43 protein-coding genes and 2 riboswitches are annotated in these 47,484 nt (G+C 69.9%); of the genes, 31 read left to right on the forward strand and 12 right to left on the reverse strand.

All coding sequences use genetic code 11. From position 1 onward, the window contains the following. Nucleotides 1–26: 26 nt before the first annotated feature. From ACWFR3_RS36415 to gcvT, 5 genes are all read right to left on the reverse strand, one after another. On the reverse strand, nucleotides 27–242 hold the full coding sequence (locus ACWFR3_RS36415) for an EF-hand domain-containing protein (RefSeq protein ID WP_365823877.1): 216 nt from the start codon (nucleotides 240–242) through the stop codon (nucleotides 27–29). Nucleotides 243–336: 94 nt separating this feature from the next. Next, the gene (locus ACWFR3_RS36420; protein WP_453738982.1) at nucleotides 337–1,707 is read right to left on the reverse strand and encodes an L-serine ammonia-lyase; all 1,371 of its coding nucleotides are present in this window, start codon (nucleotides 1,705–1,707) and stop codon (nucleotides 337–339) included. 155 nt (nucleotides 1,708–1,862) lie between these two features. Further along, entirely contained in the window at nucleotides 1,863–3,125 is a 1,263-nt protein-coding gene (glyA, locus tag ACWFR3_RS36425; protein WP_453738983.1) for a serine hydroxymethyltransferase, read from the reverse strand. A gap of 30 nt (nucleotides 3,126–3,155) precedes the next feature. After that, complete coding sequence (gene gcvH / locus ACWFR3_RS36430) at nucleotides 3,156–3,533, reverse strand: glycine cleavage system protein GcvH (RefSeq protein ID WP_453738984.1); 378 nt, start codon at nucleotides 3,531–3,533, stop codon at nucleotides 3,156–3,158. 121 nt (nucleotides 3,534–3,654) lie between these two features. Beyond that, nucleotides 3,655–4,788 carry a glycine cleavage system aminomethyltransferase GcvT gene (gene gcvT, locus ACWFR3_RS36435; RefSeq protein WP_453738985.1) on the reverse strand — a complete coding sequence of 378 codons (1,134 nt, stop codon included), beginning with the start codon at nucleotides 4,786–4,788 and terminating at the stop codon, nucleotides 3,655–3,657. A 35-nt stretch (nucleotides 4,789–4,823) separates the two neighbouring features. Beyond that, a riboswitch (glycine riboswitch) is annotated at nucleotides 4,824–4,944 on the reverse strand. Continuing rightward, a riboswitch (glycine riboswitch) is annotated at nucleotides 4,945–5,050 on the reverse strand. 153 nt (nucleotides 5,051–5,203) lie between these two features. On the opposite strand from gcvT, the gene ACWFR3_RS36440 reads away from it, so the two are divergent. The 11 genes from ACWFR3_RS36440 (at nucleotide 5,204) to ACWFR3_RS36490 (ending at nucleotide 17,713) form a co-directional block, all read left to right on the forward strand. Continuing rightward, nucleotides 5,204–5,878, forward strand: coding sequence for an AAA family ATPase (locus tag ACWFR3_RS36440; protein WP_453739014.1), 675 nt, complete (start codon nucleotides 5,204–5,206; stop codon nucleotides 5,876–5,878). A 64-nt stretch (nucleotides 5,879–5,942) separates the two neighbouring features. Further along, a complete protein-coding gene (locus tag ACWFR3_RS36445; RefSeq protein WP_453738986.1) occupies nucleotides 5,943–6,746 on the forward strand; it encodes an enhanced serine sensitivity protein SseB in 804 nt (267 codons plus the stop codon). A 196-nt stretch (nucleotides 6,747–6,942) separates the two neighbouring features. Continuing rightward, nucleotides 6,943–7,716 (forward strand): enhanced serine sensitivity protein SseB C-terminal domain-containing protein, encoded by a 774-nt coding sequence (locus ACWFR3_RS36450; RefSeq protein WP_365865689.1) that lies wholly within the window; start codon nucleotides 6,943–6,945, stop codon nucleotides 7,714–7,716. A gap of 354 nt (nucleotides 7,717–8,070) precedes the next feature. After that, on the forward strand, nucleotides 8,071–9,075 hold the full coding sequence (locus ACWFR3_RS36455; protein WP_453738987.1) for an ABC transporter permease: 1,005 nt from the start codon (nucleotides 8,071–8,073) through the stop codon (nucleotides 9,073–9,075). 103 nt (nucleotides 9,076–9,178) lie between these two features. Beyond that, nucleotides 9,179–10,948, forward strand: a complete 1,770-nt coding sequence (locus ACWFR3_RS36460) for an ABC transporter substrate-binding protein (RefSeq protein ID WP_453738988.1) — start codon at nucleotides 9,179–9,181, stop codon at nucleotides 10,946–10,948. 141 nt (nucleotides 10,949–11,089) lie between these two features. Next, entirely contained in the window at nucleotides 11,090–12,091 is a 1,002-nt protein-coding gene (locus tag ACWFR3_RS36465; protein ID WP_453739015.1) for an ABC transporter permease, read from the forward strand. Next, on the forward strand, nucleotides 12,088–13,185 hold the full coding sequence (locus ACWFR3_RS36470; RefSeq protein ID WP_453738989.1) for an ABC transporter ATP-binding protein: 1,098 nt from the start codon (nucleotides 12,088–12,090) through the stop codon (nucleotides 13,183–13,185). The genes ACWFR3_RS36465 and ACWFR3_RS36470 overlap by 4 nt, the downstream gene beginning before the upstream one ends. A gap of 35 nt (nucleotides 13,186–13,220) precedes the next feature. After that, nucleotides 13,221–14,492: an ABC transporter ATP-binding protein gene (locus tag ACWFR3_RS36475; protein ID WP_453738990.1), complete on the forward strand. Its 1,272-nt coding sequence runs from the start codon at nucleotides 13,221–13,223 to the stop codon at nucleotides 14,490–14,492. 108 nt (nucleotides 14,493–14,600) lie between these two features. Beyond that, a complete protein-coding gene (locus tag ACWFR3_RS36480; RefSeq protein ID WP_453738991.1) occupies nucleotides 14,601–15,992 on the forward strand; it encodes a M1 family metallopeptidase in 1,392 nt (463 codons plus the stop codon). Between the two features lie 100 nt (nucleotides 15,993–16,092). Then, nucleotides 16,093–16,767, forward strand: a complete 675-nt coding sequence (locus ACWFR3_RS36485; protein ID WP_453738992.1) for a trimeric intracellular cation channel family protein — start codon at nucleotides 16,093–16,095, stop codon at nucleotides 16,765–16,767. Nucleotides 16,768–16,843: 76 nt separating this feature from the next. Further along, a complete protein-coding gene (locus tag ACWFR3_RS36490) occupies nucleotides 16,844–17,713 on the forward strand; it encodes a thioesterase family protein (protein WP_453738993.1) in 870 nt (289 codons plus the stop codon). Nucleotides 17,714–17,970: 257 nt separating this feature from the next. Here ACWFR3_RS36490 and ACWFR3_RS36495 read toward each other — a convergent pair whose 3' ends face one another. The 3 genes from ACWFR3_RS36495 to ACWFR3_RS36505 form a co-directional block, all read right to left on the reverse strand. Beyond that, nucleotides 17,971–19,026, reverse strand: a complete 1,056-nt coding sequence (locus tag ACWFR3_RS36495; protein ID WP_453738994.1) for a YeiH family protein — start codon at nucleotides 19,024–19,026, stop codon at nucleotides 17,971–17,973. Next, nucleotides 19,026–19,595 (reverse strand): cysteine dioxygenase, encoded by a 570-nt coding sequence (locus ACWFR3_RS36500; RefSeq protein WP_453738995.1) that lies wholly within the window; start codon nucleotides 19,593–19,595, stop codon nucleotides 19,026–19,028. The genes ACWFR3_RS36495 and ACWFR3_RS36500 overlap by 1 nt, the downstream gene beginning before the upstream one ends. Before the next feature lie 121 nt (nucleotides 19,596–19,716). Then, nucleotides 19,717–20,622 (reverse strand): LysR family transcriptional regulator, encoded by a 906-nt coding sequence (locus ACWFR3_RS36505; protein WP_453738996.1) that lies wholly within the window; start codon nucleotides 20,620–20,622, stop codon nucleotides 19,717–19,719. A 97-nt stretch (nucleotides 20,623–20,719) separates the two neighbouring features. Here ACWFR3_RS36505 and ACWFR3_RS36510 point away from each other — a divergent pair, with 97 nt between their 5' ends. Continuing rightward, nucleotides 20,720–21,709 carry a helix-turn-helix transcriptional regulator gene (locus ACWFR3_RS36510; RefSeq protein ID WP_453738997.1) on the forward strand — a complete coding sequence of 330 codons (990 nt, stop codon included), beginning with the start codon at nucleotides 20,720–20,722 and terminating at the stop codon, nucleotides 21,707–21,709. Here ACWFR3_RS36510 and ACWFR3_RS36515 read toward each other — a convergent pair. Both ACWFR3_RS36515 and ACWFR3_RS36520 read right to left on the reverse strand, forming a co-directional pair. Then, complete coding sequence (locus ACWFR3_RS36515; RefSeq protein ID WP_453738998.1) at nucleotides 21,669–22,511, reverse strand: alpha/beta fold hydrolase; 843 nt, start codon at nucleotides 22,509–22,511, stop codon at nucleotides 21,669–21,671. The two genes, ACWFR3_RS36510 and ACWFR3_RS36515, sit on opposite strands and share 41 nt — an antisense overlap. A gap of 55 nt (nucleotides 22,512–22,566) precedes the next feature. Further along, the gene (locus ACWFR3_RS36520; RefSeq protein ID WP_453738999.1) at nucleotides 22,567–23,202 is read right to left on the reverse strand and encodes a TetR family transcriptional regulator; all 636 of its coding nucleotides are present in this window, start codon (nucleotides 23,200–23,202) and stop codon (nucleotides 22,567–22,569) included. Nucleotides 23,203–23,273: 71 nt separating this feature from the next. On the opposite strand from ACWFR3_RS36520, the gene ACWFR3_RS36525 reads away from it, so the two are divergent. The 4 genes from ACWFR3_RS36525 (at nucleotide 23,274) to ACWFR3_RS36540 (ending at nucleotide 26,668) form a co-directional block, all read left to right on the forward strand. Further along, complete coding sequence (locus ACWFR3_RS36525) at nucleotides 23,274–23,486, forward strand: hypothetical protein (RefSeq protein WP_453739021.1); 213 nt, start codon at nucleotides 23,274–23,276, stop codon at nucleotides 23,484–23,486. Nucleotides 23,487–23,557: 71 nt separating this feature from the next. Then, nucleotides 23,558–23,887, forward strand: a complete 330-nt coding sequence (locus ACWFR3_RS36530) for a hypothetical protein (RefSeq protein ID WP_453739000.1) — start codon at nucleotides 23,558–23,560, stop codon at nucleotides 23,885–23,887. 46 nt (nucleotides 23,888–23,933) lie between these two features. Further along, nucleotides 23,934–25,106: a cysteine desulfurase family protein gene (locus tag ACWFR3_RS36535; protein ID WP_453739001.1), complete on the forward strand. Its 1,173-nt coding sequence runs from the start codon at nucleotides 23,934–23,936 to the stop codon at nucleotides 25,104–25,106. Between the two features lie 329 nt (nucleotides 25,107–25,435). Next, entirely contained in the window at nucleotides 25,436–26,668 is a 1,233-nt protein-coding gene (locus ACWFR3_RS36540) for a cytochrome P450 (protein WP_453739016.1), read from the forward strand. An 18-nt stretch (nucleotides 26,669–26,686) separates the two neighbouring features. Here ACWFR3_RS36540 and ACWFR3_RS36545 read toward each other — a convergent pair whose 3' ends face one another. Next, nucleotides 26,687–27,364 carry an N-acetylmuramoyl-L-alanine amidase gene (locus ACWFR3_RS36545; RefSeq protein WP_453739002.1) on the reverse strand — a complete coding sequence of 226 codons (678 nt, stop codon included), beginning with the start codon at nucleotides 27,362–27,364 and terminating at the stop codon, nucleotides 26,687–26,689. Nucleotides 27,365–27,425: 61 nt separating this feature from the next. Here ACWFR3_RS36545 and mnmA point away from each other — a divergent pair, with 61 nt between their 5' ends. Further along, the gene (gene mnmA / locus ACWFR3_RS36550) at nucleotides 27,426–28,562 is read left to right on the forward strand and encodes a tRNA 2-thiouridine(34) synthase MnmA (protein WP_453739003.1); all 1,137 of its coding nucleotides are present in this window, start codon (nucleotides 27,426–27,428) and stop codon (nucleotides 28,560–28,562) included. Nucleotides 28,563–28,601: 39 nt separating this feature from the next. On the opposite strand, the gene ACWFR3_RS36555 is transcribed toward mnmA, so the two are convergent. After that, entirely contained in the window at nucleotides 28,602–28,946 is a 345-nt protein-coding gene (locus ACWFR3_RS36555; protein ID WP_453739004.1) for a DUF427 domain-containing protein, read from the reverse strand. A 63-nt stretch (nucleotides 28,947–29,009) separates the two neighbouring features. Between ACWFR3_RS36555 and ACWFR3_RS36560 the strand changes: the two genes are divergently transcribed. From ACWFR3_RS36560 to ACWFR3_RS36625, 14 genes are all read left to right on the forward strand, one after another. Next, nucleotides 29,010–29,555 (forward strand): LOG family protein, encoded by a 546-nt coding sequence (locus ACWFR3_RS36560; protein ID WP_453739005.1) that lies wholly within the window; start codon nucleotides 29,010–29,012, stop codon nucleotides 29,553–29,555. A 42-nt stretch (nucleotides 29,556–29,597) separates the two neighbouring features. Continuing rightward, entirely contained in the window at nucleotides 29,598–30,287 is a 690-nt protein-coding gene (locus tag ACWFR3_RS36565) for an SDR family oxidoreductase (protein ID WP_453739006.1), read from the forward strand. Between the two features lie 20 nt (nucleotides 30,288–30,307). Then, nucleotides 30,308–31,303, forward strand: a complete 996-nt coding sequence (locus ACWFR3_RS36570; protein WP_453739017.1) for a methionine synthase — start codon at nucleotides 30,308–30,310, stop codon at nucleotides 31,301–31,303. A gap of 30 nt (nucleotides 31,304–31,333) precedes the next feature. Further along, nucleotides 31,334–33,517 carry an NAD-dependent DNA ligase LigA gene (gene ligA, locus ACWFR3_RS36575; protein WP_453739007.1) on the forward strand — a complete coding sequence of 728 codons (2,184 nt, stop codon included), beginning with the start codon at nucleotides 31,334–31,336 and terminating at the stop codon, nucleotides 33,515–33,517. Nucleotides 33,518–33,970: 453 nt separating this feature from the next. Further along, nucleotides 33,971–36,163 carry a putative bifunctional diguanylate cyclase/phosphodiesterase gene (locus tag ACWFR3_RS36580; RefSeq protein WP_453739018.1) on the forward strand — a complete coding sequence of 731 codons (2,193 nt, stop codon included), beginning with the start codon at nucleotides 33,971–33,973 and terminating at the stop codon, nucleotides 36,161–36,163. A gap of 275 nt (nucleotides 36,164–36,438) precedes the next feature. After that, nucleotides 36,439–36,735, forward strand: a complete 297-nt coding sequence (gene gatC, locus ACWFR3_RS36585) for an Asp-tRNA(Asn)/Glu-tRNA(Gln) amidotransferase subunit GatC (protein ID WP_016642027.1) — start codon at nucleotides 36,439–36,441, stop codon at nucleotides 36,733–36,735. Nucleotides 36,736–36,741: 6 nt separating this feature from the next. Beyond that, entirely contained in the window at nucleotides 36,742–38,247 is a 1,506-nt protein-coding gene (gene gatA / locus ACWFR3_RS36590; protein ID WP_453739008.1) for an Asp-tRNA(Asn)/Glu-tRNA(Gln) amidotransferase subunit GatA, read from the forward strand. Nucleotides 38,248–38,252: 5 nt separating this feature from the next. Continuing rightward, entirely contained in the window at nucleotides 38,253–38,486 is a 234-nt protein-coding gene (locus tag ACWFR3_RS36595; protein WP_453739019.1) for a hypothetical protein, read from the forward strand. 16 nt (nucleotides 38,487–38,502) lie between these two features. Beyond that, complete coding sequence (gene gatB / locus ACWFR3_RS36600) at nucleotides 38,503–40,014, forward strand: Asp-tRNA(Asn)/Glu-tRNA(Gln) amidotransferase subunit GatB (RefSeq protein ID WP_453739009.1); 1,512 nt, start codon at nucleotides 38,503–38,505, stop codon at nucleotides 40,012–40,014. 171 nt (nucleotides 40,015–40,185) lie between these two features. Continuing rightward, complete coding sequence (locus tag ACWFR3_RS36605; protein WP_453739020.1) at nucleotides 40,186–41,439, forward strand: SLC13 family permease; 1,254 nt, start codon at nucleotides 40,186–40,188, stop codon at nucleotides 41,437–41,439. A gap of 142 nt (nucleotides 41,440–41,581) precedes the next feature. Then, nucleotides 41,582–43,687 (forward strand): phosphocholine-specific phospholipase C, encoded by a 2,106-nt coding sequence (locus ACWFR3_RS36610; protein ID WP_453739010.1) that lies wholly within the window; start codon nucleotides 41,582–41,584, stop codon nucleotides 43,685–43,687. 214 nt (nucleotides 43,688–43,901) lie between these two features. Beyond that, nucleotides 43,902–46,157 (forward strand): MMPL family transporter, encoded by a 2,256-nt coding sequence (locus ACWFR3_RS36615; RefSeq protein ID WP_453739011.1) that lies wholly within the window; start codon nucleotides 43,902–43,904, stop codon nucleotides 46,155–46,157. Further along, nucleotides 46,126–46,728 (forward strand): GNAT family N-acetyltransferase, encoded by a 603-nt coding sequence (locus ACWFR3_RS36620; RefSeq protein ID WP_453739012.1) that lies wholly within the window; start codon nucleotides 46,126–46,128, stop codon nucleotides 46,726–46,728. Before ACWFR3_RS36615 ends, ACWFR3_RS36620 begins: the two co-directional genes overlap by 32 nt. A 35-nt stretch (nucleotides 46,729–46,763) precedes the next feature. Beyond that, nucleotides 46,764–47,369 carry a hypothetical protein gene (locus ACWFR3_RS36625; RefSeq protein ID WP_453739013.1) on the forward strand — a complete coding sequence of 202 codons (606 nt, stop codon included), beginning with the start codon at nucleotides 46,764–46,766 and terminating at the stop codon, nucleotides 47,367–47,369. Nucleotides 47,370–47,484: the final 115 nt, after the last annotated feature.

The following is a 47,484-nucleotide window of genomic DNA, read 5'->3' on the forward strand; positions in this document are numbered from 1 at the left end:
TGCCGGGCCCCTTCCGCATGCCGCCACTACTTCTTGTTCAGGCTCGCCCAGAACTCGTCGAAGGAGAGGCGCTTGTCCTTGTCGGTGTCCTTCGTGCCGATCACGGCCTCGGCCACCGTCTCGGTGACGTAGAAGTCCCCCATCTTGGCCATGGCCGACTTCCACTCCGCCGCTGTGATGAAGCCGTCGCCGTCCGCGTCGAACTGCTCGAACGTCTTACGCGCTTCCTCGATGTCCGCCACCGGATCCACCCCTTCTTCGTGCACTACTGACGGGGCTCAGGGTATCCGCCGTACGGGTGACGCCAGGGACGCGGGCTCAGCACTCGATGATGCTTCAGCACTCGATGATGTTCACCGCAAGCCCGCCCCGCGCCGTCTCCTTGTACTTCACGCTCATGTCGGCGCCCGTGTCCTTCATGGTCTTGATGACCTTGTCCAGGGACACCTTGTGGCTGCCGTCGCCGCGCATCGCCATCTTCGCCGCCGTCACGGCCTTCACGGCCGCCATGCCGTTGCGCTCGATGCACGGGATCTGGACGAGGCCGCCGACCGGGTCGCAGGTCAGGCCGAGGTTGTGCTCCATGCCGATCTCCGCGGCGTTCTCGACCTGCTCGGGGGAGCCGCCGAGCACCTCGGCGAGCGCGCCCGCCGCCATCGAGCAGGCGGAGCCGACCTCGCCCTGGCAGCCGACCTCGGCGCCGGAGATCGAGGCGTTCTCCTTGAAGAGCATGCCGATGGCACCGGCCGCGAGGAGGAAGCGGACCACGCCGTCCTCGTCGGCTCCGGGGATGAAGTTCATGTAGTAGTGCAGGACCGCCGGGATGATGCCCGCCGCGCCGTTCGTCGGGGCCGTCACGACACGGCCGCCCGCGGCGTTCTCCTCGTTCACCGCCATCGCGTACAGCGTGATCCACTCCATGGAGCGGGCAAGGGGATCGCCCTCGGCGCGCAGCTGGCGTGCGGAGTTCGCCGCGCGGCGCCGCACCTTGAGGCCGCCCGGCAGGATGCCCTCGCGGGACATGCCGCGCGAGACGCAGGACTGCATGACGCCCCAGATGTCGAGCAGACCCGAGCGGATCTCCTCCTCGGTGCGCCACGCCTTCTCGTTCTCCAGCATCAGCGCGGAGATGGACAGGCCCGTCTCGTCCGCCAGGCGAAGGAGCTCGTCGCCGGTGCGGAAGGGGTGCTTGAGGACCGTGTCGTCCGGCACGATCGGGTTCTCGCCGGCCACGGCGTCGTCGTCGACGACGAAGCCGCCGCCCACGGAGTAGTACGTCTTCTCCAGGAGGAGGGCGCCCTCACGGTCGTACGCGAAGATCGTCATGCCGTTGGCGTGGTACGGCAGGGCCTTGCGGCGGTGCAGGACCAGGTCCTCGTCGAAGTCGAAGTCGATCTCGTGCATGCCGAGGAGGCTGATGCGGTCGCTGCTCTTGATCTGCTCGATGCGCTCGTCGGCGAACTCGACGTCGACCGAGCGCGGGGACTCGCCCTCCAGGCCGAGGAGTACCGCCTTCGGGGTGCCGTGGCCGTGGCCCGTCGCACCCAGGGAGCCGTAGAGCTCGGCCCGTATGGAGGTGGTGTGGGCCATCAGGCCCTCGTTCTTGAGGCGGCTCGCGAAGATGCGGGCGGCGCGCATGGGACCGACCGTGTGGGAGCTGGACGGGCCGATGCCGATCGAGAACAGGTCGAAGACCGAGAGGGCCACGAGAAAACTCCAATGGTGGTTGGTAGACGCCGTTGTCTGCCGGGGTAGTGCAGATGGTTCAAGGGCGGGGCATGAGCGGGGGCACCGCACTCACTGTTCGGTTCCAGTGTGCGCGGTGCCCCGGAGATTCGTACGACAGAAAGCGTACGAAACTGCTACAGGTTGGGGTACAGCGGGTGCTTCGCTGCCAAGGCCGAGACCCGGGCCTTGAGCGACTCCGTGTCGACGTCGTCCGGCTTCAGCGCCTCGGCGATGACGTCGGCGACCTCGCGGAAGTCCTCCTCCTGGAAGCCGCGGGTCGCCAGCGCGGGCGTACCGATCCGCAGGCCCGATGTGACCATCGGGGGGCGCGGGTCGTTCGGGACCGCGTTGCGGTTGACCGTGATGCCGACCTCGTGGAGGCGGTCCTCGGCCTGCTGGCCGTCGAGCTCGGAGTTGCGCAGGTCCACCAGGACCAGGTGCACGTCCGTGCCACCGGACAGGACGTCGACGCCGACGGCCTTCGCGTCGTCCTGCACCAGGCGCTCGGCCAGGATGCGGGCGCCGTCCAGGGTGCGCTGCTGGCGCTCCTTGAACTCCTCGGAGGCCGCGACCTTGAAGGAGACGGCCTTGGCCGCGATCACGTGCTCCAGGGGGCCGCCCTGGAAGCCCGGGAAGACCGCGGAGTTCAGCTTCTTCGCGAACTCCTTGCTGCGGGCCAGGATGATGCCGCCGCGCGGGCCGCCGAGCGTCTTGTGCGTGGTGGAGGTGACCACGTCCGCGAACGGCACCGGGTTGGGGTGCAGGCCCGCGGCGACGAGCCCGGCGAAGTGCGCCATGTCGACCCACAGGTACGCGCCGACCTCGTCGGCGATCCGGCGGAACTCGGCGAAGTCCAGCTGACGCGGGTAGGCGGACCAGCCCGCGATGATGACCTTGGGGCTGCTCTCCTTGGCCAGGCGCTCGACCTCGGCCATGTCGATCAGACCGGCCTCGTCGACGTGGTACGGGACCACGTTGAACTGCTTGCCGGAGAAGTTCAGGCGCATGCCGTGGGTGAGGTGGCCGCCGTGCGCCAGGTCCAGGCCCAGGATCGTGTCGCCGGGCTTGGCGATGGCGAAGAGGGCGGCCTGGTTGGCGGAGGCGCCGGAGTGCGGCTGCACGTTGGCGTACTCGGCGCCGAACAGCTCCTTGAGCCGGTCGATCGCGATCGTCTCGGCGACGTCGACGTGCTCGCAGCCGCCGTAGTAGCGGCGGCCGGGGTAGCCCTCGGCGTACTTGTTGGTGAGGACCGTGCCCTGGGCTTCCATGACCGCGACGGGAGCGAAGTTCTCCGAGGCGATCATTTCCAGGGTGGACTGCTGACGGTGGAGCTCGGCGTCGACGGCGGCGGCGACGTCCGGGTCCAGCTCGTGGAGAGGGGTGTTGAGAAGCGACATCAGGTGGTCCCTAGGGGTCTTCGGGGGGCTTCAGCTGCCGGAGAACTCGGTGTACTCGTCCGCGGAGAGCAGGTCCTTCGGCTCCTCCGTGACGCGTACCTTGAAGAGCCAACCACCCTCGAACGGGGCGGAGTTGACGAGCGACGGGTCGTCCACGACGTCCTGGTTCGACTCGACGACCTCACCGGAGACCGGCGAGTACAGGTCGCTGACCGACTTGGTCGACTCGAGCTCGCCGCACGTCTCGCCCGCGGTCACCGCGGCGCCGGCCTCGGGAAGGTCGGCGTAGACGACGTCACCGAGCGCGTTGGCGGCGTGCTCCGTGATACCGACCGTCGCCACACCGTCCTCGGTGGCCGAGAGCCACTCGTGCTCCTTGCTGTAACGCAGCTGCTGGGGGTTGCTCATGACCTGAATTCTCCTGTACGCGGGTGGGTGCTGCGGAACGGGAATGATGTGCGTGGGGTCACTTCCGGGTTACCACAGAGGCGACCACGGAGGCGGAAGTGTCACTACAGAACCAAAAACGTCACTTCTGGCGCTTGTAGAACGGCAGAGCCACGACCTCGTACGGCTCGTGCGTGCCCCGGATGTCCACGCCGACGCCCTCGGTGCCGGGGGCCGCGTGCGCCGCGTCGACGTACGCGATGGCGATCGGCTTGCCCAGCGTCGGGGACGGCGCGCCGGAGGTGACCTCGCCGATGACCTTGCCGTCGGCGACCACGGAGAAGCCCGCGCGCGGGATGCGGCGACCTGAAGCGATCAGGCCCACCAGCTTGCGCGGGGGAGCGGTCTCGGCGCGCTCGGCGGCGGCCGCGAGCGCCGCGCGCCCCAGGAAGTTCTCGGACATCGAGGTCTTCTCGAACTTCACGACCCGGCCAAGGCCCGCGTCGAAGGGCGTGAGGTCCGCCGTCAGCTCGTGCCCGTACAGCGGCATGCCCGCTTCCAGGCGGAGCGTGTCGCGGCAGGAGAGCCCGGCCGGGACCAGGCCGACGGACTCGCCGGCCGCCATGAGCGCGTTCCAGAGCTTCTCGGCGTCACCGGGAGCGACGAAGAGTTCGAAGCCGTCCTCGCCGGTGTAGCCCGTGCGGGCGATCAGCGCGGGGACGCCCGCGACCGTGCCGGGCAGGCCCGCGTAGTACTTCAGGCCGTCGAGGTCGGCGTCCGTGACTGACTTCAGGATGCCGGGGGACTCGGGACCCTGGACGGCGAGCAGGGCGTACGCGTCGCGGTCGTCGCGGACCTCCACGTCGAAGCTGTCGGCGCGGGCGGTGAGCGCGTCGAGCACGACCTGCGCGTTCGAGGCGTTCGCGACGACCATGTACTCCGGGGCGTCGGGCTCGCCGAGCCGGTAGACGATCAGGTCGTCCAGGATCCCGCCGTCCTCGGCACAGATCATCGTGTAGCGGGCGCGGCCGACACCGATGGAGCCGATGTTGCCCACCAGCGAGAAGTTCAGGAAGTCGACGGCCTCGGGACCCGTGACCGTGATCTCGCCCATGTGGGAGAGATCGAAGAGACCGGCCTTGGTGCGCACGGCGACGTGCTCGTCGCGCTCGCTGCCATAGCGCAACGGCATGTCCCAGCCCGCGAAGTCGGTCATGGTCGCGCCGAGCGCGCGATGCACGGCATCGAGGGCGGTCAGACGGGGGACGGTAGTCATAGAGGGAACTCCCAGGGCATGACGGGCGAGGTCGATCCTCCCCATCTGTCATCGGAACCTGAGAGGTTCACCACGACCCGTCCGTACATCTCGTACAGGAGGTCATGACTTGCACCTTGGGTGGAGCCGCCGGGGCGGCCCGCTTTTCAGATGTGCCTCGCCCGCGCGGTACGGGGCCTGAGAGATTCAAGGGAGGGACTTGCTCCTTCGGCGCCCCGGAGCGTCTTTCGACGGTGACCGGGAACTCTCCCGCGCGGATTCAAACGGCCTGTATGGAGTTTGCGGGCACATCATTGCACGCGCCCCTGTCACAGGGCAGTGCCGATCGAGTAATGCCCTTGTGCCGCATTACCTTCTCTTTACACTTGCCGGGGAAGCTGCGGGAAGCAGTTACGTGACCGCTTAGGGGAGGCCGATCACGGTGCGCAGGACGAGTGTCTACGCGACCAGCACGGGGGTGGCCCTGCCCAAACAGGCCGCCGCCCCCACCAGGGAGAGCTGCGGCCCCCTGCCCGCGGCCGTCGTCCGCGACCTGCGGCAGCGGACGGGCCACAGCCCGCACCGGCTGACGTTCGGCGCGGGCGACCTGATCGTCGTCTCCGGTCTGCCGGGCAGCGGCAAGTCCACGCTGATGCGCCGGGCCGTGGCAGGACCGCGCATCGACTCGCAGGACACCCGCGACCGCTGGGCCCGGCGCATGCCGGCCCTGCTGCCGTACGCGGTCTACCGCCCCCTGGTCCGCCTCGCGCACTACGCGGGCCTGCGCACCGCCCTGCGCTCCGGCGAGGGCATCGTGGTGCACGACTGCGGCACCCAGGCGTGGGTGCGCCGCTGGCTGGCCCGCGAGGCCGCGCGGCGCGGAGCGACGCTGCATCTGCTGCTGCTCGACGTGGAGCCGGACACCGCCATAGAGGGCCAGCTCTCGCGCGGGCGCGGCGTGTCGAGGTACGCCTTCGCGCGCCACCGCCGGACCATCGGCCGGCTGGTCGGCGCCGCCGAGCGGGGCGATCTGCCGCACGGCTGCGGCTCGGCGATCCTGCTCGACCGGCCAGCGGCGGGCGTCCTGCGCGGGATCGGCTTCGGGGACTGAGCGGCCCGCCGCGCTAGGGTCGTGCCGCAGGCAGAGCGGGACAGAGCAGGGGTTGGACACACAGATGGATATTCCGGGGCAGGCGCACCCCCATCCGTACGGCGGATGGCCGGGCAACGAACTCGAAGAGGTACTCGCGGCATCGCTGGGTACGCCGGGGGCGCCGCAGGCCTCCGCGGGCGCCCGCATCGTCGAGGTGCTCGGCCGCAGCCGCGTATGGGTCCCGCTGCCGAACGGCGGGGCGCCGGACAGCGGCACCCTCGACCTGCCCACGCTGGAGATCGAAGGACAGGCCTATGTCCCCGTCTTCAGCTCCGAGCAGCAGTTCCAACAGGCCACCGGCGGCCGGATGGGCTGCACCGTGGCGCCCGCCGTCGAGTTCGCGCGCGGCCTTCCCCCGCAGCTGGGCATCGCGGTCAACCCGGACGGCACGGTCGGGGTCCCGCTGCCGCCGCCGGCCGTCGCCGAGCTCTGCCGGGCCGGACGCACCCCGCTGGACGGCCCCGCGACCGGCGGCCGCGTCCGCCTCTTCGAGCCGGACTGGCAGGAGGACCCGGTGGACTTCCTGTCCGCCGCCGCCCGGGAGTTCGAGGCCACCGGCGTCGTGCTGAGCGCCCGCCGCTGTCTGGCGAGCGTCGAGGGCCAGGACCCGACGCTGTTCGTCGGCGTCGAACTGACCTCCTGGGAGGGCAACGCGCGCGAGCTGCCGATGGAGGCCGTGGGCCGGGCCCTCGGGGTGGCACCGGTGGCCTGGGCGGTGAACCTCGTCCTGCTCGACGTCGCCCAGGACCCGGTCGGCGACTGGATGCGCGAGCGGGTGAGGCCCTTCTTCGGCGGGGCTCCGGGGCACGAGCACGGACATGCGTAAGGACTTGTGCAGGTACGCGTGCGAGGGTGCCGTACGTCAAGTCGGTGTCAGGATCGCCGCTTAAGCTGGTTTCATGACCCGGGCGGGGCACGGCCCTGCCGGTCGGCCCGGGTCCAGTGATCAGTTCGGGTCACGTCAGGTACATCAGGTTCCAGGACCACCGGGTCAGCGGGTCATCGCGAAGGGGCGGTTAAGGGTGAGTGCGTCGGGCACGGCTGCGGCCGGGCAGGTCGAGCACATGCTGCGCCAGGTGACGCCCGGGCGTTATGACGCCTACGAGGCGCTCCTGCGGGCGCTCGCCGCCGACCAGGTGTGGATGCTGCTCTGGCACGGCCAGGCCGGATCCCCCGACGCCCAGTACGGAAACATGGAGGTCGAGGGGCTCGGTTACGCACCGTGCGTGACCTCCGCCCAGGAGCTCTCCGCCAGTGGCTGGAACCGCTCGTACGAGGTGGTGAGCGGGCTCGACATCGCCCGGACCCTCTACCCCGACCATTACGGCCTCTGGCTCAACCCGCACGCACCCGGCGGCGGCGTCGGCATCCCCTGGCTCGACCTGCGGCGCATCGCCTCGGGCCTGGACCTGCTGCCCGCGGGCCCGCTGCGGCTCACCGAGCCGGCCATCGAGATCCCCCAGTTCTACGCCCTGCTCACGCAGAACGCGCACCGCACCCCCGCGGTCCGCTCACTGCGCCGCGCCTGGGTACAGCCCGCGCTCGGCGCGCCGTACCTGGCCATCGGCCTCGATGTCTACGACACGTCGCCGTCCTCGGTGGACGGGGTACGCACGATGATGCAGCAGTCGATCGCCGCCGTCCCCGACGGCCTGCCCGTGTCGACGGTCGCGATGTCCGACGCGTACGACCCCGTGGCCCTGTGGCTGCGCGCCAACGCCAGGCCGTTCTACGACCGCGAGGCCCAGCCCGCCCCGGCGCCCGCGGGCGGCTACGGCTACCCCGCGCAGTACTGAACCGGCGCCGCGCCTCCTGCCCGCAGGGCCCTGAACCGGCCACCGCGGCTCGTATACCTGCCCTGACCGCCAGGATGTCCGTTCTGATGGTGGAGGGGGCCTATGGTCACCCGTGGCGCATTGCGACCCAACTGCCCCGTGTTCGCCCCTCGTTCACGTGCGTCCGGATAACGGAACACCTCGAACAGCATCACGGTTGAGCATCCTTTCCCCGTCAAGGCTGGTAACAGATCGCAACCCCGATGAAGACTCCCGCAAGTGGGGCGCTTCGCCCCTGTGTACGACGGACTGATCACGTCGCTACAGCGGCAAGTGCGGGCCGGTCACCACCGGTTGAGAGGGGTCCCTGCCACGATGACGGCACCATTGCATGACACACCTGCGGACGCGGACCCGACAGCGGACGTCGCTCCCGCAGCTGATGCAGGGGTGAGGAAGGTCGAGGGGCGGTCCCTCAAGCAGATCGCCTGGAACCGCCTGAAGCGGGACAAGGTCGCTCTGGCCGGCGGCATCACCGTGCTCGTCCTGGTCTTTGTCGCCGTCTTCGCGCCCCTGATCGTCTCCCTGCTGGGCCACCCGCCCAACGAGTTCCACCAGGACGAGCTGGAAGACCTCACGAACCTGCCCAAGGGTGCGTTCGGCGGCATGAGTTGGGACTTCCTCTTCGGCGTCGAGCCGAACAAGGGCCGCGACATCTTCAGCCGGATCGTCTACGGCGCCCGCATCTCCCTCCTGGTGGCCTTCCTCGCCGCCGTGGTGGCCGTGGCGCTCGGTACCTTCTTCGGCATCATCGCCGGTTACTTCGGCGGTTGGGTCGACGCGCTCATCAGCCGGGTCATGGACGTGCTGCTCGCCTTCCCGCAGCTGCTCTTCGTGATCTCCCTGGTCTCCGTCCTGCCCGACGACCTGCTCGGTCTCACCGGCAGCGGCGTCCGCATCGCGGTACTGATCCTGGTGATCGGCTTCTTCGGCTGGCCCTACGTCGGGCGCATCGTCCGCGGCCAGACCCTCAGCTTGCGCGAACGCGAGTACGTGGAAGCGGCCCGCAGCCTCGGCGGCGGTCAACGGCACATCCTCTTCCGTGAGTTGCTGCCGAACCTGGTCGCTCCGATCACCGTCTACGCGACGCTCATGATCCCCACCAACATCCTCACCGAAGCGGCGCTCAGCTTCCTCGGCGCGGGTGTGCGCCCGCCGACGGCCTCCTGGGGCGGCATGCTCCGGGACGCCCTGGCGACGTACGAGCATGACCCGATGTTCATGGTCTTCCCCGGCCTGGCGATCTTCGTGACCGTGCTTGCCTTCAACCTCTTCGGTGACGGGCTGCGCGATGCCCTGGACCCCAAGGGAACCCGTTAAACAGCTCCAACTGGCTTGCCCCTGCCGCAGCGTCAGGTGGCTCTTCCCATGGTTCTTACGGCAGTCAAAGGCCAAGGACCGCGAATCTCGGAGGATGCGAGAAATGCCCACAGGTTCCTCTAAACGACGGTTGACCGCTGGCGCGGCCCTCGTCGTGGCGGCGCTGGTGACCACCACGGCGTGCGGCGGCAGCAGCGACGACGACGACAGCAAGGGCGCCGGTTACAACGCGGCGATCGGCAAGGTCGCGAACGAGTCGAAGAAAAAGGGCGGAACGCTCAAGTTCATCGCCAAGCAGGACCTGGACTCGGCCGACCCGCAGCGCGCGTACTACGGCATGACGTGGGACTTCATGCGGTACTACACCCGCACGCTGATCACGTACGACACCAAGCCGGGTGCCGCGTCCAACAAGCTCGTCCCCGACCTCGCCGAGTCCACGGCGAAGATCAGCGACGACGGCAAGACCTACACGTACAAGCTGCGTGACGGTCTTACCTGGGAGGACGGCTCGAAGCTGACCTCCAAGGACATCAAGTACGGCATCGAGCGCATCTGGGCCACCAAGGTCATCACCGGTGGTCCCGGCTACCTCAAGTCCACGCTCGACCCCAAGGGCGAGTACAAGGGCCCCTACGAGGACAAGTCGAAGGACAAGCTCGGTCTGAAGGCGATCGAGACGCCGGACGACAACACGATCATCTTCAAGCTGCCCAAGAAGAACGGCGACTTCGAGCAGATGCTCGCGATGCCGTCGGGCACCCCGGTCAAGCAGTCCGAGGACACCGGCGCCAAGTACACCCAGCGCCCGTTCTCCTCCGGCCCGTACAAGTTCCAGAACTACAGCGCCGGCAAGAGCATCACGCTGGTCCGCAACAAGAACTGGAAGAAGTCGTCCGACCCGGTCCGTCCCGCGCTGCCGGACAAGATCTCGGTCACCATCTCGGCGAACCTCGAAGAGAACGACAAGCGCCTGATGGAAGGCGACTACGACATCGACATGAATGGCACCGGCATGACCCAGTCGGGTCGTACCACCGCCATTCAGGACCACAAGGGCAACGTCGACAACATGCAGACGGACTTCGTCCGTTACGTCGCCCTGGTGACCAAGACGAAGCCGTTCGACAACGAGGCCTGCCGCAAGGCCGTCTTCTACGCCACGGACTTCGCGAGCCTGCAGAAGACCCGTGGTGGCCCGGTCGCCGCCGGTGAGATCGCCGCGAACGTCTTCCCGAAGTCGATCAAGGGTCACGACGACTACGACCCGTACGGGATCCTCAAGCGCAAGGGCAAGCCGGACGTCGCCAAGGCGAAGGCCCAGCTCAAGGAGTGCGGCAAGCCCAGCGGCTTCTCGACCAAGGTCTCGGCCCGCACCAACCAGCCGGGCGAGGTGGACGCCGCCACGGCGCTCCAGGAGCAGCTGAAGAAGGTCGGCATCAACGCCGAGGTCGACCAGATCGACGGCGCCGACTCCTCCAGCATCACCGGCTCTCCCGCGGTGGTGAAGAAGCGCGGCATCGGCATGACGATGGCGGGCTGGGGTCCTGACTTCCCGACCGGCCAGGGCTACGCCCAGCCGCTGTTCGACAGCCGTTTCATCAACGAGAACGGCAACTACAACGAGTCGCAGATCGACGAGCCGAAGATCGACAAGTACTTCGACGACGCGATCGGCACGGTCGACCCCGAGAAGGCCGGTCAGATCTACACCGACCTCGCTCACGAGATCGTCGACAAGGCGTACTGGATGCCCTTCATCTACGAGAAGAACATCTCGTGGCGTTCCTCGCGGGCGACCAACGTCTACTCGTCCGCCGCGTACAGCGGTCGCTACGACTACGTCTCGCTCGGTGTCAACGACGCGAAGTAGCAGTAGCAGCAGTTAGCAGTCAGTAGTAGCCGTAAGGCCGTCCTACCGTCGAATCCCGCCAGTCCGAAGGGCAGGTGATGGCCCCGGGCGGTGGCCGGGACCCCTCACAAGGGGGTCCCGGCCACCGCCGGGCCGCGCACAGTGCTTGCTTATCTCATCCGGCGCCTGATCGCCGTTGTCGTCATGGTGCTGGTCGTACTGCTCGCGACCTTCACCGTCTTCTTCATGCTGCCCAAGTGGGCGGGACAGGACATCGCCGTCCTCTTCGCCGGTAAGTCGTCCGGAGCCGAGCAGCTCGCGGGCATCCGGATCAAACTGGGCCTTGACGACCCGTTGCTCGTTCAGTTCTGGGACTTCGTCAAGGGCATCCCGATGGGGCGTGACTACTCCAACGGGGCCGACGTGACCCACTGCCCGGCACCCTGCTTCGGATACAGCTTCCGTACCGAGGCGCCCGTCTGGGAGACCCTGAAGGACGCCCTGCCCGTCACCGCGGCGCTCGCCGCCGGTGCCTGTGTGCTGTGGCTGGTCGCCGGTGTCGCCACCGGCGTGCTCTCCGCGCTCAAGCGCGGCACCATCTGGGACCGTTCCGCGATGATCACCGCCCTCGGCGGCGTCTCGCTGCCGATCTTCTTCACCGGCATGATCGCGATGGGGCTCTTCGTCCACACCCTCGGCTGGGTGAAGATCGAGGACACCCTCACCACGGACGATCCGATCAACATCTGGTTCGAGACGCTGATCCTTCCCTGGATCGTGCTCGCGTTCCTCAACGCCGCCATGTACGCGCGACTGACCCGCGCCACCATGCTGGAAGTGCTCGGTGAGGACTACATCCGCACCGCGCGCGCCAAGGGCCTCGGCGAGGCCGTCGTCATCAGGCGGCACGCGCTGCGCTCCGCCATGACGCCGATCCTCACCGTCTTCGGCCTGGACCTCGGTGTGCTCCTCGGCGGCGCCGTGCTCACCGAGTCCACGTTCAACCTGCCGGGGCTCGGCCTCGAGGCGGTCAAGGCCATCAGCAACAAGGACCTGCCGGTGATCCTCGGCGTCACCTTGTGCGCCTCGCTCGCGATCGCGCTCGCCAACCTCGTCGTCGACCTTCTGTACGCCGTCATCGACCCGCGAGTGAGGCTGGGATGACCGAACTGCACAAGACCGGAGCGGCGGTCGGAGAACCCGTCGCCACTGCGGTCCCTCCCACCGCCTTCCTCGAAGTACGCGATCTGAAGGTGCACTTCCCCACCGACGACGGCCTGGTCAAGTCCGTCGACGGGCTCAGCTTCCAGCTGGAGAAGGGCAAGACCCTCGGCATCGTCGGCGAGTCGGGATCCGGCAAGTCGGTCACCTCGCTCGGCATCCTCGGCCTGCACACCGCGGGCCAGTACGGCAGCCGCAAGGCCCAGCTGTCCGGCGAGATCTGGCTGAACGGCACGGAGCTGCTCAGCGCGGACCCGAACGAGGTGCGCAAGCTGCGCGGCCGCGAGATGGCGATGATCTTCCAGGATCCGCTGTCCGCGCTGCACCCGTACTACTCGATCGGCCAGCAGATCACCGAGGCGTACCGCGTCCACCACAAGGTGGACAAGAAGGTCGCCCGCAAGCGCGCCATCGAGATGCTCGACCGGGTGGGCATTCCCCAGCCGGACAAGCGGGTCGACAGCTACCCGCACGAGTTCTCGGGCGGCATGCGCCAGCGCGCCATGATCGCGATGGCCCTGGTGAACAACCCCGAGCTGCTCATCGCGGACGAGCCGACGACCGCCCTGGACGTCACCGTCCAGGCGCAGATCCTCGACCTCATCCGGGATCTGCAGAAGGAGTTCGGCTCCGCGGTCATCATGATCACGCACGACCTGGGCGTGGTCGCCGAGATGGCCGACGAACTGCTCGTGATGTACGGCGGGCGCTGCGTCGAGCGCGGCACCGCCGAGAAGGTCTTCTACGAGCCGCAGCACCCCTACACCTGGGGCCTGCTCGGATCGATGCCGCGCATCGACCGCGAGGAGACAGACCGTCTCGTGCCGGTCAAGGGTTCCCCGCCCAGCCTGATCAACCTGCCGACGGGCTGCGCCTTCAACCCGCGCTGCCCGTACGCCGACATCCCCAAGGACCAGATCACCCGCCGCGAGCGCCCCGACCTGCACGAGGTCGCACCGGGGCACTTCACCGCCTGTCACATGTCGCAGGACGAGCGGACCCGGATCTGGACCGAAGAGATTGCGCCGAAGCTGTGAAAGACGATGCGAAAGACCAGGCGAAGGGCCAGGAGATGACCATCCCGGCGCAGAAGGAGAGCTCGGTCGAGCCGCTGCTCAAGGTCGACGGCCTGGTGAAGCACTTCCCCATCAAGAAGGGGCTGCTGCAGCGCCAGGTGGCGGCCGTGCAGGCCGTCGACGGACTCAGCTTCGACGTCCGCCCCGGTGAGACGCTCGGCGTCGTGGGCGAGTCGGGCTGCGGCAAGTCGACGATGGGCCGGCTGATCACCCGGCTGCTCGAACCGACCGCGGGCCGCGTGGAGTTCGAGGGCGTGGACATCACGCACCTGAACACCGGCAAGATGCGACCGCTGCGCCGCGACGTGCAGATGATCTTCCAGGACCCGTACTCGTCGCTGAACCCGCGGCACACCATCGGCACGATCGTCGGTGCGCCGTTCAAGCTGCAGGGCGTCAAGCCCGAGGGCGGCCTGAAGAAGCACGTGCAGGAGATGCTGGAGCGCGTGGGGCTCAGCCCCGAGCACTACAACCGCTACCCGCACGAGTTCTCCGGCGGCCAGCGCCAGCGCATCGGCATCGCCCGTGCGCTCGCCCTGCGGCCCAAGCTGGTCGTGGCCGACGAGCCCGTCTCCGCCCTGGACGTCTCCATCCAGGCCCAGGTGGTCAACCTCCTGGACGACCTCCAGGACGAGCTCGGTCTCACGTACGTGATCATCGCGCACGACCTCTCGGTCATCCGGCACGTCTCGGACCGCATCGCGGTGATGTACCTCGGCAAGATCGTGGAGCTGGCGGACCGCAAGGACCTCTACTCCACGCCGATGCACCCGTACACCAAGGCGCTGCTCTCCGCGGTGCCGGTGCCCGACCCCAAGCGGCGCGGCGTCAAGAGCGAGCGCATCCTGCTGCGCGGTGACGTCCCCTCGCCGATCGACCCGCCCACCGGCTGCCGTTTCCACACGCGCTGCTGGAAGGCGACGGAGATCTGCGCGAAGACCGAGCCGCCGCTGATCGCCCTCGCCTCCGGCCACCAGGTGGCGTGCCACCACCCGGAGAACGCCGAGGACCAGCAGCCGGGCGACACCAAGCTGCTCCAGGTCGCCAAGGAGGCGATCGACGTGGTGTCGGTGGTGAGCAAGGCGGAGGAGACGGCCGAGGAGGCCGCGACCCCGAAGAAGACGGTCGCGAAGGAACCTGTGGCGAAGGCAGCCCCGGATGACGCCCCTGCGGCTGTCTCGAAGGGCGCTTCGAAGGAGGCCTCCGAAGAGGCCGCCGAGGACGCTCCGGAAGCGGAGGCCAAGGGTCAGGCGTCAACTGACAAGTAGCACCTGATGACTTGGTAAAAATCAGGCACCAAGTCATGTACACGCCCATACGGGAGAGTGCAGAGTCTGCGTGTCCGTTTCACCGGAACACGCGCGAAGGGATGACTCATGGCACTCTCCCGTTCGGCACGTCTGGGGGCACTGGCCACCGCCGCCGCCTCCTTCTGCTTGATCGCCGCCGCGCCGGGCCCCCACCCGGGCTCCGACGGCGTGGGCGACCCGTACTTCCCGCAGCTCGGCAACGGCGGATTCGACGTACGCCACTACGGCCTCGACCTGGCGTACAACCCCGACACCGACCGCCTCGACGGCCGTACCACGATCAGCGCGCGCGCCACCCAGAACCTCTCCTCGTTCAACCTCGACCTCCAGAAGCTGGAGGTGACGAAGATCGAGGTGAACGGCAGACGGGCGAAGTTCACCCGCGCCGGCGACGAGATCCGCGTCAGCCCGCGCGAGAGTCTGCGGGGGCACAAGACGTTCACCGTGACCGTCACCTACGGCGGTGTGCCCGAGCCGCTGAGCGGGCCCATCGTCTTCGGCTCCGACTACGGCTGGATGAAGACCACCGACGGCGTCTTCGTCGCCTGCGAGCCCAACGCCGCCTCCACCTGGTTCCCCTCCAGCGACCACCCGTCGGACAAGGCCGCCTTCGACATCCGCATCAAGGCGCCCAAGGGCCTGACGGGAGTCTCCAACGGCCGTCTCGTCGACACGTACGACAAGGGCGGCCAGACCGTCGCCCACTGGCGCGAGACCAAGCCCATGGCGACCTATCTCGCGACCGCCACCATCGGCAAGTTCGACGTGAAGAAGGGCAGGACCCCGGGCGGGACCCCGATCTACGTCGCCATCGACCCCGTCCTGGAGAACAGCAACAACGTAGACGTGTACGGCGTCACGGCCGAGGTCACCGACTACTGGTCGAAGATCTTCGGCCCCTACCCCTTCGAGGAGACCGGCGCGATCGTCGACGACATGCCGCAGGCGGGCTTCTCCCTGGAGACCCAGACCAAGCCGGTCTACTCCGCGATCCGCAGCGAGTCGACCATCGCCCACGAGCTCGCGCACCAGTGGTTCGGCGACTCGGTATCGGTCGAGAAGTGGAACCACATCTGGCTCAACGAGGGCTTCGCGACCTACTCCCAGTGGCTGTGGAGCGAGCACAAGGGCACCCAGTCCGCCCATGACGCCTTCCTCGCCGGCTACAACTCGCGCCCCGCGGACTCGGCCTTCTGGCAGACGGTCGTCGGCGACCCGCAGCGCGACACGATGTTCGCCTCCGCCGTCTACCAGCGTGGCGCGATGACGCTCCAGGTCCTGCGCGAGCGCATCGGTGACAAGGCGTTCTTCAAGCTGCTCCCCGCCTGGACCAAGCAGAACCGGTACGGGAACACGACCACGGACGATTTCATCCGCCTCGCCGAGAAGATCTCGGGCAAGCAGCTCGACTCGCTGTTCCAGACGTGGCTGTTCACGAAGGGCAAGCCGGCCCTGTAGTCCCGGCCCTGTAGTCCCGGCCCTGTAGTCCGGGCCCGGTAGCCCCGCCCCGGGGCCTGGCCTCGTCGGGTGCGCACCGGCGGGCAGGTAAGAATGTCGCGTGATCCAGGATCTGTTCAGTCCCTCCGTCCAGCACGCGCTCGACATCGTCGGAATCTTCGTCTTCGCGATCTCCGGCGCGCTGCTCGCCGTGCGCAAGAACTTCGACGTCTTCGGCATCGCCGTGCTCGCCGAGGTCACCGCGCTGGGCGGAGGGCTCATCCGTGACGTGGTCATCGGGGCGGTGCCGCCCGCCGCGTTCGTCGATCTCGGCTACTTCATCACGCCGCTGTTCGCCGCCCTCCTGGTCTTCTTCCTGCATCCCGAGGTGGAGCGCACCCAGCTCGCGGTGAACGTCTTCGACGCGGCGGGCCTGGGCCTCTTCTGCGTCACCGGCACCACCAAGGCGTACGACTACGGCCTCGGCCTCACCTCGTCGGCGGCCCTGGGCCTCGCCACCGCGGTGGGCGGCGGCGTGCTGCGCGACATCATCGCCAACGAGGTGCCCTCGCTGGTGCGCTGGGACCGGGACCTGTACGCCGTGCCCGCGATCGTCGGCTCCGCGATGGTCGCGCTCTGCATCAACTACGACATGGTGAACGCCTTCACCAGCGGCCTCGCCGTGATCACGACCTTCGTCCTGCGGCTGCTCGCACTGCGCTACCACTGGCGCGCGCCGCGGGCCTGGCACCGGCGGTCCACGGCGGTGGAGGTCGACGCGGAGGACGTGTCGTAGGCGGGTCGGTCAGCGCCGGCAGCGCCGTCAGCGAGAAAAGCTACCGCTCAGTAATGTGATGTTGTACCTTACCGGTATGGCAGAGGCGACATCCATACCGGTAGCGGTGCCCGCGAGCATCGGCGACAGCGAGTTCGACCGCGACACCGCGGTCACCCGGCGGGAGCCCGGTGTCTACGACATCGACCTTTCCGCCGGGTGGACGATCATCAACGCCGTCAACGGCGGCTACCTCCTCGCGGTCCTCGGTCGCGCGCTCGCCGACGCCCTGCCGCACGCGGACCCCTTCACGGTCTCCGCCCACTACCTCACGGCGTCCCACCCCGGTCCCGCCGTGATCCGTACGGACACGGCGCGGGCCGGGCGGACCCTGTCCACCGGGCAGGCCTCGCTCTTCCAGCACGACGAGGAGGGGCGCGAGGTCGAGCGGATCCGTGTGCTCGCCTCGTACGGAGACCTGGCCGGGCTGCCCGACGATGTCCGTACGACGGCCAAGCCGCCTGCGCTGCCGCCGATGGAGCAGTGCTTCGGGCCGCAGGACGCGCCGGATCACCGGCCGGTGCCCGGCAGTTCCGCCATCAGCGACCGGCTCTTCCTGAAGCTGGACCCCTCCACCCTGGGGTGGGCCCTCGGCCAGCCCTCCGGCAAGGGGGAGATGCGGGCCTGGTTCGGTCTCGCGGACGGCCGGGACGCGGATCCGCTCTCGCTGCTCCTCGCGGTGGACGCGCTGCCGCCGACGGCCTTCGAGCTCGGCCTCTCCGGCTGGGTCCCCACGGTCGAACTGACGGTCCACGTCCGCGCGAAGCCCGCGCCGGGCCCGCTCCGCGTCTCGATCACGACCCGCAACCTCGCCGGGGGCTTCCTGGAGGAGGACGCGGAGGTCTGGGACACGGAGGACCGCCTGGTGGCCCAGTCGCGTCAGCTGGCGCGGGTTCGTCTGGGCTGAGGTTCGGGCGTTCCCTGCGGGGCTCTCCCCAATCCCGCCCCTTCCCGGCTGTATCTATTGGCGGCTCCGCCGCGCAGGGGCTCCGCCCCAGACCCCGGTCCTCAAACGCCGGACGGCTGAAAGACTTTCCCGGGCCGGGGTGAATCTTCCAGCCCGTCCGGCGTTTGAGGACGAACTCGGCGGAGCCGGTGATTGCGGCCACCAAGGCCCCCGCGCCAGCGGGTTTTCGGGAAGGGGTGGGGTTGGGGAGAGATTCCCTACCCGACAACCATCACCCCCGCATAAGAAACCCCCGCCACCACCACCCACGCACAAAGCCCGAGCGCCGCCACCCGCCCCCCGGTCCGCGTGAGCGAGGGCAGATCCACCGCCGCCCCGAGGCCGAACAAGGCGGCCGCCAGGAGGAGTTCCTGGACGTGCCCCGCCAGGCCGAGCGCACCGCCCGGCACCCAGCCAGTACTCCGCACCGCGACCATCACCAAGAACCCCGCCACGAACAACGGAACCACCGGCGGCCGCCGCGTCCCCGAAGCCACCCCCGGAGCGGACCGCGCCCGAAGCGCGACCGCAACCCCCGCCACCAGCGGCGCAAGCATCGCCACCCGCATCAGCTTCACCAGAACCGCATCCCCAAGGGCCCCCGCCCCAGCGGTCTGCGCGGTGGCCACCACCTGCCCCACGTCGTGCACGCTCGCCCCGGCCCACCGCCCGAACTCGGCGTCGGTCAGCCCCAACGGACCCTGTAGCAGCGGCAGTACGGCGATGGCGAGCGTCCCGCACAGCGTCACGAGCGCCACCGACACCGCCGCGTCCCGCTCCTCGCTCTCGGTCACCTCGCCGACCGCGCCGATCGCGGACGCCCCGCAGATCGAGTAACCGGTGGCGATCAGGAGCGGCTGATCGCCGGGCAGTCCCATCCGGCGGCCCAGCCACCACGTACCGAAGAACGTCAGAGAGACCACCCCGAGCACCATCACGACCGTCGCCCAGCCGAGACCCAGGACGTCGTCCAGGCTCAGCTTCAGGCCGAGCAGGACGATGCCGAGCCGCATCAGCCGCTTTCCGGCGAGGGAGAGCCCTGCCTTGCCCCGGCCCCGTACAAAAGAGCGGGCGCCCGGAACATGCGCCGCCACAAGCCCGAGCACCACCGCCGCCGTCAGCATCGGCACGGCGGGGATCAGGGCGTGCACCGCCCAGGCCGTCGCGACACCCAGGGCCGCGAGGCCGAGCCCCGGCAGCGGGCGGCGGCGGCCGGGAGGAGGTACCACCGGCGAGACGCGGGGGGCTTGATGGCGTTGACCCAGCAGCGCCATCAGCGGTCGGCCGGCAGCTCGTACACCCGGCGCACGCTGGTGCCCAGGCGGGAGATGTCGGCGCCGTACACGTGGAGCGATATCGCCCGCTGGGTGCCCGCGTTCCAGACGCGGTGGATGTCTCCCGGTGGTGCGAAGCCGCACACCGAGCCCTGCTCGTTGACCAGGTCCTCGGTGGCGACGAGATGTGCCGGGGTGCCGGATGCCGCCGGGACGAGCCGGTAGCGCCGCTCGTGCTCCGCGCCCTCGTGGACGCCGGTGACGCACCAGGAGACGTGGTCGTGGACGGGAGTGTGCTGGCCAGGCAGCCAGACCAGGCCGACCACCGAGAAGCTGCCGTCGTGCTCGGCGTGCAGCAGATGCTGCCGGTAGCGCTCGGGGTCGCCCTCGCACTGCTCATCAGTGAGGAGGTCGGTCGCGCCAAGATGCGGCGCGAGACGTTCGCCGACCAGGTACGCCGTCAGGTCCGGCGGCAGGCCCCGGCCGACGGCCTCGCGGATGCCGGCGACGAGGGCGTCCATGCGCCCGGTGGTGCGGACTGCGCGGAATGCGGTGATGGATGCACTCATAGAGGCAGCGTCCTGCCGCTCTTCCATCACGTCCAACGACAGTTTCTAAGCCACATGCCAACTTTTGCTTATGGATGTGGGGTTCGAGTGACGGGGTGACGGGTGTGCGGCGGGGCGTGCCTCAGCAGCCCACCCGGTTCGCTGCGACCGCCTTCAGTTCCTCCAGCACCAGCGCCGTCGCGGGTATCCGCAGGTGCTCCCTGAGCGCGTACGCCGAGACCTGGCGGCGTGACGCCGGATCGAGGGCCCGTCCTGTCACCTGCCGGTGGCGCAGGAAGTTGAGGACGAGGCCCGGCATCATCGCGATGCCGAGCCCTTCGGCGACCAGGCTCTGGATGACGAGGTTGTCGTCCGTGGTGAAGGCGATGTCCGGCGCGAAGCCCTGTTCGGCGCACTCGTGCAGGAAATTGGCGCGGCAGCGCAGACAGCCCGCGATCCAGCGCTCGCCCGCGAGGTCGGCGAGCTTGACGGAGCGGCGCCGGGCCAGCGGGTGGCGGGAGGGCATGAGGACCGTCAGCTGGTCCTCCATCAGCGGGATCTCCACCACGTCGTCCGGGACGTCCTCGTGCAGGCCGGGGTAGTGGAAGGCCAGCGTGATGTCGCAGTCGCCGTCCACCAGGCGCCGCAGCGACTCGGGCGGTTCGTTCTCCTGGAGCTCGACGCGCACGCCGGGGTGGCTCTGCGCCAGCCGGGCGAGGGCCTCGGGGATGAGGGTGGCGTTGGCGCTGGGGAAGGCGCAGATGCGTACGCGTCCGCTGCGCAGGCCCGTGATGGCGTTCATCTGCTGCTCGGCTGCGTTGATGTTGCCCAGGATGATCCCCGCGTGCCGGGACAGCGCCTCGCCGGCCTCGGTGAGGCGCATCCTGCGGCCGACGCGGGTGAAGAGGACCGTGCCGACGGAGCGTTCGAGCGCCTTCATCTGCTGGGTGATCGCGGGTTGCGTATAGCCGAGCGAGCGGGCGGCGGCGGAGTAGGAGCCGGTCCGGACCACTTCGTGAAATGACTTGATGTGCCGGGAATCGAACACGCCTGAATCATAAGCAGGACTTGGGAGCGGCGGACAAGACCCCCTTGCCGGCCGCACCTCGCAGCCTGTGTCAGCCCTTTCGGTCATTGTTGACCGCGTGAAATCCGACCGGCTGCTCTCGATCCTGCTGCTGCTCCAGACCCGCGGGCAGGTTCCCGCCCATGAACTGGCCGACCGCCTCGAAGTCTCGGTGCGCACCATCTACCGCGACGTCGAGGCACTCTCCGCCTCCGGAGTCCCGGTGTACGCCGAGCGCGGGAGGCACGGCGGCATCGCGCTCCTTGCCGGTTTCCGCACCGACGTCACGGGGCTCACGGCGGACGAGTCGCGGGCGCTGTTCATCCTGGCCGCGCAGGGCGCGCACGCCGCGCTCGGCCTCGACGAGGCCATCGGCTCCGCGCTGCGCAAGGTCATGGCGGCGCTGCCCGAACCGCACCGGCCCGCGGCCGAGTTGACCAGTCGGCGCATCCTCGTCGACTCGGCGCGCTGGATGCCGGGCCCCCGCGGATCGGATGCGGCCACCGGCGATCTCGACGTACTGCAGGACGCCGTCTTCTCCGACCGGCGGCTGCGGCTGCGCTACCGGCACAGCGGCGACGACCGGCCGCGCGGCTACACCGTGGACCCGTACGGCCTCGTCTCGAAGGCGGGCGTCTGGTATCTGGTCGCCGACCGGCGCGGCGCCCCGCAGCTCTTCCGCGCCGACCGGGTGCGGTCGGCGGCTCTCACGGACCAGCCCGTGCGGCGCAGGGCAGGTGTCGAGCTCGCCGACGTCTGGGGGGTGCTGAAGCGGCAGGTCGAGGACCGGCCGGTCGCCGTCGACGTGACGGCGCGGGTCGCGCGCGACCGCTTCGCCCAGTTCCTGCGCCTCAAGGGGCAGTTTCTCAGCGAGCGTCCCGATGACGACGGGGAGAGCGAGTGGATCACCGTCCGGCTCGGCTTCGGCGTCGTGGGCGACGTCCGCACGCTGCTTCCGTTCGCGGCCAGTGTGGAAGTGCTCTCGCCGCCAGAGGCGCGCGCCGAGCTCGCGGACGCCGCCGCCGCGGTCACCGGTCTGTACGCAGGAAGCGGCTCAGCTCAGCGGTGAGCTCGGCGGGCGCGTCCTCCTGTACGAGGTGGCCCGCGCCCTCGATCAGACGGAGCTCGGAGCCCGGGATCAGCTTGGCGAGCTCGTGGCCGCGCTCCACCGGAATCCAGGTGTCGTCCGTGCCCCAGCAGATCAGGACGGGCAGCGCCAACTCGCCGTACCGGCCCTGGATCTCGTCCGTGTACCGCTGGTCGTTCTGCTCGATCTGCCGGTAGAAGGCGGGCCTGCCCTCCTGCGTGCACCAGGGCTCGACCAGGCGGTCGAGCACCGCGGGGTGCAGTCCGCGGTGGCTCGCAGAGGCGACGTACTCGCGCACCAGCGCCTCGTGCAGGGCGGGCGGCAACTGGCTGAAGACGTCGGCGTTCGCGCCGAGCAGCCGGTAGGCGGGGGAGCCCCAGGGAGCGAGGGCCACCGGGTCGACCACGGCGAGACGTCCGTAGCGGGCGCCGTGCAGGAGGTGGGCGCGCAGGGCGATGCAGCCGCCGAAGTCATGGGCCAACACGGCAGGTTCGTCGAGCCCCCAGTGCGCGAGGAGCTCGGTGAGGACGCGGGCTTGGGCGGCCAGGGTCACGTCCTGCCCGGAGCGCATCTCGGACGTTCCGTAGCCCGGCAGGTCCCACACGTACACGCGGTGATCCCGGGACAGTGCGCGGGCCACGCCCCGCCAGACGTACGAGGAGAAGGGTGTGCCGTGGACCAGGACGACGGGCGGGGCGTCCTCGGGGCCGAGGGCGGTCCAGCGGACGGTGCCGGTCGGTCCCGCGAAGGTCTGGTCGAGTGTCCAGTCACGATCGGTCGTCATGACCGTAAGGCTAGTTGCTCCTTACGGGCGCGTCGAGCCCTCGCTCTGAGCCCGGTCAGCGCTCGTCGAGCCAGTGGTGCCGCCCGAGCGAAAGCAGGCGCAGCTGTCGTCGCGCGCCGGCCGCCACGCGCTGTTCGGTGCCGGGCGCCGCCTCCAGGAGCGAGGAGGCGGTCATCACCATGTGGTCGACGTACATCCTGGCCAGCATCAGGAGGTCGTCCTCGGCCCAGCCCGCGGAGTCCGGCTCGCGCGCGAACTGATCCTTCACCTCCTGTGCGAACAGGGTCAGCTGATCGCCTATCGCGGAGCGCACGGCCTGTACCCCGCCGTGCTGCTCGCGGGCGATGAACCGGACGTGCGCGGGGTGGGTGCGTACATAGGCGACGATCAACTCGACCGTGGCCGCGATGCGTTCCTCGCCGTCGTCGGCTCCGTCGCCGGTCGCCGCGAGGAGGGCGACGAGTGTGGTGTGCAGGCTGTCGAGCGCCTCCTCGACCAGGGCCACGCCGAGGTCGGCCATGTCGCGGAAGTGCCGGTAGAAGGCGGTGGGGGCCACCCCCACGGCACGCGTGACCTCGCGCAGACCCAGGCTGCTCAGGCTCTGCTCCTCCAGCAGCTGGAGCGCCGCGTCGAGGAGTGCCTGCCGGGTTTTCTGCTTCTGGGCCTGCCGGATGCCGAGAGTGTGACTCATGCCATGCAGTTAACAACTGTTCTCCGAGATTGGGAAGCCGGAGACGCGGTACTCTCTAACTCAGTGAACAGTTGTTACCACAAGCGTTCACCGAAATCACCAACGAGATCAACGAGAGGCATCCCGTGTTGTTCCTCGTCGCCGCACTCCTGCTGCTCGGTGTCGCCCTGGGCTCCGTGGCCCACGCGCCGCTCCCCGTCAGCCTCGTCGCCGCCGCCGTCATCGGCGTCTGGCTCGTGGTGTTCACGGTCCGCGAGCGGCACACGCGCCGGCACTCGTCCTGAGTGCCCGGGCGTCGTCCCGAGCGCAGATCCGAGACCGACTGATCCGTACGGCACCTGAAAGGAGTCGCACCATGGGACTCAGCACCCTCGCTCCCAAGTCCGAGCCCAAGGCCAACACCTCTTCCGCCTCTTCGACCCCCACGACCGCCCCCGTCCCCACCGGTCGGCGTGACACCGACGGCATGGCCGTCGCCTCGTTCGTCCTCGGCCTGCTCGGGCTGCTCGTCCTGAACCTCTTCCTCGGTCCCATCGCGATCGTCCTCGCGAGCATCGCGCTCCTGCGCGGCACCGCCCGCAAGGGCCGCGCGGTCCTCGGTCTCGGGCTCGGTGTGGCCGATCTCGTCGTCCTCGCGGTGCTGATGTCCATGGACAACACCGTGTCGTGGGGTCTCGCGGGCTGACCGCTGGAACGCGGGGCCCCGCACGGCTCGTAGAATCGTGCACACCATGGCCTACCTCGACCACGCAGCGACCACTCCGATGCTCCCGGAGGCGATCGCGGCGATGACCGCCCAGCTCGCCGTCACCGGCAACGCATCCTCATTGCACGCCGCGGGGCGCCGGGCGCGACGTACCGTCGAGGAGGCCCGCGAGGCGCTCGCCGATTCGCTCGGTGCGCGCCCCAGCGAGACCGTCTTCACCGCGGGCGGCACCGAGGCCGACAACCTCGCCGTGAAGGGCCTGTACTGGGCGAGGCGCGCCCCCGGAGGCGGCGCCCCGGCGCGGACCCGGGTCCTCGCGAGCCCCGTCGAGCACCACGCCGTCCTCGACGCCGTGCACTGGCTCGGCGAGCACGAAGGCGCCACCGTCGAGTACCTCCCCGTCGACGCGTACGGCCGCGTGCACCCCGACGCGCTGCGCGAGGCGATCGAGCGCAACCCCGACGACGTCGCCCTCGCCACCGTCATGTGGGCCAACAACGAAATCGGCACCATCCAGCCGATCCGCGAACTTGCCGACGTGGCGCGGGAGTTCGACATCCCGCTGCATGCCGACGCGGTGCAGGCCTTCGGTCAGATCCCCGTCGACTTCGGTGCGTCGGGCCTCGCCGCGATGACCGTCTCCGGGCACAAGGTCGGTGGTCCGTACGGCATCGGGGCGCTGCTCCTGGGCCGCGAGTACAGCCCCGTGCCCGTCCTGCACGGCGGCGGGCAGGAGCGTCATGTGCGCTCCGGGACGCTGGATGTGCCCGCCATCGCCGCGTTCGCCGTGGCGGGGCAGCATGCCGCGGAACATCGCGAGTGGTTCGCCCGCGAGATCGGCGCGCTGCGGGACGATCTCGTCTCCGCCGTGCGCGCGGCGGTCCCCGACGCGATCCTGGGGGGCGACCCGGCAGGCCGGCTGCCCGCGAACGCGCACTTCACCTTCCCCGGCTGCGAGGGTGACTCCCTCCTGCTGCTGCTCGACGCGCAGGGCATCGAGTGCTCCACCGGCTCCGCGTGCACGGCGGGCGTCGCCCAGCCCAGCCACGTCCTGCTCGCCACCGGCACCGATCCCGACCTGGCCCGCGGCACGCTGCGCTTCTCCCTCGGCCACGCCTCGACGAAGGCCGATGTGGAAGCGGTGGGCCGGGCGATCGGCCCGGCGGTGGAGCGGGCGCGGACGGCGGGACTCAGCTGAGCGGGTCGGCTGCCGCGTCCTGACCGAGCGACTCAGCTGAGCGAATTAGCTGAGTGATTTAGCTGGGTGATGCACCTACTTGGTCCCGGTTTGCGGCGGTAGGTGACGCAGGTAACGCCCTACTGGATTGATCCCGCCCGGAGTTGATGCCGGTTTCGGCCGCTATCGGGCGGACAGGCGCAGGAGCGGGCTACGAGGCCCACAGTCGGCCGATCTATGCTTGCCGCTCGCGAGTCCGCTCCGCGCGTTCGGGGCTGCACGACAACCCCCTCCTGGAGTTCACATTGAAGGCGAACCTCCGCTCTCGCATCACCGCGCGGCTCGGACGGATGTACCTCTCCCGGATCCAGAAGAACGGGATCAGTGCCTCCGCGATATCGCGGCTGCCCGAGCCCCTTCTCGCGCCGATGCGCCGTGACGGGCTCGACCCGGTGGCCCGGCTCACCGAGCGCCAGGCGGAGGAGCCGATATCCAAGGTGCCGCTGCCGTTCGGCATGGATGCCTGGGTGGTCACCGGCTACGACGAGGTCAAGGCCGTCCTCGGGGCGACCGACGGCTTCAGCAACGACTTCACGAACCTCGCGGGCAACGCAGGCGTGGTCGAGGACCACAACCCCGGCGGCCTCGGCTTCAGCGACCCCCCGGTCCACACGCATCTGCGCCGCATCCTCACCCCCGAGTTCACGATGCGCAGGCTGCGCCGCCTCACGCCCCGCATCGAGGCCATCGTCGAGGAGCGGCTCGACGCGATGGAGGCCGCCGAAGGGCCCGTCGACCTCGTCCAGGAGTTCGCGCTCCCGATCCCCTCGCTGACGATCTGCGAGCTGCTCGGCGTGCCCTACGAGGACCGCCACGACTTCCAGCAGCTGGCCATGGAGCGTTTCGACCTCTTCGCCGGGGCGACCGCTCCCTTCGGGGCGATATCCGCATCGCTCTCCTACTTCCGTGACGTCGTCAAGAAGCAGCGCGAGAACCCGGGCGACGGACTGCTCGGCATGATCGTCAAGGAGCACGGCGACACGGTCGACGACGAGGAGCTCGCCGGTCTCGCCGACGGCATCCTCACCGGCGGCTTCGAGACGACCGCGAGCATGCTGGCCCTCGGCTCCCTGCTGCTCCTGCAGGACCCCGGGACGGCCGCACGTCTGCGCGACGACGACGCGGCCGCCGCGCCCTTCGTCGAGGAGGCGCTGCGCTACCTCACCGTCGTACAGGTCGCCTTCCCGCGGTTCGCCCGCGAGGACATCGAGGTGGCCGGGGTGCGCATACCCAAGGGCGACCTGGTCCTTTGCTCCCTGAGCGGCGGCAACCGCGACGCCAAGTACACCCCCGACGGCGGCGGCTTCGACCCGCACCGCAAGGCCTCGGGCCACCTCGCCTTCGGCTGGGGCATCCACCGCTGCATCGGCGCCGAACTGGCCCGCATGGAGCTGCGCGCCGCCTACCCCGCCCTGGTGAAGCGCTTCCCGGACATGCGGCTCGCGGTCGACCCCGAGGAGCTCTCCTTCCGCAAGCTGTCCATCGTGTACGGGGTGGAGTCGCTGCCGGTGCACCTGCGGTAGCGGTTGCGGTTGCGGGGGTCAGGCGAGAGCGGTGCGGGCCTTCTTGACCAGCTTTATGTACCGGTCCCAGTCCCAGTGCGGCCCGGGATCCGTGTGGTCCGTGCCCGGCACCTCCACGTGCCCGATGATGTGCTTGCGGTCCACCGGGATGTCGTACCGCTTGCAGATTCCTGCGGTGAGCCGCGCCGACGACTCGTACATCGCATCGGTGAACGAGGACTTCTTGTCGACGAAGCCCTCGTGCTCGATGCCGATGCTCCTTTCGTTGTAGCTCTTGTTCCCCGCGTGGAACGCCACGTCGAGCTCGCGGATCATCTGGGCCACGTGCCCGTCCTTGCGCACCACGTAATGGGCCGCGGCGCCGTGCGCGGGGTCCTTGAAGACCTTCAGCGCGGTGTCGTACCCGCCTTGCACGACGTGGATGACGACCATGTCGATTCCGTAGTCGTCGGGACGGTCCGCGCGCCGCCAGTTGTAGTCCGACGCGGCGACCCACTGGGCGCCCTTGGCGTCGACCTCGCCCTCCTTGCGCTTCTTGACCACGCCGGGCAGCCGCCACCACAGGCGCCCCAGCTGGTCGGACGCGAGCACGGCAGTGCCCGCGGCGGCCACCGCGCCGCCGATCAGGAGCGTCCGCCGGTCGATGCCCCGGCGCTCGGGCTTGCGCTCCGCCGTCGAGTCCTGTTCTTCCCCCATGTGATCGTCAACGCTTACTCACGGGCGCGTGGTTCCCGCGGGCCCGTACCCTGTTAGAGCTATGACTGAGAACAGGACCCCGCCGCACCCCCGCCCCCTGCGCGTACTCGCCGCCATGTCGGGCGGCGTGGACTCCGCCGTCGCCGCCGCGCGTGCCGCCGAAGCCGGGCACGACGTGACCGGAGTGCATCTGGCGCTCTCGGCGAACCCGCAATCGTTCCGCACGGGCGCGCGAGGCTGTTGCACCATCGAGGACTCCCGCGACGCCCGCCGCGCCGCGGACGTCATCGGCATCCCGTTCTACGTCTGGGACCTGGCCGAGCGGTTCCGCGAGGACGTGGTCGAGGACTTCATCGCGGAGTACGAGGCGGGGCGCACCCCCAACCCGTGCCTCCGCTGCAACGAGAAGATCAAGTTCGCCGCGCTCCTGGACAAGGCCCTCGCGCTCGGCTTCGACGCGGTCGTCACCGGGCACTACGCCACGGTCGTGGTGAACGACGACGGCACGCGCGAGCTGCACCGTGCGTCGGACATGGCCAAGGACCAGTCGTATGTCCTGGGGGTCCTGGACGACCGCCAGCTCGCCCACGCGATGTTCCCCCTCGGTGACACGCTCACCACCAAGGAGGAGATCCGCGCGGAGGCCGAGGAGCGCGGCCTCGCGGTCGCCAAGAAGCCCGACAGCCACGACATCTGCTTCATCGCCGACGGCGACACCCAGGGCTTCCTCGCGGACCGCCTGGGCAAGGCGGAGGGCGACATCGTCGACGCCGAGGGGAACAAGCTGGGCACCCACGAGGGCGCCTTCGGCTACACCATCGGCCAGCGCAAGGGCCTGCGGATCGGCACCCCGGCCCCCGACGGCAAGCCGCGCTACGTCCTGGACATCTCCCCGGTGAACAACACCGTGACGGTCGGCCCGGTCGCCGCCCTCGACGTCTCGGGCCTGACGGCGATCAAGCCCCGCTGGTGCGGCGCGGCCCCCACCGGCCCCGGCACGTACACCGCGCAGCTGCGGGCGCACGGCGGCGAGACGCCGGTGCGCGCGGAGCTGGTCGACGGCTCGGAACTGCGGGTCTCCTTCGAGGAGCCGGTACGCGGCGTGGCCCCCGGGCAGGCGATCGTGCTGTATGACGGCACGCGCGTGGTCGGCTCGGCGACGATCGCGACGACGGAGCGGGCGACGGCGGCGGTCTAGGGTCTGCCGGCCGCCGCCCGGCCGCCTGCCGCTACCGCCTCACTCCGCTGCTTCTACTTCGTAGAAGCAGAAGTGGTCCTTGATCTGCGACACCGCGTCCTTCGGCTCGGGATAGGCCCACACCGCGTCCTTGCCGTCCTTGGTGCCGGGGGCGTCGGGCAGCGACCAGTAGGACGCCGTTCCCTTGAACGGGCAGTAGGTCGTCGTGTCCGACGGGGTCAGGAGGCTGGTGCGGACGTCCTCCGGGGGGAGGTAGTAGCGCACCGGGCAGCCCGTCTCGTGCAGCAGCAGCGGACGCCGGCTTTCGGCCACGACCTGGCCGTCACGCACCACGCGTACGAGGCCGGAGCCCTGCTCGATGGTGATCTTGTGTCCTGCGGTCACCGTGTTCTCCTTCTGTGAGCGGCTGCGTTCCACCCAGTCTGTGCCGGATCGTACGGTGAGGCCATGAACATCTGTGTCTTCCTCTCCGCAGCCGACCTCCCCGACCGCTACACCCGCCCCGCCCGCGAATTCGCCGAACTGCTCGGCAAGGGCGGCCACACCCTGGTGTGGGGTGGTTCGGAGAGCGGCCTGATGAAGGTCGTCGCCGATGGGGTGCACGAGGCGGGCGGGGGGCTCGTGGGTGTCTCGGTGGACTTCCTCGCCGCCAAGGCCCGCGCCGTCACCGCGCCCGACGAGATGGTGATCGCGCGCGACCTCGCCGAGCGCAAGGCGCTGCTCCTGGAGAAGTCCGACGCGATCGTGATCATGGTCGGTGGCACGGGCACGCTGGACGAGGCCACCGAGATCCTCGAACTGAAGAAGCACGGCAAGCACACCAAGCCGGTCGTCCTGCTCAACTCTGCGGGCTTCTACGACGGGTTGAAGGAGCAGTTCCAGCGCATGGAGGATGAGGGCTTCCTGCCGGTGCCGCTGACCGGCCTGGTCTTCTTCGCCGAGGAGCCGGTCGGCGCGCTCGCGTACCTGGAGGAGGCCATGGGCACCCAGTGACTCCGCGCTGACCTGCACCTGCCGGGGTGCGACGATGGACGCATGGCAACACATGTGATCACCGGGGCGGGCTCCGGCATCGGCGCGGCCGTCGCCCGCCGTCTCCACGCACGCGGCGACGACCTCGTCCTGCACGCACGCGACGCGGGCCGGGCGAAAGAACTGGCGGAGCAATTCCCGGGGGCCGCCACGCTCGTGGGCGACCTCTCCGACCCGGACAAGCTCTCCTGGGCGTTCGGCCACCAGTCGCTGCCCGACCGCGTGGACTCCCTGCTCCACATCGCGGGCGTCGTCGACCTGGGGCGCGTCGGTGACCTCACCCCCAAGTCCTGGCGCCACCAGCTCAACGTCAACCTCATCGCCCCCGCCGAGCTGACCCGTCACTTCCTGCCCCAACTGCGCGCCGCACACGGCCACGTGGTCTTCGTCAACTCGGGCGCGGGCCTGAGCGCGAGCCCCGAGTGGTCCGCCTACGCCGCCTCCAAGCACGGCCTCAAGGCCCTTGCCGACTCCCTGCGGGGCGAGGAGCACGCGAACGGCGTCCGCGTCACCTCCGTCTATCCGGGCCGCACGGCGAGCGCCATGCAGGCCAAGGTCCACCAGCAGGAGGGCAAGGAGTACGACCCCTCCCGCTTCATCGACCCGGAGTCGGTCGCCACGACGATCCTGATGGCCGTCGACCTGCCGCGCGACGCGGAGGTCAACGACCTGACGGTGCGGCCCGGACAGTGAGCGGGACTGTGAGCGAGACCGTGAGCGCGCACCGTTGGGGCCCGGCCACCGGCATCGGGTCCATGCCGGGCGGCGACGCCCGTGAGGCCGCGAAGACCGTCACCGGCAGCTTCGAGGAGTTCCCGTACCTGGCGGAGCTGCCCGCGCGCGGGCCCGGCGCCGACATGATCGGGCGGACCGCCGGAATGCTGGTCGAGCTCTACGCGCGCGTGGAGCCCAGCGGCTGGCGGATCGGCGACCGGCCGGGGCGCGACACGCGCCGCGCGAAGGCGTGGCTCGGCGAAGACCTCGACGCCCTGGAGGAGTTCACCCAGGGGTACGAAGGGCCGGTCAAGGTGCAGGCCGTCGGGCCGTGGACCCTCGCCGCGGCCCTGGAGCTGAAGAACGGCGAGGCGGCGCTCTCCGACCCCGGCGCCTGCCGTGACCTGGCAGGATCCCTCGCCGAGGGGCTGCGCGCCCACCTCGCGGACGTACGCCGCCGGATCCCCGGGGCGCAGATCGTGCTCCAGGTCGACGAGCCCTCGCTCATCGCCGTGCTGCGCGGACACATCAAGACGGCGAGCGAGTACCGCACCCACCGCGCCGTGGACCGCCAGCTCGTGGAGAGCACCCTGCGGGAGGTCCTGGGCGTCCATGACGGGCAGACCGTCGTGCACTCCTGCGCCCCGGACGTTCCGTTCGCGCTCCTGCGCCGCGCCGGGGCGGACGCGATCTCGTTCGACTTCTCGCTGCTCACCGAGCGTGACGACGAGGCGGTCGGGGAGGCCGTCGAGGGAGGCACCAAGCTCTTCGCCGGTGTCGTGCCCGGCGTGGACGGCCCATTGTCAGACCCTGCCGGTAGCGTCATGGGTGTCAGGACGCTGTGGCGCAGGCTGGGACTGAATCCGGGATCTCTCGCGGAGTCGGTCACGGTCACTCCGTCGTGCGGGCTCGCGGGGTCTTCCCCGGCGTACGCCCGCGCGGTGCTAGCCCACTGCGCCCGGGCGGCGAGATCACTCGCGGACAACCCTGAGTAATTGGGTATGACGTAACGGGAGGATGTAACGGTGGCTGTCGAACAGCAAGGCTCTGTGCCCGCCGAGGCACGGGATCAGCATGCCCAGCTGGCCGAACAGATCGAGGAGCACCGCTTCCGGTACTACGTGAACGACCAACCGGTCGTCAGCGACGCCGAGTTCGACAAGCTCCTTCGCTCGCTCGAAGCCCTGGAAGAGCAGTATTCGGAGCTGCGCACGCCCGACTCGCCCACCCAGAAGGTCTCCGGGGCGTACGAAACCGAGTTCACCTCGGTCCAGCACCGCGAGCGCATGCTCTCCCTGGACAACGCCTTCGACGACGAGGAGCTCGCCGCCTGGGCCGACCGCGTCGGCAAGGAGGTCGGCACCAGCGACCACCACTTCCTGTGCGAACTGAAGGTCGACGGCCTCGCCGTGAACCTGACGTACGAGGACGGCAAGCTCACCCGCGCGGCCACCCGCGGCGACGGCCGCACGGGCGAGGACATCACTCCGAACGTCCGCACCATCGGGGACATCCCGGACCGCCTCAAGGGCGACAAGATCCCCGCGCTCGTGGAGATCCGCGGCGAGGTCTTCTTCCCCATGGAGAAGTTCGAGGAGCTGAACGCCCGTCTGGTGGAGGCCGGCGACAAGCCCTTCGCCAACCCGCGCAACGCGGCGGCGGGTTCGCTGCGCCAGAAGGACCCGCGCGTCACCGCGACGCGCCCGCTGCACATGGTGGTGCACGGCATCGGCGCCCGCGAGGGCTTCGACATCGACTGCCTCAGCCACGCCTATGAGCTCCTGGGGGAGTGGGGCCTGCCCACCGCCCAGCACAACAAGGTGGTCCAGGGGCTCGACGGCGTACGGGACTTCATCACGTACTTCGGCGAGAACCGCCACTCCGTGGAGCACGAGATCGACGGCGTCGTCGTGAAGCTGGACGAGATCCCGCTCCAGGGCCGCCTCGGTTCCACCTCGCGGGCGCCCCGCTGGGCGATCGCCTGGAAGTACGCCCCCGAGGAGGTCAACACCAAGCTGGTGAACATCCGCGTGGGCGTCGGCCGCACCGGCCGCGTCACGCCGTATGCCCAGGTGGAGCCCGTCACCGTCGCGGGATCCGAGGTCGAGTTCGCGACCCTGCACAACCAGGACGTGGTGAAGAAGAAGGGCGTCTTCATCGGGGACACGGTCGTCCTGCGCAAGGCGGGCGACGTCATCCCGGAGATCCTCGGCCCCGTCGTCGACCTGCGGGACGGCACGGAGCGGGAGTTCGTGATGCCCGCCGAGTGCCCCGAGTGCGGGACGGCGCTGCGGCCGATGAAGGAGGCCGACATCGACCTCCGCTGCCCCAACGCCCAGTTGTGCCCCGCCCAGTTGCGCGAGCGTCTCTTCTATCTCGCGGGCCGCAAGAGCCTGGACATCGAGAACTTCGGGTACGTGGCCGCGGCGGCGCTCACCAAGCCCCTGGAACCGTCCGAGCCGCCGATCCTGGACGAGGGCGACATCTTCGACCTCACCATCGAGCGCCTCCTGCCGATCAAGGCGTACGTACTGGATCAGGACAGCGGGCTGCCCAAGCGGGACCCCAAGACGGGCGAGGAGAAGATCGCCACGGTCTTCGCCAATCAGCAGGGCGAGGCCAAGAAGAACGCCGTGTCCATGCTGGAGAACATCGCGGCGGCCAAGGAGCGCCCGCTCGCGCGAGTCATCACGGGCCTGTCCATCCGGCACGTGGGCCCGGTCGCCGCGGAAGCGCTCGCCCGTGAATTCCGGTCGGTCGAGCGCATCGAACAGGCCACGGAGGCGGAGCTCGCCGCCGTCGAGGGCGTGGGCCCGACCATCGCCGCCTCCCTGAAGCAGTGGTTCGAGGAGGAGTGGCACCGGGAGATCCTGCGCAAGTGGCGGGCGGCCGGTGTCCGTATGGAGGAAGAGGGCGGGGGAGAGGACGAGGGGCCGCGGCCCCTCGAAGGCCTCACCGTCGTCGTGACCGGAACGCTCGAGAACCACACACGGGATGGCGCAAAAGATGCGTTGCAGAGCCGGGGCGCAAAGGTCACCGGTTCCGTTTCGAAGAAGACAGCTTTCGTCGTAGTGGGTGACAATCCTGGATCTAAATTCGACAAGGCCATGCAGCTGAAGGTTCCGGTTCTCAACGAGGAAGGCTTCGCCGTCCTGCTGGAACAGGGACCCGACGCAGCCGCGGAAGTCGCGCTTCCGACCGAGGAGTAGCGGTTGAAGGCCACCCGTTCAGCGCATACCAGATGCATACGGGTGGCCGGGTCGCATTCGGGCAACCGTTGTGGACCGCTGCCCGTAGAAGCCTTCTGCGGCCTACTGTTGAGGTGTGCGCCTGCCGTGCCCCGCTGCGATTGGGGTATCCCCTGCTCATCGGGAGCATGGGGAAGGGGTTTCAGACGCGGCTGACTTCTGGAGCGAGTCCGCGTGGCGTGGGCACCGCCGGCTGTGAGAGGGACGGGAATGGAACCGACCGAGAGCGCCGCACCGGACTCCCGGCTGCCCGCGCGCCTGCGTCGCGGACCGGGTGCGTGGCTCAGCGGACGCAGGGCGGCACGGGAGGCACGCGAAGCCGAGGACAGGCTCCCCGCCGTCCCGAGCACCGCAGTTGAGCGGCGCGAACGCGCATGGAGCACCGTCGGGGCCTACGGCACGCAGGAGCTCGGCGTGGGCGAGGCGGCGGGCGGCCGCGACGCGGCGGGGCCCGGCTCCGCCCAGTCCGGTGCCGAGGGACGGCGCAGGACCCTCTGGCGCGGCAGGGAGGCGCCCGACACGGACGACGCGTCCGGCGAGCGCGATCCTTGGCCAGTGCTTCCGGTTGCCGTCGTGACGATCGCCGCGGTGGTGCTCGGCACGGGCTTCTTCCACGCGTTCACCGGACGCGACGCGCTCTTCCCCTCCGGCACGGTCGGCTGGTCGCTCGCCGTGCTCACGGGGCTCATCGTCGGCCACCTCGTCGCGCTCGGCCGGGACCGCTGGTGGGGCGGCACCGGCTCGGGCGGCGCGCTCACCGTCGCCGTCCTCCTGCTGTACGGCTGGGTGCCCGCCGGAATGGTCAGCCTCACCGTCGTCGTCCTGGTCGGCATCGCGCGCCGCCACCGCTGGCGACAGGGCATCCTGCACGGCGCCGTCGACATCCTCGGCATCGGCGCGGGCGCGCTCGTCATGGCGTCCTTCGGCACGGCGCCCTCGGCGCAGTCGCCCTGGCTGCCCGAGACCTGGGACCTGTACTCCGCCCCCGAAGTGGCGCTCGCCGCGATCGCCTACCTCGTCGTCACCCGGGTCCTGCTCTGGTACGTCCACGCGCCGCGCACCGGAGCGCTGCCCACGGTCACCCGCACCGCCCTGGTCCGGCAGGGGCTCGTCGCCGTCGCGCTGCTCGGCATCGCCCCGCTGATCTGCGTGGTCGCGGCCTCGACCCCCGCCCTGCTGCCGCTCTTCGCGATCCCACTCGTCGCGCTCGACTCCACGCTGTGGATCGCGCGGGCCAGGGCCGAGGAGCAGCTGCGCGACCCGCTCACCGGGCTGCCCAACCGGCAGTGGCTCCTGGAGCGGACCTGGACGGCGCTCGACGACGCCGAGCGGATCGGGGCACGGTCCGCCTTAATGCTGATCGACATGGACCGCTTCCGTTCGGTGAACGACACCCTGGGCCATCTCGCGGGCGACCGGCTGCTCCTGCAGATCGCCGACCGGCTGCGGCTCGCCCTGCCGCGCGGCGCGGAGGCCGCACGGCTCGGCGGCGACGAGTTCGCCGTCCTGCTGCCGGTCGCCGACTCCACCACGTCGGCCACCCGGGTGGCACGCTCGCTGGTCGCCGCCCTCGGCTCGCCCCTCGACCTCGACGGCCTGACGCTGGTCCTGGAGGCCAGCGCCGGGCTCGCCGTCTTCCCGGACCACGCGATGGACGCCGAAGGGCTGCTGCAGCGGGCGGACGTCGCGATGTACCAGGCCAAGCGGGACCGTACGGGCGTCGAGGTGTACGAGTCCAAGCGGGACTCCAACACCCCCGACCGGCTCGGCCTGCTCGGCGATCTGCGCCGGGCCCTCGACGCGGGCGACGTCGAGCTGCACTACCAGCCGAAGGTCCAGTTCGACGGCCGCGTCGCGGGTCTCGAGGCGCTGGTGCGGTGGGTGCATCCCGAGCGCGGGAAGGTGCCGCCGGACGAGTTCATCGCCATAGCCGAATCGTCCGGCCTCATGCCGCACCTCACGGAGTACGTCCTGGAGACCGCGCTCGGCCAGGTGGCCAAGTGGCAGGAGCAGGGGCTCAAGGTCCCTGTCGCGGTGAACGTCTCGCCGCGTGACGTGCACACCCCCGGTTTCGCGGGCGCGGTCGCCGCGCGCCTGGCACGGCACGGGGTTCCGCCGGGCGCGCTGCAGCTGGAGATAACGGAACACGTGCTCCTGGAGGACCCGCAGCGGGCCGCCGACACCCTGGCGGGCCTGACCGGCCACGGGGTCAAGATGTCCCTCGACGACTTCGGCACGGGCTACTCGTCCCTGGTGCACCTGCGGCGGCTGCCGGTGAGCGAGCTGAAGATCGACCGGTCCTTCGTGGCGCGGCTCGCGGTGGACAACGAAGACGCGGAGATCGTCCGCTGCACGGTCGACCTCGCGCACTCCCTGGGGCTGCTCGTGGTGGCCGAGGGCGTCGAGGACGACGAGACGTGGGAGCGGTTGCGCGACCTGGGCTGCGACGCGGTGCAGGGCTGGCTGGTCGCCGCGGCGATGCCCGCGGACGAGACCACCGCCTGGCTGCGGGCCCGCGGGTCCCGCGGCTGGCGCAGGCCGGTGGACGTAGCCGCCGAGGAGGCGGAGGCGGCGCGGGCTGCCGCGGAGGCCGACGCGCTGAAGTAGCCGCAGTCCCGCGCGGCGGAGCGGCGGGCGGTAACGACCCGCCCCCGAAGCGCCCGTGAACGCCGCGGTGGCGGATGCCGGGGGACAGGCGGAGATGGTGCCGGGGGCGGGCGCAGATCCCGTCGGGGGCGGGTGGAGGTCTCGCTGAGGGGCTGGCCTGGATCCCGGCGAGGGGCGTGTGGGGGGCTTGTCGGGGAATCCGTTTCACGTGCATGGGGTGTGGCCCCATAGGATTGGGGCCACAAACCACACACTCACCCCCAGAGGATCGCCGCATGCCTGGCATTACGCGCGAGGAGGTCGCCCACCTCGCCCGCCTAGCACGTCTTGAGCTGAAGGACGAAGAGCTCGACCACTTCGCCGGACAGCTCGACGACATCATCGGCGCGGTCGCCCGCGTCTCGGAGGTCGCCGACCAAGACGTACCGCCGACCTCCCACCCGCTGCCGCTGACGAACGTCATGCGCGCGGACGAGGTCCGTCCGTCGCTCACCCCCGAGCAGGCGCTCTCCGGAGCCCCGGCACAAGAGCAGCAGCGTTTCAAGGTGCCGCAGATCCTGGGGGAGGACTAACCCACCATGACGGACAGCAAGATCGACATCATCAGGCTCACCGCCGCCGACATCGCCGCGAAGGTCGCCTCCGGCGAGCTGACGGCCGTCGAGGTCACCGAGGCCCACCTCGCCCGCATCGAGGCCGTCGACGAGAAGGTGAACGCCTTCCTGCACGTCGACCGCGAGGGCGCCCTCGCGCAGGCCCGCGCCGTCGACGCCAAGCGCGAGAACGGCGAGAAGCTCGGCCCGCTGGCCGGCGTCCCGCTCGCGCTCAAGGACATCTTCACCACCGAGGGCGTACCGACCACGGTCGGCTCCAAGATCCTCGAGGGCTGGATCCCGCCGTACGACGCGACCGTCACGCGCAAGCTGAAGGAAGCCGACGTCGTCATCCTCGGCAAGACCAACATGGACGAGTTCGCCATGGGGTCCTCCACCGAGAACAGCGCGTACGGCCCCACCGGCAACCCGTGGGACCTCACCCGCATCCCCGGCGGCTCCGGCGGCGGCTCCAGCGCCGCCCTCGCGTCGTACGAGGCCCCCCTCGCCATCGGCACGGACACCGGCGGCTCCATCCGCCAGCCCGCCGCCGTCACCGGCACGGTCGGCGTCAAGCCCACCTACGGCGGCGTCTCCCGCTACGGCATGGTGGCGTTCTCCAGCTCCCTGGACCAGGGCGGGCCCTGCGCCCGCACCGTCCTCGACACGGCGCTCCTGCACGAGGCCATCGCCGGGCACGACGAGCTCGACTCGACGTCCATCGACGCCCCGGTCCCGCCGGTCGTCGAGGCCGCCCGCAATGGCTCCGTACAGGGCATGCGCGTAGGCGTCGTCAAGCAGTTCGCCGGCGAGGGCTACCAGGCGGGTGTCGTCCAGCGCTTCCAGGAGTCCGTGGCGCTGCTCAAGGAGCTCGGTGCCGAGATCGTCGAGCTGGACTGCCCGTCCTTCGACCTCGCGCTCTCCGCGTACTACCTGATCGCGCCCTCCGAGTGCTCCTCGAACCTCGCGCGCTTCGACGCCATGCGGTACGGCCTGCGGGTCGGCGACGACGGCACGAAGTCCGCCGAGGAGGTCACCGCGCTCACCCGCGAGGCCGGCTTCGGCGCCGAGGTCAAGCGCCGCATCATCCTGGGCACGTACGCCCTGAGCTCCGGCTACTACGACGCGTACTACGGAAGCGCCCAGAAGGTCCGCACCCTGATCACGAAGGACTTCGAGAAGGCCTTCGAGCAGGTCGACGTGATCGTCTCGCCCGCGACGCCCACCACCGCCTTCCCGATCGGCGAGCGCGCCGACGACCCGATGGCGATGTACCTCGCGGACGTGTGCACCATCCCGTCGAACATGGCGGGCAACGCCGCCATGTCGCTGCCCTGCGGCCTCGCGCCGGAGGACGGCCTGCCCGTCGGGCTGCAGATCATCGCCCCGGCCATGAAGGACGACCGCCTGTACAAGGTCGGCGCTGCCGTAGAGGCCGCCTTCGTGGAAAGGTGGGGTCACCCGCTGCTTGAGGAGGCACCGTCACTGTGAGTCCCATGACTGCCAAGGCCAAGGGCTTCAAGAAGTCCAAGCCCGGCGCGTACCTGTCGATCGCCACGACCGCCTTCGGCGCGGTCTCCGTCGTCAAGCAGGCCCGGATGGCCCGCAAGGACAACGACACGCTCCGGCTCGTCGACGCCGCTGTCTCCGCCGCCGCCATCGCCACCGGCCTCGCTCTGCTCCTGCGTGAGCTGAAGAAGCTCGGCGACGACGACGTCCTGCTGGGTTGAGAGGGAAAGTTTCACCGTGACTGTCACGACTGACCTGGTGTCGTACGAGGATGCCCTCGCGACGTACGACCCCGTCATGGGCCTCGAGGTCCATGTCGAGCTGGGCACCAAGACCAAGATGTTCTGCGGCTGCTCCACCGAGCTCAAGCAGGACGCCAACAGCCAGACCTGCCCGACCTGTCTCGGACTGCCCGGCGCACTGCCGGTGGTCAACGAGATCGGCGTCGAGTCCGCCATCAAGATCGGTCTCGCGCTTAACTGCGAGATCGCCGAGTGGTGCCGCTTCGCCCGGAAGAACTACTTCTATCCGGACATGCCGAAAAACTTCCAGACCTCCCAGTACGACGAGCCGATCGCCTTCAACGGCTATCTGGACGTCCAGCTGGAGGACGGCGAGGTCTTCCGCGTGCAGATCGAGCGCGCCCACATGGAGGAGGACACCGGCAAGTCCACGCACGTCGGTGGCGCGACGGGCCGTATTCACGGCGCCTCGCACTCGCTCCTGGACTACAACCGCGCGGGCATCCCGCTCATCGAGATCGTCACCAAGCCGATCGAGGGCGCGGGCGAGCGGGCTCCCGAGGTCGCCAAGGCGTACGTCGCCGAGCTGCGCGAGGTCATCAAGGCCCTGGACGTGTCCGAGGCCCGGATGGACAAGGGCCAGATGCGCTGCGACGTGAACCTCTCCCTGCGTCCGCACGGGCGCGAGGAGTTCGGTACGCGCTCGGAGACGAAGAACGTCAACTCGCTCCGTTCCGTGGAGCGTGCGGCGCGCTTCGAGATCCAGCGCCATGCCGCGGTGCTGAACTCGGGCGGAACGATCATCCAGGAGACCCGTCACTTCCACGAGGAGGACGGCTCCACGACGTCGGGGCGCATCAAGGACAACGCCGAGGACTACCGGTACTTCCCGGAGCCCGACCTCGTCCCCGTCGCCCCGGCCCGTACGTGGGTCGAGGAGCTGCGCTCCGGTCTTCCGGAGATGCCGCGCGTGCGCCGCAACCGCCTCCGTGAGGAGTGGGGTGTCTCGGAGCACGACATGCAGTCGATCCTGAACGCCGGTGCGGTCGACCCGATCGTCGCCACCATCGAGGCGGGCGCCGACCCGGCCGCCGCGCGCAAGTGGTGGATGGGCGAGATGGCCCGCAACGCCAACGAGACGGGCAAGGCGCTCGACGAGCTCCCGGTCACCCCGGTGCAGGTCGCCAGGGTCGCCGAGCTCGTCGCCAAGGGCGACCTGAACGACAAGCTGGCGCGCCAGGTCTTCGAGGGTGTCCTCGCGGGCGAGGGCACGCCGGACGAGGTCGTCGAGAAGCGCGGCCTGAAGGTCGTCTCGGACGAGGGCGCTCTGACGACCGCCGTGGACGAGGCGATCGCGGGCAACCCCGCCATCGCCGACAAGATCCGCAGCGGCAAGGTGGCGGCGGCCGGCGCGTTGGTCGGTGCGGTCATGAAGGCGACCCGCGGTCAGGCCGACGCGGCCCGCGTCAAGGAGCTGATCCTTCAGAAGCTGGGCGTGGAGGGCTAGCCTCTGCGGCTCGTACGGGATCAACGCCGCTTCGCGGCGGTTTTTTCCCGCCCACCCACCCGATTGCCCCGCGCCATCGAGTGGGTGGGCGGCGCTGTTTCCGGCCCGCCCTACGCCGGGAACGTCCGTCCCCGTTGAACCACCGCCCCACCCGGGCCACGGAGCGTCCCCCTGAACACCGTCACCGCCGAGGTCCTCTCCGTCGGTCTGCTGCTCGCAGTGCTCGCGTTCGCCGTCATACGGCCCAAGAAGTGGCCGGAGGCCGCCGCCGCGCTGCCCGCCGCCGGGCTTGTCGTGGTCCTCGGGGCCGTCTCGCCGGAGCACGCGCTCGCCGAGGTGCAGAGCCTGCTGCCCGTGGTCGGGTTCCTCGCGGCCGTGCTCGTGCTCGCCCAACTCTGCGCGGACGACGGGCTCTTCGCCGCCGCCGGGGACCTCGTCGCCCGGATCTGCGGCGGGCGGACCAGGGCGCTGCTCGGCGGCGTCTTCGGCGTCGCCGCCGCGATCACCGCCGTGCTGAGTCTCGACGCCACCGTCGTGCTGCTCACGCCGGTGGTCTTCGCCACCGCGGCCCGCGTCGGCGCAAGGCCCCGCCCGCACGTCTACGCCACCGCCCACCTGGCCAACTCGGCGTCGCTCCTGCTGCCCGTCTCCAACCTCACCAACCTCCTCGCCCTCACCGCGAGCGGCCTCACCTTCACGCGGTTCGCGTTCCTGATGGCGCTGCCCTGGCTGGTCGCCGTCGGCATCGAGTACGCGGCGTTCCGGCGGTACTTCGCCGCCGATCTGGACGCGGGCGCCCTCGAACCCAAGGAGACCGAGCCGACCCCCGTACCGGTGTTCACCCTGGTCGTCCTCGGCCTCACGCTCGCCGGTTTCGTCGTCACCTCGTTCGCCGGGGCCGAACCCCTGTGGGCCGCCCTCGCGGGAGCGGCGGTGCTCGCGGTCCGCGCCCTGCTGCAGAAACGTACGACCGCCACCGGAATCGTCCGCTCCGCGAGCCCGCTGTTCTGCCTGTTCGTGCTCGCGCTCGGCATCGTCGTCAAGGCGGTCGTCGACAACGGCCTCGGCGCCGGGATCGAGTGGATGCTGCCGGACGGCGCCTCGCTGCCCGCGCTGCTCGCGATCGCGGGCCTCGCCGCCGTGCTCGCCAACCTCATCAACAACCTGCCCGCGATCCTCGCCCTGCTGCCCGCCGTCGCCCCCGCGGGCCCCGGCCCCGTCCTCGCCGCCCTTATCGGCGTCAACATCGGCCCGAACCTGACGTACGTCGGCTCGCTCGCCACCCTGCTGTGGCGCCGCATCCTGCACGACCACGGCACGGACGCCGACTTGCGCACCTTCACCCTGCTCGGCGTCCTGACCGTGCCCGCGACGCTCGCGGCGTCGACGGTGGCCCTCTGGGCGGGGCTGCTCATCGGCCTCTGAGCGCGGCCCTGTCCGCCGGGTCCATCCGTTCACGCCGACTTCGTCCCCAAGTCTTCACAGGGAAACCAGACTTCACTACCGTCCCGGCCGAGCAGGCTAATGGATCAGCGGAGAACCATTGGCCGTCGACTGGAGGTCGTACGTGTCCCCGGAGATATCACGCAGGCGGTTGATGGCGGTCGGCGGAGGCGCGCTCGGCGCCGCCGCCGTCGGATCCTTCCTGCCGCCGTCGTTGCAGCAGGCACTGGCACAGGACCGGCACAAACCCGGCAGCGGCGGGCTCGACTCGATCGAGCACGTCGTCATCCTGATGCAGGAGAACAGGTCCTTCGACCACTACTTCGGCGCGCTGCGCGGTGTACGCGGCTTCGGCGACCGCAACGCCGTCCGGCTCCCGAGCGGCAAGTCCGTGTTCGAGCAGCCGGCCGCCCTCGGCGCCGTCCTGCCCTTCCCGGTCCGCGAGGCCGCGGCGGCGCAGAAGAAGGACCTGCAGTACATCGGTGCCCTCGACCACTCCTGGAGCGGCGGCGCCAAGGCCTGGCACGACGGCTGGATGGACGGCTGGATCACCGCCAAGACCGCCGCCACGATGGCGTACTACACGCGCGACGACATCCCCCTGCACTACGAACTCGCCGACACCTTCACCGTCTGCGATGCCTACCACTCGTCCATCCACACCTCCACGAGCCCCAACCGCAACCACCTGTGGAGCGGCAAGACGGGCTACGAGGCGAACGGCAAGCGGGCCGTCGGCAACGACGCGTACGCCGAGGGGACGCACCCCGGGTACGACTGGGGGACGTACGCCGAGCGCCTGGAGAAGGCGGGCGTGAGCTGGCAGACGTACACGGAGTGGGAGAACTTCACCGACAACCAGATCGAGTTCTTCACCACCTTCAAGGCCATCGCCCGCAAGGTCCTCGCCAAGACCGGCCTGACCTACATGGAGGCCTTCTACGCCAAGGTCCGCGACGCGAAGGACGAGGCCGAGCGGGAGAAGCTGCTCGCCGCCCTGGAAGAGGGCGTCGCCACCCTCACCAAGGCCGAGAAGTCGCTCTTCGAGCGCGGCCTGCGACGCGTGCCCACCGGCAAGCTCGCGGAGGAGTTCGCCAAGGACGTCGCGGGCGGCAAGCTGGCGAAGGTCAGCTACCTGGTGCCCTCGGCCCTGGACTCCGAGCACCCCAGCGTCTCCTCGCCCATCCACAGCGCGACCATCGTCTACAAGGTCCTGGACGCCCTCGCCTCGCACCCCGAGGTCTGGCGCCGCACCGCCGTCTTCATCAACTACGACGAGAACGACGGCTTCTACGACCACGTCCCGCCGCCCGTCCCCGGCACCGAGTCCGCCGAGGACAAGGAAGAGCGCTGGGAGGGCAAGCCGACCGGCCTCGGGGCGCGCGTCCCCATGCTCGTCGTCTCGCCCTGGACCGTCGGCGGCTACGTCACCTCCGAAGTCTTCGACCACACCTCCGTCGTGCGCTTCCTGGAGAAGTGGACCGGCGTGCGCGAACCCAACATCAGCGCCTGGCGCCGCAAGGTCACCGGCGACCTCACCGGCGCCTTCGACTTCAAGCGCGGCCACCGGCAGCCCGAGGTGGAACAGCCCGGCGCCATCCCGGAGTTCAGCGGCCGCTGGTCCCCGCAGCCGCCCCTGAAGCAGTCCATGCCGGTCCAGGAGCCCGGTACCCGCCGCGCCCGCCCGCTGCCCTACCAGCCCGACGCGTACGTCAAGCCGGGCGAGAGCGGTGCTCTCTCGGTGCGGCTGCGCAACGGCGGCCGCTCCAGCGCGCACTTCGCGCTCTATCCCTACGCCGACGAGTTCAAGATTCCCCAGCACCAGGACGTCGTCCGCGAGGGCACCTGGACCGTCCCGGTGACCAAGGACGCGTACGACTTCACGGTCACGGGCCCCAACGGCTTCCGGCGCGAGTTCGCGGGCGGCAGGGACGGCGCGGCGCAGCTCGCCTCCGCGATCACCCGTCGTGAGATCCACGTGACGCTCGCCAACCGGGGCCGCAAGGAGCTCGTCTTCACGGTCGAGCCCCTCGGCTACGTGAAAGAACGTCACGTCAGGTCGCGCACGAGGGTCGTCCGCGTCAAGGCGGGCAGCAGCCGCACGATCGCCTGGCACACGGACGACGAGCACGGCTGGTACGACGTTCAGGTGACGGCGTCCGGCGAACCTGCTTTCCGGCGCCGCCTGATGGGGCACATAGAGAACGGACGCGCGAGCGTGTCGGGCTGAAGCCCCAGTTCCGAGGGTGTGCGAGGTGCCGATGGGGCCTCGCACACCCTTTTGTGAACTTGTGAGGAAAGCCACGAACGGGACCAACGATCTCCAGGTGCTGTCAAAGTACTTCTGGCGCACATGTCGTCGCTCAAGCGTTCTTTGCGGGCTGTTCGGTGCATTGAAGACGGTTCCCGATAAAGATCCACGAATCAATACAGGGAGCCCGTCAGTGGCAGCAGTCGCACGGTGGTGTCTGAAGCATCGGCTCCTGGCAGTACTGCTCTGGCTCGTCGCCCTCGGCGGCGCCGCGAGCGCCGCGGCCTTCACCGGATCCGCGTACTCGAACGACTACGACGTACCGGGCACCGAGTCGGGCCGTGCGACCCAGCTCCTGAACGAGGGCTTCGAGGGCCTCGGCGGCGACAGCAACACCGTCGTCTGGCGGACCGAGACGGGCACGACGGTGCGCGCGGCCGACGTCGAACAGACGATGACCGACGCCCTCGACAGGATCGAGGGCATGCCCGCGGTCGCCTCCGTCAGCAGTCCGTACGCGAAGCACGGCGCCGCACAGATCAGCGGCGACGCGCGCATCGCGTATGCCACCGTCACCTTCCACGAGCAGGCCGACGCCATCGACAAGGCGGACGCACAGGCCCTCGTCGACACCGCGAAGGCCGCCGGATCGGACAGCCTGGACGTCGAACTCGGCGGCAGCGCCGTCGCCCTCACCGAGTCCAAGAGCGCGCAGACCGCCGAGATCGTCGGGGTCGCCGTCGCCGCCGTCGTGCTCTTCCTCGCCTTCGGCTCGCTCGCCGCGTCCATGCTGCCCATCGCGACGGCGCTTGTGTCGGTCGGCACCGCGTATGCGGGCATCGTGCTCCTCGGGCACCTCATGACCGTCGCGGACTTCGCCCCGATGCTGGGCACCCTGATCGGGCTCGGCGTCGGCATCGACTACGCCCTTTTCATCGTGACCAGACACCGCAAGGGCCTCAAACAGGGCCTCACGGTGGCCGTCGCCGCGGAACGCGCGGTCGCCACCACCGGGCGCGCGGTCGTCTTCGCCGGCGCCACCGTGTGCATCGCGCTGCTCGGCATGCTCATCCTGCGCCTCAGCTTCCTCAACGGCGTCGCCATCGCGGGCTCGCTGACCGTGCTCCTCACCGTCGCCGCGTCGGTGACCCTGCTCCCCGCACTCCTGTCCTGGATCGGCCCGCGCGCGCTCAGCCGCCGCGAACGGCGCGCCCTCGCCGAGCACGGCCCGGCCCCGGAGGTGCCCACCGGGCTCGCCGCACGCTGGTCCGCCTTCGTCGAGCGGCACCCGAAGCTGCTCGGCGGTGTCGCCGTCGTCGTCATGGCGGTCCTTGCCCTGCCCACGCTCTCCCTGCACCTCGGCACCTCCGACCAGGGCAACAACCCGGCGTCGGCCACCACCCGGCAGGCCTACGACCTCCTCGCGGACGGCTTCGGCCCCGGCGTGAACGGACCGCTCACCCTCGTCACCCCCGTCGACGGAGCGGGCGACCGGCTCGCCCTGGCCAACCTCGGCCCGGCGCTCGAATCGACCAAGGGCGTCGCCTCCGTCAGCCCCGTCACGTACGACGCCGGGGGCACGGCCGCGCACATCACCGTCGTCCCGTCCTCGTCGCCCCAGTCCGAGCGGACCAGCGAGCTCGTCGACCGGCTGCGCGACGACGTACTGCCCGTGGCCGAGGCCGACACCACGCTCGACCTGCGGGTCGGCGGCGTCACGGCGAGCTACGACGACTTCGCGGAGATCATCGTCGGCAAGCTGCCGCTCTTCGTGGGCGTGGTCATCGGCCTGGGCTGCGTCCTGCTGCTGCTCGCCTTCCGGTCCATCGGCATCCCCCTGAAGGCCGCCGCGATGAACGTGGCGGCGGTGGCCTCGGCCTTCGGGGTCGTCGTCGCGATCTTCCAGTGGGGCTGGGGGAGCGAGCTGCTCGGCCTCGGCTCGGCAGGACCGATCGAACCCTTCCTGCCCGTGATCATGGTGTCCGTCCTCTTCGGGCTCTCCATGGACTACCAGGTGTTCCTGGTCAGCCGGATGTACGAGGAGTGGCTGGAAACCGGCGACAACCGGCGGGCCGTCCGCGTCGGCCTCGCCGAGACCAGCCGCGTGATCAACTCCGCGGCGGTCATCATGATCTCGGTCTTCCTCGCCTTCGTCCTGAGCGGCGACCGGGTCATCGCGATGTTCGGCATCGGCCTCGCGGCGGCGGTCGCCCTCGACGCCTTCGTCCTGCGTACGTTGCTGGTGCCGGCCCTCATGCACATGCTGGGCGGCGCCAACTGGTGGCTGCCGCGCGGCCTGGACCGCCGGCTGCCGCGCATCAGCATCGAGCCGCCGGAAAGTCAGTCGAGCAAAACCGTCGCGAGTGCGAGGATCCCGGGACAAGGGGACACGGACGACGACACATACGAGGAGCGGGATGTTCGCGATATCGCTGGGCGAGGGCGCTGAGCTGCGGCCCATCGAGCCGTGGCAGGCACAGGAGTTCCTCGCGCACATCGAGCGGGCGCGCGACTACACGGGGCCGTGGGTGCCCCTGACCACGCTGGTGACGGACCTGGATTCGGCTCGGGAGCGCCTCCAGGCACACGCCGACAAGAAGGCCGCCGACACGGGGCACCTCTGCGGCATCTGGCTGAACGACACGCTCGTCGGCGGAATCTTCTTCCGGATCTTCGACACGGCCACGGAGTCCTGCGAGCTCGGTGTCTGGCTAGAGCCGTCCGCCGCCGGGCACGGCCTGATCACCAGGGCAAGCCGGGTCCTCATCGACTGGGCGGTGGACGAGCGCGGCATGCACCGCGTGGAGTGGATGGCCTCCTCGGCGAACCGACGCAGCATCGCGGTGGCCGAGCGGCTCGGGATGACCAGGGACGGAGTGCTGCGGGAGAGCTTCCCCTGGCAGGGGGTGCGGCACGACATGGAGGTGTGGGCGGTGCTCGCCCCGGAGTGGCGCAAGGCGCGGGAGGCCCGTGCGGCGGCGGGTTCCGGGGGCCCGGCGCACAGCGGAGCTTCGCGTTAAGAAACTTCTCAGACTCCGTCCGTACGGTGCGGAGCATGGGAACTAAGACAGAGGACGAAGCCGCGGCCAAGGCGGCCGCGAAGCCCGCAGAGCCGGAGGCCGCGGACACCAAGGACGACACCAAGACGGAGGCCGTCAAGGTGGAGAAGACCGCCGATGCCGAGGACGCCGTCCCGGCCGACCACGCCGACGACAACGACGACGTCGATGAGCTCGTCGTCGTCGAAGAGGTCGCTCCGGCCAAGTCCGGTGGCGTGTTCCAGGGTGCCGCGGCCGTCGTCTCCGCCGCCCTCGGTGTGATCGGCCTCTCCGGCGGCTGGCTCGGCACGGTCGCCGCGGCCCGCTCGAACATCGTCGGGCAGCTGGAGACCAAGCAGTCGGCGAGCGTCGCCGACCAGATCCAGGCCATGTACGGCGACTCCTGGCAGGTCACGGCGCTGATCGCCGGCGCCTTCGCGCTCGCCGCGCTGGTCGTCGGGTTCATCGTCCTGGTCCGGCCCGCGTTCGGCGCGCCCGGCCAGGAACAGGCCTCGTGGATCAAGTCGGTGGCCTGGGCGGGTGTCGCCCTGGGCGTCATCGGCCTGCTGCTCGCCATCGCCAAGTACTCGGACCTGATCTACGGTCTTCCGTCGGCGAGTTGACGGCAGGCGGAGTACGCGCGGAGCGAGGTACTCGGAGCGCCGGTGGGGCTGGATCTTCAGCCGCACGGGCGCTTTCGTACGTAAGGGGCCTTAGGCGGGCGGCGGGGGCTAAGGC

Source organism: Streptomyces sp. NPDC055189 (assembly GCF_053606765.1).

Excerpts from the sequence above, each read along its gene's own strand:
- ACWFR3_RS36470 (WP_453738989.1), top strand. The coding sequence starts at position 12,088 with ATGACCGAACTGCACAAGACCGGAGCGGCGGTCGGAGAACCCGTCGCC.
- ACWFR3_RS36460 (WP_453738988.1), top strand. The coding sequence starts at position 9,179 with ATGCCCACAGGTTCCTCTAAACGACGGTTGACCGCTGGCGCGGCCCTC.
- ACWFR3_RS36480 (WP_453738991.1), top strand. The coding sequence starts at position 14,601 with ATGGCACTCTCCCGTTCGGCACGTCTGGGGGCACTGGCCACCGCCGCC.
- gcvH (WP_453738984.1), bottom strand. The coding sequence starts at position 3,533 with ATGAGCAACCCCCAGCAGCTGCGTTACAGCAAGGAGCACGAGTGGCTC.
- ACWFR3_RS36520 (WP_453738999.1), bottom strand. The coding sequence starts at position 23,202 with ATGAGTCACACTCTCGGCATCCGGCAGGCCCAGAAGCAGAAAACCCGG.
- glyA (WP_453738983.1), bottom strand. The coding sequence starts at position 3,125 with ATGTCGCTTCTCAACACCCCTCTCCACGAGCTGGACCCGGACGTCGCC.
- ACWFR3_RS36545 (WP_453739002.1), bottom strand. The coding sequence starts at position 27,364 with ATGGGGGAAGAACAGGACTCGACGGCGGAGCGCAAGCCCGAGCGCCGG.
- ACWFR3_RS36500 (WP_453738995.1), bottom strand. The coding sequence starts at position 19,595 with ATGAGTGCATCCATCACCGCATTCCGCGCAGTCCGCACCACCGGGCGC.
- gatC (WP_016642027.1), top strand. The coding sequence starts at position 36,439 with ATGCCTGGCATTACGCGCGAGGAGGTCGCCCACCTCGCCCGCCTAGCA.
- ACWFR3_RS36625 (WP_453739013.1), top strand. The coding sequence starts at position 46,764 with ATGGGAACTAAGACAGAGGACGAAGCCGCGGCCAAGGCGGCCGCGAAG.
- ACWFR3_RS36535 (WP_453739001.1), top strand. The coding sequence starts at position 23,934 with ATGGCCTACCTCGACCACGCAGCGACCACTCCGATGCTCCCGGAGGCG.
- ACWFR3_RS36515 (WP_453738998.1), bottom strand. The coding sequence starts at position 22,511 with ATGACGACCGATCGTGACTGGACACTCGACCAGACCTTCGCGGGACCG.
- ACWFR3_RS36530 (WP_453739000.1), top strand. The coding sequence starts at position 23,558 with ATGGGACTCAGCACCCTCGCTCCCAAGTCCGAGCCCAAGGCCAACACC.
- ACWFR3_RS36495 (WP_453738994.1), bottom strand. The coding sequence starts at position 19,026 with ATGGCGCTGCTGGGTCAACGCCATCAAGCCCCCCGCGTCTCGCCGGTG.
- ACWFR3_RS36565 (WP_453739006.1), top strand. The coding sequence starts at position 29,598 with ATGGCAACACATGTGATCACCGGGGCGGGCTCCGGCATCGGCGCGGCC.
- gatA (WP_453739008.1), top strand. The coding sequence starts at position 36,742 with ATGACGGACAGCAAGATCGACATCATCAGGCTCACCGCCGCCGACATC.
- ACWFR3_RS36490 (WP_453738993.1), top strand. The coding sequence starts at position 16,844 with ATGGCAGAGGCGACATCCATACCGGTAGCGGTGCCCGCGAGCATCGGC.
- ACWFR3_RS36475 (WP_453738990.1), top strand. The coding sequence starts at position 13,221 with ATGACCATCCCGGCGCAGAAGGAGAGCTCGGTCGAGCCGCTGCTCAAG.
- mnmA (WP_453739003.1), top strand. The coding sequence starts at position 27,426 with ATGACTGAGAACAGGACCCCGCCGCACCCCCGCCCCCTGCGCGTACTC.
- ACWFR3_RS36595 (WP_453739019.1), top strand. The coding sequence starts at position 38,253 with ATGACTGCCAAGGCCAAGGGCTTCAAGAAGTCCAAGCCCGGCGCGTAC.
- ACWFR3_RS36540 (WP_453739016.1), top strand. The coding sequence starts at position 25,436 with ATGTACCTCTCCCGGATCCAGAAGAACGGGATCAGTGCCTCCGCGATA.
- ACWFR3_RS36620 (WP_453739012.1), top strand. The coding sequence starts at position 46,126 with ATGTTCGCGATATCGCTGGGCGAGGGCGCTGAGCTGCGGCCCATCGAG.
- ACWFR3_RS36445 (WP_453738986.1), top strand. The coding sequence starts at position 5,943 with ATGGATATTCCGGGGCAGGCGCACCCCCATCCGTACGGCGGATGGCCG.
- ACWFR3_RS36455 (WP_453738987.1), top strand. The coding sequence starts at position 8,071 with ATGACGGCACCATTGCATGACACACCTGCGGACGCGGACCCGACAGCG.
- gcvT (WP_453738985.1), bottom strand. The coding sequence starts at position 4,788 with ATGACTACCGTCCCCCGTCTGACCGCCCTCGATGCCGTGCATCGCGCG.
- ACWFR3_RS36560 (WP_453739005.1), top strand. The coding sequence starts at position 29,010 with ATGAACATCTGTGTCTTCCTCTCCGCAGCCGACCTCCCCGACCGCTAC.